This is a genomic window from Rhodospirillaceae bacterium, from assembly GCA_040219235.1.
In the GTDB taxonomy this organism is placed as follows: domain Bacteria; phylum Pseudomonadota; class Alphaproteobacteria; order Rhodospirillales; family Rhodospirillaceae; genus WLXB01.
The window spans coordinates 1-55,328 of record JAVJSV010000016.1; the positions used below are offsets into that span (position 1 = coordinate 1).

59 protein-coding genes (1 of these 59 running past the window's edge) are annotated in these 55,328 nt (G+C 53.3%); 21 read left to right on the plus strand and 38 right to left on the minus strand.

Features of this window, described 5'->3' with window-relative positions:
• Position 1: 1 nt before the first annotated feature.
• Both RIC29_14520 and RIC29_14525 read right to left on the minus strand, forming a co-directional pair.
• The gene (locus RIC29_14520) at positions 2-361 is read right to left on the minus strand and encodes a hypothetical protein (protein ID MEQ8736137.1); all 360 of its coding nucleotides are present in this window, start codon (positions 359-361) and stop codon (positions 2-4) included.
• A gap of 395 nt (positions 362-756) precedes the next feature.
• Positions 757-1,842, minus strand: coding sequence for a response regulator (locus tag RIC29_14525; GenBank protein ID MEQ8736138.1), 1,086 nt, complete (start codon positions 1,840-1,842; stop codon positions 757-759).
• A gap of 245 nt (positions 1,843-2,087) precedes the next feature.
• On the opposite strand from RIC29_14525, the gene RIC29_14530 reads away from it, so the two are divergent.
• Both RIC29_14530 and RIC29_14535 read left to right on the plus strand, forming a co-directional pair.
• Positions 2,088-2,333: a DUF2312 domain-containing protein gene (locus RIC29_14530; GenBank protein MEQ8736139.1), complete on the plus strand. Its 246-nt coding sequence runs from the start codon at positions 2,088-2,090 to the stop codon at positions 2,331-2,333.
• Positions 2,334-2,418: 85 nt separating this feature from the next.
• A complete protein-coding gene (locus tag RIC29_14535; GenBank protein ID MEQ8736140.1) occupies positions 2,419-3,249 on the plus strand; it encodes an ion transporter in 831 nt (276 codons plus the stop codon).
• A 1-nt stretch (position 3,250) separates the two neighbouring features.
• Here RIC29_14535 and RIC29_14540 read toward each other — a convergent pair whose 3' ends face one another.
• Positions 3,251-5,056, minus strand: coding sequence for an AMP-dependent synthetase/ligase (locus RIC29_14540; protein ID MEQ8736141.1), 1,806 nt, complete (start codon positions 5,054-5,056; stop codon positions 3,251-3,253).
• A 168-nt stretch (positions 5,057-5,224) separates the two neighbouring features.
• Here RIC29_14540 and RIC29_14545 point away from each other — a divergent pair, with 168 nt between their 5' ends.
• The 3 genes from RIC29_14545 (at position 5,225) to RIC29_14555 (ending at position 9,389) form a co-directional block, all read left to right on the plus strand.
• Positions 5,225-7,027, plus strand: a complete 1,803-nt coding sequence (locus tag RIC29_14545; protein ID MEQ8736142.1) for a M3 family oligoendopeptidase — start codon at positions 5,225-5,227, stop codon at positions 7,025-7,027.
• Positions 7,028-7,033: 6 nt separating this feature from the next.
• Positions 7,034-8,422, plus strand: coding sequence for an AarF/UbiB family protein (locus RIC29_14550; GenBank protein ID MEQ8736143.1), 1,389 nt, complete (start codon positions 7,034-7,036; stop codon positions 8,420-8,422).
• 61 nt (positions 8,423-8,483) lie between these two features.
• Positions 8,484-9,389: a DUF1838 family protein gene (locus tag RIC29_14555; GenBank protein ID MEQ8736144.1), complete on the plus strand. Its 906-nt coding sequence runs from the start codon at positions 8,484-8,486 to the stop codon at positions 9,387-9,389.
• Positions 9,390-9,423: 34 nt separating this feature from the next.
• Here the strand turns inward: RIC29_14555 and RIC29_14560 are convergent, their stop codons facing one another.
• The 4 genes from RIC29_14560 to RIC29_14575 form a co-directional block, all read right to left on the minus strand.
• Complete coding sequence (locus tag RIC29_14560) at positions 9,424-9,627, minus strand: hypothetical protein (protein ID MEQ8736145.1); 204 nt, start codon at positions 9,625-9,627, stop codon at positions 9,424-9,426.
• Between the two features lie 153 nt (positions 9,628-9,780).
• The gene (locus RIC29_14565; protein ID MEQ8736146.1) at positions 9,781-10,356 is read right to left on the minus strand and encodes a hypothetical protein; all 576 of its coding nucleotides are present in this window, start codon (positions 10,354-10,356) and stop codon (positions 9,781-9,783) included.
• Between the two features lie 23 nt (positions 10,357-10,379).
• Positions 10,380-10,913 carry a hypothetical protein gene (locus RIC29_14570; protein ID MEQ8736147.1) on the minus strand — a complete coding sequence of 178 codons (534 nt, stop codon included), beginning with the start codon at positions 10,911-10,913 and terminating at the stop codon, positions 10,380-10,382.
• A 152-nt stretch (positions 10,914-11,065) separates the two neighbouring features.
• Positions 11,066-11,944 carry a DUF3108 domain-containing protein gene (locus RIC29_14575; protein MEQ8736148.1) on the minus strand — a complete coding sequence of 293 codons (879 nt, stop codon included), beginning with the start codon at positions 11,942-11,944 and terminating at the stop codon, positions 11,066-11,068.
• Positions 11,945-12,170: 226 nt separating this feature from the next.
• Here RIC29_14575 and RIC29_14580 point away from each other — a divergent pair, with 226 nt between their 5' ends.
• Genes RIC29_14580 through RIC29_14595 form a run of 4 tightly spaced genes read left to right on the plus strand, consistent with a single transcriptional unit; the run spans position 12,171 to position 16,250 of the window.
• On the plus strand, positions 12,171-13,331 hold the full coding sequence (locus RIC29_14580) for a Re/Si-specific NAD(P)(+) transhydrogenase subunit alpha (GenBank protein ID MEQ8736149.1): 1,161 nt from the start codon (positions 12,171-12,173) through the stop codon (positions 13,329-13,331).
• Positions 13,331-13,744, plus strand: a complete 414-nt coding sequence (locus RIC29_14585; protein ID MEQ8736150.1) for an NAD(P) transhydrogenase subunit alpha — start codon at positions 13,331-13,333, stop codon at positions 13,742-13,744. Before RIC29_14580 ends, RIC29_14585 begins: the two co-directional genes overlap by 1 nt.
• A gap of 9 nt (positions 13,745-13,753) precedes the next feature.
• Positions 13,754-15,145 (plus strand): NAD(P)(+) transhydrogenase (Re/Si-specific) subunit beta, encoded by a 1,392-nt coding sequence (locus RIC29_14590; GenBank protein MEQ8736151.1) that lies wholly within the window; start codon positions 13,754-13,756, stop codon positions 15,143-15,145.
• A gap of 40 nt (positions 15,146-15,185) precedes the next feature.
• The gene (locus tag RIC29_14595; GenBank protein ID MEQ8736152.1) at positions 15,186-16,250 is read left to right on the plus strand and encodes an SDR family oxidoreductase; all 1,065 of its coding nucleotides are present in this window, start codon (positions 15,186-15,188) and stop codon (positions 16,248-16,250) included.
• Between the two features lie 14 nt (positions 16,251-16,264).
• Here RIC29_14595 and RIC29_14600 read toward each other — a convergent pair whose 3' ends face one another.
• The 4 genes from RIC29_14600 to RIC29_14615 form a co-directional block, all read right to left on the minus strand.
• Entirely contained in the window at positions 16,265-17,020 is a 756-nt protein-coding gene (locus tag RIC29_14600; protein MEQ8736153.1) for an NADPH-dependent F420 reductase, read from the minus strand.
• 19 nt (positions 17,021-17,039) lie between these two features.
• Positions 17,040-18,125, minus strand: coding sequence for a class I SAM-dependent methyltransferase (locus RIC29_14605; protein ID MEQ8736154.1), 1,086 nt, complete (start codon positions 18,123-18,125; stop codon positions 17,040-17,042).
• 101 nt (positions 18,126-18,226) lie between these two features.
• Positions 18,227-18,577: a hypothetical protein gene (locus RIC29_14610; protein ID MEQ8736155.1), complete on the minus strand. Its 351-nt coding sequence runs from the start codon at positions 18,575-18,577 to the stop codon at positions 18,227-18,229.
• Between the two features lie 38 nt (positions 18,578-18,615).
• Positions 18,616-19,710, minus strand: coding sequence for a class I SAM-dependent methyltransferase (locus RIC29_14615; GenBank protein ID MEQ8736156.1), 1,095 nt, complete (start codon positions 19,708-19,710; stop codon positions 18,616-18,618).
• 209 nt (positions 19,711-19,919) lie between these two features.
• Here RIC29_14615 and RIC29_14620 point away from each other — a divergent pair, with 209 nt between their 5' ends.
• Complete coding sequence (locus RIC29_14620) at positions 19,920-21,188, plus strand: dipeptidase (GenBank protein MEQ8736157.1); 1,269 nt, start codon at positions 19,920-19,922, stop codon at positions 21,186-21,188.
• Between the two features lie 16 nt (positions 21,189-21,204).
• Here the strand turns inward: RIC29_14620 and RIC29_14625 are convergent, their stop codons facing one another.
• The 6 genes from RIC29_14625 to rpsU all read right to left on the minus strand — a co-directional run bounded on the left by RIC29_14625 (position 21,205) and on the right by rpsU (position 26,305).
• Positions 21,205-21,723 carry a hypothetical protein gene (locus RIC29_14625; protein ID MEQ8736158.1) on the minus strand — a complete coding sequence of 173 codons (519 nt, stop codon included), beginning with the start codon at positions 21,721-21,723 and terminating at the stop codon, positions 21,205-21,207.
• Entirely contained in the window at positions 21,720-23,699 is a 1,980-nt protein-coding gene (locus RIC29_14630; protein ID MEQ8736159.1) for a DUF3604 domain-containing protein, read from the minus strand. Before RIC29_14630 ends, RIC29_14625 begins: the two co-directional genes overlap by 4 nt.
• 56 nt (positions 23,700-23,755) lie before the next feature.
• Positions 23,756-24,445 (minus strand): NADPH-dependent F420 reductase, encoded by a 690-nt coding sequence (locus RIC29_14635; protein ID MEQ8736160.1) that lies wholly within the window; start codon positions 24,443-24,445, stop codon positions 23,756-23,758.
• Between the two features lie 42 nt (positions 24,446-24,487).
• Positions 24,488-25,303: an NADPH-dependent F420 reductase gene (locus RIC29_14640; GenBank protein ID MEQ8736161.1), complete on the minus strand. Its 816-nt coding sequence runs from the start codon at positions 25,301-25,303 to the stop codon at positions 24,488-24,490.
• Positions 25,304-25,407: 104 nt separating this feature from the next.
• Positions 25,408-25,896 carry a GNAT family N-acetyltransferase gene (locus RIC29_14645; protein ID MEQ8736162.1) on the minus strand — a complete coding sequence of 163 codons (489 nt, stop codon included), beginning with the start codon at positions 25,894-25,896 and terminating at the stop codon, positions 25,408-25,410.
• A 202-nt stretch (positions 25,897-26,098) separates the two neighbouring features.
• Entirely contained in the window at positions 26,099-26,305 is a 207-nt protein-coding gene (gene rpsU, locus RIC29_14650; protein ID MEQ8736163.1) for a 30S ribosomal protein S21, read from the minus strand.
• A gap of 212 nt (positions 26,306-26,517) precedes the next feature.
• Between rpsU and def the strand changes: the two genes are divergently transcribed.
• Positions 26,518-27,126 (plus strand): peptide deformylase, encoded by a 609-nt coding sequence (gene def / locus RIC29_14655; protein ID MEQ8736164.1) that lies wholly within the window; start codon positions 26,518-26,520, stop codon positions 27,124-27,126.
• Entirely contained in the window at positions 27,126-27,794 is a 669-nt protein-coding gene (locus RIC29_14660) for a COQ9 family protein (protein MEQ8736165.1), read from the plus strand. Before def ends, RIC29_14660 begins: the two co-directional genes overlap by 1 nt.
• 22 nt (positions 27,795-27,816) lie before the next feature.
• Here the strand turns inward: RIC29_14660 and RIC29_14665 are convergent, their stop codons facing one another.
• Entirely contained in the window at positions 27,817-28,608 is a 792-nt protein-coding gene (locus RIC29_14665; GenBank protein ID MEQ8736166.1) for a hypothetical protein, read from the minus strand.
• 130 nt (positions 28,609-28,738) lie between these two features.
• Between RIC29_14665 and RIC29_14670 the strand changes: the two genes are divergently transcribed.
• Complete coding sequence (locus RIC29_14670) at positions 28,739-29,371, plus strand: cysteine hydrolase (protein MEQ8736167.1); 633 nt, start codon at positions 28,739-28,741, stop codon at positions 29,369-29,371.
• Positions 29,372-29,385: 14 nt separating this feature from the next.
• Here the strand turns inward: RIC29_14670 and RIC29_14675 are convergent, their stop codons facing one another.
• From RIC29_14675 to RIC29_14690, 4 genes are all read right to left on the minus strand, one after another.
• Positions 29,386-30,174 carry a hypothetical protein gene (locus tag RIC29_14675; GenBank protein ID MEQ8736168.1) on the minus strand — a complete coding sequence of 263 codons (789 nt, stop codon included), beginning with the start codon at positions 30,172-30,174 and terminating at the stop codon, positions 29,386-29,388.
• 118 nt (positions 30,175-30,292) lie between these two features.
• Complete coding sequence (locus RIC29_14680) at positions 30,293-31,492, minus strand: CoA transferase (GenBank protein MEQ8736169.1); 1,200 nt, start codon at positions 31,490-31,492, stop codon at positions 30,293-30,295.
• A gap of 105 nt (positions 31,493-31,597) precedes the next feature.
• The gene (locus tag RIC29_14685; GenBank protein MEQ8736170.1) at positions 31,598-33,181 is read right to left on the minus strand and encodes a condensation domain-containing protein; all 1,584 of its coding nucleotides are present in this window, start codon (positions 33,179-33,181) and stop codon (positions 31,598-31,600) included.
• The gene (locus RIC29_14690) at positions 33,181-34,791 is read right to left on the minus strand and encodes an AMP-binding protein (protein MEQ8736171.1); all 1,611 of its coding nucleotides are present in this window, start codon (positions 34,789-34,791) and stop codon (positions 33,181-33,183) included. The genes RIC29_14685 and RIC29_14690 overlap by 1 nt, the downstream gene beginning before the upstream one ends.
• Before the next feature lie 225 nt (positions 34,792-35,016).
• On the opposite strand from RIC29_14690, the gene RIC29_14695 reads away from it, so the two are divergent.
• Complete coding sequence (locus RIC29_14695) at positions 35,017-35,490, plus strand: hypothetical protein (protein ID MEQ8736172.1); 474 nt, start codon at positions 35,017-35,019, stop codon at positions 35,488-35,490.
• Between the two features lie 423 nt (positions 35,491-35,913).
• A complete protein-coding gene (locus RIC29_14700) occupies positions 35,914-36,441 on the plus strand; it encodes an ester cyclase (protein MEQ8736173.1) in 528 nt (175 codons plus the stop codon).
• A gap of 60 nt (positions 36,442-36,501) precedes the next feature.
• On the opposite strand, the gene RIC29_14705 is transcribed toward RIC29_14700, so the two are convergent.
• Together RIC29_14705 and purE are read right to left on the minus strand one after the other, a co-directional pair.
• The gene (locus RIC29_14705; protein MEQ8736174.1) at positions 36,502-37,611 is read right to left on the minus strand and encodes a 5-(carboxyamino)imidazole ribonucleotide synthase; all 1,110 of its coding nucleotides are present in this window, start codon (positions 37,609-37,611) and stop codon (positions 36,502-36,504) included.
• An 18-nt stretch (positions 37,612-37,629) separates the two neighbouring features.
• Complete coding sequence (purE, locus tag RIC29_14710) at positions 37,630-38,121, minus strand: 5-(carboxyamino)imidazole ribonucleotide mutase (protein MEQ8736175.1); 492 nt, start codon at positions 38,119-38,121, stop codon at positions 37,630-37,632.
• A gap of 124 nt (positions 38,122-38,245) precedes the next feature.
• Here purE and RIC29_14715 point away from each other — a divergent pair, with 124 nt between their 5' ends.
• The gene (locus tag RIC29_14715; protein ID MEQ8736176.1) at positions 38,246-39,004 is read left to right on the plus strand and encodes a hypothetical protein; all 759 of its coding nucleotides are present in this window, start codon (positions 38,246-38,248) and stop codon (positions 39,002-39,004) included.
• Positions 39,005-39,048: 44 nt separating this feature from the next.
• On the opposite strand, the gene RIC29_14720 is transcribed toward RIC29_14715, so the two are convergent.
• The gene (locus RIC29_14720; protein ID MEQ8736177.1) at positions 39,049-39,261 is read right to left on the minus strand and encodes a YdcH family protein; all 213 of its coding nucleotides are present in this window, start codon (positions 39,259-39,261) and stop codon (positions 39,049-39,051) included.
• A gap of 365 nt (positions 39,262-39,626) precedes the next feature.
• On the opposite strand from RIC29_14720, the gene RIC29_14725 reads away from it, so the two are divergent.
• On the plus strand, positions 39,627-39,791 hold the full coding sequence (locus tag RIC29_14725) for a YdcH family protein (GenBank protein ID MEQ8736178.1): 165 nt from the start codon (positions 39,627-39,629) through the stop codon (positions 39,789-39,791).
• A gap of 217 nt (positions 39,792-40,008) precedes the next feature.
• Here RIC29_14725 and RIC29_14730 read toward each other — a convergent pair whose 3' ends face one another.
• The gene (locus tag RIC29_14730) at positions 40,009-40,665 is read right to left on the minus strand and encodes a DUF1013 domain-containing protein (protein MEQ8736179.1); all 657 of its coding nucleotides are present in this window, start codon (positions 40,663-40,665) and stop codon (positions 40,009-40,011) included.
• 119 nt (positions 40,666-40,784) lie between these two features.
• Positions 40,785-41,783, minus strand: coding sequence for an NAD(P)H-quinone oxidoreductase (locus RIC29_14735; protein ID MEQ8736180.1), 999 nt, complete (start codon positions 41,781-41,783; stop codon positions 40,785-40,787).
• A 103-nt stretch (positions 41,784-41,886) separates the two neighbouring features.
• Here RIC29_14735 and RIC29_14740 point away from each other — a divergent pair, with 103 nt between their 5' ends.
• On the plus strand, positions 41,887-42,066 hold the full coding sequence (locus tag RIC29_14740) for a DUF1192 domain-containing protein (GenBank protein MEQ8736181.1): 180 nt from the start codon (positions 41,887-41,889) through the stop codon (positions 42,064-42,066).
• 26 nt (positions 42,067-42,092) lie between these two features.
• On the opposite strand, the gene RIC29_14745 is transcribed toward RIC29_14740, so the two are convergent.
• The 6 genes from RIC29_14745 to RIC29_14770 form a co-directional block, all read right to left on the minus strand.
• Positions 42,093-44,033: an adenylate/guanylate cyclase domain-containing protein gene (locus RIC29_14745; protein ID MEQ8736182.1), complete on the minus strand. Its 1,941-nt coding sequence runs from the start codon at positions 44,031-44,033 to the stop codon at positions 42,093-42,095.
• 183 nt (positions 44,034-44,216) lie between these two features.
• Positions 44,217-46,085, minus strand: coding sequence for a hypothetical protein (locus RIC29_14750; protein ID MEQ8736183.1), 1,869 nt, complete (start codon positions 46,083-46,085; stop codon positions 44,217-44,219).
• Between the two features lie 123 nt (positions 46,086-46,208).
• Entirely contained in the window at positions 46,209-46,433 is a 225-nt protein-coding gene (gene rpmE, locus RIC29_14755; protein ID MEQ8736184.1) for a 50S ribosomal protein L31, read from the minus strand.
• Between the two features lie 99 nt (positions 46,434-46,532).
• On the minus strand, positions 46,533-47,756 hold the full coding sequence (locus RIC29_14760; GenBank protein ID MEQ8736185.1) for a peptidoglycan -binding protein: 1,224 nt from the start codon (positions 47,754-47,756) through the stop codon (positions 46,533-46,535).
• A gap of 19 nt (positions 47,757-47,775) precedes the next feature.
• Positions 47,776-48,984 (minus strand): flagellar motor protein MotA, encoded by a 1,209-nt coding sequence (locus tag RIC29_14765; GenBank protein MEQ8736186.1) that lies wholly within the window; start codon positions 48,982-48,984, stop codon positions 47,776-47,778.
• A gap of 39 nt (positions 48,985-49,023) precedes the next feature.
• Entirely contained in the window at positions 49,024-49,425 is a 402-nt protein-coding gene (locus tag RIC29_14770) for an OmpA family protein (protein ID MEQ8736187.1), read from the minus strand.
• Positions 49,426-49,429: 4 nt separating this feature from the next.
• Here RIC29_14770 and RIC29_14775 point away from each other — a divergent pair, with 4 nt between their 5' ends.
• Positions 49,430-49,834: a hypothetical protein gene (locus RIC29_14775; GenBank protein MEQ8736188.1), complete on the plus strand. Its 405-nt coding sequence runs from the start codon at positions 49,430-49,432 to the stop codon at positions 49,832-49,834.
• A gap of 218 nt (positions 49,835-50,052) precedes the next feature.
• Here RIC29_14775 and RIC29_14780 read toward each other — a convergent pair whose 3' ends face one another.
• Both RIC29_14780 and efp read right to left on the minus strand, forming a co-directional pair.
• Positions 50,053-50,868, minus strand: a complete 816-nt coding sequence (locus RIC29_14780; protein MEQ8736189.1) for an inositol monophosphatase family protein — start codon at positions 50,866-50,868, stop codon at positions 50,053-50,055.
• 11 nt (positions 50,869-50,879) lie between these two features.
• Positions 50,880-51,446: an elongation factor P gene (gene efp / locus RIC29_14785; GenBank protein MEQ8736190.1), complete on the minus strand. Its 567-nt coding sequence runs from the start codon at positions 51,444-51,446 to the stop codon at positions 50,880-50,882.
• Positions 51,447-51,576: 130 nt separating this feature from the next.
• Here efp and epmA point away from each other — a divergent pair, with 130 nt between their 5' ends.
• Complete coding sequence (gene epmA, locus RIC29_14790) at positions 51,577-52,626, plus strand: EF-P lysine aminoacylase EpmA (GenBank protein ID MEQ8736191.1); 1,050 nt, start codon at positions 51,577-51,579, stop codon at positions 52,624-52,626.
• Between the two features lie 71 nt (positions 52,627-52,697).
• Here epmA and RIC29_14795 read toward each other — a convergent pair whose 3' ends face one another.
• From RIC29_14795 to RIC29_14805, 3 genes are all read right to left on the minus strand, one after another.
• Positions 52,698-53,252, minus strand: coding sequence for a hypothetical protein (locus RIC29_14795; GenBank protein MEQ8736192.1), 555 nt, complete (start codon positions 53,250-53,252; stop codon positions 52,698-52,700).
• 89 nt (positions 53,253-53,341) lie between these two features.
• Complete coding sequence (gene thiE / locus RIC29_14800; GenBank protein MEQ8736193.1) at positions 53,342-53,965, minus strand: thiamine phosphate synthase; 624 nt, start codon at positions 53,963-53,965, stop codon at positions 53,342-53,344.
• Between the two features lie 8 nt (positions 53,966-53,973).
• Positions 53,974-54,903 carry a class I fructose-bisphosphate aldolase gene (locus RIC29_14805; protein ID MEQ8736194.1) on the minus strand — a complete coding sequence of 310 codons (930 nt, stop codon included), beginning with the start codon at positions 54,901-54,903 and terminating at the stop codon, positions 53,974-53,976.
• A gap of 218 nt (positions 54,904-55,121) precedes the next feature.
• Between RIC29_14805 and RIC29_14810 the strand changes: the two genes are divergently transcribed.
• Positions 55,122-55,328, plus strand: partial view of a hypothetical protein gene (locus tag RIC29_14810; GenBank protein MEQ8736195.1) — the 5' portion only. The gene runs 123 nt beyond the window's last position; the window shows 207 of its 330 coding nt (coding positions 1-207); the start codon lies at positions 55,122-55,124; its stop codon lies off the right edge, out of view.

Sequence of the window (55,328 nt, forward strand, 5' to 3'; positions counted from 1 at the left end):
CTTACCGGTTTTCGCGGGTGAAGGCGGCCGACACCGGCAGATCCCCTTCACGCAGCAGCGGTGAGTAGGTCAGATCGATAAAGCGATCACGGTCCTTCTGCCATTCCGCTTCTTGCTCGGCGGTGGGCATAAAGGTTTCGATCATTTCAGCGGTCACGCCTTTCTCGGCGAGCAGGGCTTCCACAACCTTCATCCGGCGGCGGTTGGACCATACTTCAGCGCCCAGGGCGATCAGGCTGGTCATCATGTTGTCGAGAACCGGATTGCCGAGGAACACAGCGCGTTCCACATCCGATGGAATGAAGTCCGACGCATAGGTCGGGCGGTCTGTCTTGAGCTTACTCGTGGTCGTGTTGGCCATTAAATTGCCTCCTTGTTAAATCTCTTCTGACCCGGAACCCGTCTGGGTGAGGGGCGAAAAAACAATACATTGAGCCTGTCTTACTAAACTCGTTCATTCGCAAAACTCACTCACCTAAGGGTGATATATGGTCTGTGATTCTTGCGAAATCAAATATCATGCGTTTTCTCTCACAAGTGCGATGCAGACCTTTTACGGTAGGTCTGGAGCAGCGGAAAGCACCTTTCAGAAGGCTAACAGGTATATTTCGCAAGCCTGACTCGAGCTTGACACCCAAAACGCCAAGCAGGTTCACGGACGCCCGCAGTTTTGCTGTGTTTTTGAGAAATCATTAATAAACAAGGCCAAGCCCATAAAGACCCTTATGAGGATAAGGGGGTCTCCTAAATGACCACTTAGCGGCTATGTTTTGTGATGGCCTGGTTCAATGAGGTCAGCAATTGCCGGCCGATAGCGCCGCCATCACCCTCAATTTTCTCACGAATCACAGCCCGCAAGGTGTCGATATGGGCGCGGCAGATTTCCAGGTTCGCATCGTCTTCGCGACAGGGGTACTGCGTCGTTTCGTACAGGCTTTTTCCGAACAGGGTTATGAGTGGATAACCGAACGTTCCACCTTGGCCTCTCAGTTCGTGGGCTATTCTATTTACCTCTGCGAGATGGCTTTGACGATTCGCCACCTCTGTCTTGGCTTTAGAGACATTTTCAGAAAGCTCGTCCAAATAAGATTTGGCCCAATCCAGAAAGCCTTCTGCCTCGCGCTCCAAGGTCTCCTCCGCTTCTGCCAGAACGTCCGTTGGCATCTCAAAGGGAACACGGGCGTTCTCCAGGCCCATTTTCTGCTTCAGAATATTGGGCAACTTGAAGAAGTAGGTATCTGTCGCATCCTTTTTGCGTTTCACCTCTTTGGCAGAATAGACAATGGTTGCGTGGTTTTCGTTGGGACGCCGCCGGTCTTTGGGTCCGTTTTCAGGGATTTTTATTTTCACCCGTCTGCGATCCGGGCCAAAGTAGTTCCGGGTTGCGACAAATTGGCGTGGCCGGTCAATGACAGCCTGAATGCGGCTAAAGACAGATCCGATAGAAAACGGTTTTGCCACGAATTCCGATGATCCTCCATCGCGGGCCGCGTGTACATTCTGCTGGTCTGCTGCGCCGGAGATCATAATGAAGGGCATAAAACGGTTTGGGCTGTCTTTGTTTGTCCTGATCCACTGCAACAACTGAAGCCCACTGAGTTGTGGCATAATAAGGTCTGAAACGATCAGGTCGAAAGGCCCGCCGCTCTGTTGCGTTGAGCCCTTTTCTGGACTGCTTGCGGCTTTGATTTGCTCAATAGCCTCGAGGCCGCTGGAACATCCGCGTATGCCGCGAAAGCCCATCATGCTTAGACACTGGGAAATAAGGTTTCGAATAAAAACATTATCATCAACAAGGAGGATTTTGATCTGGTCTTGTCCAAGGCGTGGCGCGTCAACCATCCCGTGCGTCACTCATCTTATTGGCTCTTTCCCCCGCCAATGCGTTTTAGGCACTAGCATAAGCTTCTACATTAGAAACTCTTGAAACGTACATACAGCCTTTTGCCCAAAAACGCTTGAGACTTAAAGCAGAAAAATTGCCGCTGTCCCTATCTTTATTTCTATATTTCGACCGTGCCAACCTGCTATAGCCTCGCGCTAGAGGGGTCAGAGAATCCCATCAAAGCATACAGGAGCGCGCAATAATGTCTGATACCGGTGGTTTGGCTGCTGACCGTTTGAAATCCTTTATTGAAAGGATCGAACGGCTCGAGGAGGAAAAGAAAAATCTGACCGCTGATACGCGCGAAGTTTATGCAGAGGCCAAGTCATCTGGGTTTGACACCAAAACGATGCGCAAGGTCATCGCCCTTAGAAAACTCGATGCTTCGGATCGCCAAGAGCAGGAAGCATTACTTGAGACTTACCTCAGAGCGCTCGGCGAGGCTTAAGTAAAAAAATGCGGCTTAGCCCTTGGGCTATGTCATTCCCATCATTATTTGCTTGCAAAGATCACTTTGCAGCTAGGAGCAAGCAATGACGTTGCGTCAGCGTGTCGGCCACTGGGTTGAGGACACGCCGTTTCAGCGGTTCGTCACAGTGCTCATCGTGCTTAACGGCATTACGCTCGGTCTTGAAACGTCTGATACGATCATGGCTTTTGCTGGCGATGCGTTGTTGACGTTTGACGCCGCAGTGCTGGCCGTGTTCGTTTTCGAAATTTCGGCGAAGCTGGCCTATCGTGGTGCTGGTTTCTTTCGCAGCGGCTGGAATGTTTTTGACTTCTGTATTGTTGGCATCGCGTTGATGCCAGCAAGTGGACCTCTTGCCGTGCTGCGGGCGCTCCGTATTTTACGTGTTCTGCGATTAGTATCTGTTGTCCCAGCGCTGCGTCGTGTTGTTGGGGCGCTCCTCCATGCTGTGCCCGGTTTGCTGTCGGTGATGGCGATTATTCTGCTGTTGTTTTATGTCGGCTCTGTCCTTGCAACAAAGCTGTTTGGAGACGCTTTTGAGCTCTGGTTCGGCAGCATCGGGGCTTCCATGTACACCTTATTCCAGATCATGACCCTTGAAAGTTGGTCCATGGGCATCGTGCGTCCCGTGATGGAAGTCTATCCCTACGCGTGGCTGTTTTTCGTGCCGTTTATCATTATCACAAGCTTTGCTGTCTTGAACTTATTCATCGGGATTATCGTCGATGCAATGAACACCATCCATGATGACGAAGTGAGAGAAGAAGCTGAGTTGAGCGGCGTGCCAACCAACCCGCACAACGCTGAGCTTGTTGAGATTTTACAAGAAGTAAAGGCGCTCAGGGCTGAAGTGAAAACACTCAGCTCTGGTGCGCCGTCGACCTCAAAACCTTAGCTTAATATAACGCTTCCAGGTCTTCGCGGAATTCACGCAGAATAGCGTGCCGCCGGACTTTAAGGGTTGGTGTCATTTGGCCATTCTCAACTGTAAACGGGTGTGGTGCGATGATGAATTTTCTGACCTTTTCAATCACCGGCATATCGCTGTTAGAGCGCGTCACCGCTTCACCAACAGCCGTTTTAAAATCTGCATCGCCACACAGGGTTTCTAAATCTTCAGGCTTATCGTTGGCGTTGCTCCACTTCTTGCACCAGTCGGGATCGGGCACGATGACGGCTGTCAGGTAAGGCCGCTTATCACCGAACACCATAACCTGCTCAATCTCTTCTTCCAGCGCGAGAATACCCTCAACGCGCTGAGGTGAGATGTTGTCGCCGCCTGAGTTGACGATAATATCTTTCTTACGATCCGTAATGACAAGGTAGCCGTCTTCATCAAAATGCCCGATGTCACCAGTATGCAACCAACCATCTTCGCTGAGTGCCGCGATCGTGGCGTCCGGATCATTCCAATAGCCAAGCATGACCAATTCGCCTTTGATGAGGACTTCGCCGTCGTCTGCAATCTTCATCTCAACACCGCGCAGGGGCGGTCCTACGGCATGCAGTTTAATTTTGTTTGGTGGGTTTGCGGTTGCGACAGGTGAAGATTCCGTTTGCCCAAACCCTTGCAGGATACGGATGCCCAGGGCTGTAAAGAATAAGCCAACTTCATAGTTCAAGGGGGCACCACCAGAGACCAAAGCCTTGAGGCGTCCGCCAAACCGCTGGCGTACTTTTTGACGCACCAATCGCTCGCACACCCGATCGAGTAGTTTATCCCACAGTGTCAGACTTTCAGGATTTTCATACCGTTTGCTGCCCAGTTCAACGGTCTTGGCAAACAGTTTTTTGCGGAATTCACTTTGTGATTTTAGACCCTGATTGATGCGGTTGCGCATGGTCTCATACAACCGGGGGACAGCCGTCATGATGGTCGGGCGAACCTCAGCCATATCGTTGATGAGGGCGTCTACGCGGTCGGCATAATAAATCTGTGCGCCCAAACAGATGGGAAAGTAAATCCCACCCACATGCTCGTAGGCGTGGGAGAGGGGGAGGAACGATAGAAAAACTTCTTGCCCTAATCCGAGGTCTTCCAGAATCAGGGTTGCGCCGTCGCAGTTACAAAGAATCCCGCCGTGGGTCAGCATCACGCCTTTGGGAAGGCCGCCAGTGCCAGAGGTGTAAATAATGCTGCACATGTCGTCGCGTTTAGCCTTAGCCACATGCGCGGGAACGCCTTTACCTCGTCCTGCGTCCAGAATGTCGGCCCAGGCTTTGGTTTCAATCTCTGAATGAATCACAGACTCCGCATCGTCGATAACGATAACGCGCAGTTTGTGATCCGCTTCTGCCGCTGCAGCAATGAGAGGTGCGGCCAGTGTTGGCGTCGATACAATCGCCACCCGCGCCCCTGAATCATTAATAATGTGGAGGTGATTGACCGATGTGTTGGTGGTGTAAGTGGGGACCGAAATAGCGCCTATGGATTTAATGGCAACATCGGCGATCAGCCATTCCGGCCGGTTTTCCCCAACGATAATAACGCGCTCACCAAGCTTGACACCCATACTCTCTATAAGGCCATTGGCCAGGGCGATAACGTCATCTGCGGTTTCGCGCCAGGTCATCGGCGTGTAAACGCCATCGCGTTTTCCCCAAACAAAGGGGTCGCCGCCAAACCGTTTGGCTTGGTCAAAAAACAGTTCAGGAAGATTGCGCACCTCGCGCGCATCGATCGCCCGTTCGACCACAGTCATCCCCTTAATAAATCCCGGTCACCCCCAGTGACGGGTGAAGTTTACGACGGTCCTGCTCCATATGCCAACCAGCAGTGCAAATAATTGCGACTGTTGGAGAATCGCTCACTTGCGCCTATATGTCTCAACATATCAACGGCACAACAGATTGCCGCTTAAGGAGCACTCATGAACGACAGCACACTTGCCCCAAGGCCAAAAAAGGACTTCGGGGAACTCCCCACATGGAACCTCACAGATCTGTATTCAAGTCCGGACGGCGCAGACCTTAAGGCCGCCTTTAAGGAGGCCGAGCGCCAGATTGACGATTTTGTGGCGGCCTACACGGATAAAGTGTCCGGGTTGGACAGTGCGGCCTTTGGCGCGGCCATCGCAGCTTATGAAGCGATCAGCGAACTGCTGGGCCGTATCGGCTCTTTCGCGCAACTCTATCACAGTCAAAATGTCGAAGACTCCGAGCGCGGTCGCTTCTACCAGAATACCGTTGATCGTATGACCACCCTGTCCAGTAAGACACTCTTTTTCACCCTGGCCATCAACCGCCTTGAAGAAGACGTTCTTGACGCCAAGCTCACTGACCCCTCCGCGGCAAAGTATAAGCCATGGTTGCGTGACCTGCGTGTTTATAAAGATCATGAGTTGAGTGACGACTTAGAGCGCCTGTTACATGAAAAGTATGTCAGTGGTCGGGGGGCCTGGACGCGATTATTCGATCAAACCGAGGCGGCGATCCGCTGCGACGTCAATGGCGAAACCGTCACGCTGACAGAGGCATTAAATACTCTATCTGATTCGAAACCCGAGCGCCGGCGTGCTGCGGCAAAAGGGGTCGGGAAAGCCTTGGGTGAGAAAGCGTCGCAGTTTGCCTACATCACGAATGTGCTGGCGAAGGACAAATCCATTGAAGACGGCTGGCGTAAGTATGCCAAGCCGGTCTCTTCCCGTAACTTGGCAAACCTCGTTGAAGACGAAGTGGTCGAGGCATTGGTCTCGGCCTCTAAGGACTCTTATCAAACCACATCTCATCGCTACTACAGCATGAAAGCCAAATGGTTCGGCAAGGATAAGCTGGACTATTGGGATCGCAATGCACCGCTGCCCAGCGCCGAAAGCCGGATCATCAAATGGGATGAGGCCAAAACCACTGTGCTAGAGGCTTACAGTCGGTTTTCTCCGCGCCTGGCGGAACCCGCCGCGCCGTTTTTTGAGAACGGCTGGATTGATGCCCCCGCATCCCCTGGCAAAGCGTCAGGAGCGTTTGCGCATCCCACGGTCCCGTCCGTGCATCCTTATCTCCTTGTGAATTATCTTGGCAGTTCGCGGGATGTGATGACCCTGGCGCATGAGCTGGGTCACGGGGTTCACCAAGTGCTGGCCGGCGCGCAGGGCACGTTGTTGTGCGATACCCCACTCACGCTGGCTGAGACGGCGTCGGTGTTCGGCGAGATGCTGACCTTCCGCTCGCTGTTGGACAAAGAAGATCGGCCCGAGCAACGCCGCGCATTGCTGGCTGGCAAAGTGGAAGACATGCTGAACACCGTTGTGCGGCAAATTGCGTTCCACCAGTTTGAAACCCAAATTCACGATGAACGCCGCGACGGTGAAATTTCACTTGATCGGATGTGTGAGATTTGGCTGAAGGTGCAGTCAGACAGCTTGGGACCGGCGTTCATTTTTGACGAAGAGTACAAATACTATTGGACCTACATCAGTCACTTTATCCATGTGCCATTTTACGTCTACGCCTATGCCTTTGGCGATTGCCTGGTCAATTCGCTGTACAAAGTTTACACTGAAAAATCAGTGCCTGATTTCGAAGATAAATACATCGAGATGCTCAAGGCTGGCGGCACCAAGCGTCACAAAGAACTCTTAGCGCCCTTTGGCTTGGATGCCAGCGACCCTGTGTTTTGGGCGCGCGGCATGGAAACACTCACCGGACTCATTGACGAACTTGAAGAGGTCGCCTGACGCCACATGGCAAAAGAGAAAACGACCAAAAGCCACAAGAGTTCAAGCGAAGACAACAGTCTCACTGGGCGCGTCAAGCGTTACGCAAAAGTCAGTGGCGCGGTTGGTGGGTTTGCAGCACGTCTGGCCGGACAGCGCTATCTGGGACTAAAATCGGATCCCGGAAAAGGGGCAGGAGATTTGCGCGCGGCCTTGGGCGGACTCAAAGGTCCGTTGATGAAGGTCGCACAAATTTTATCGACCATTCCAGATGCTCTGCCCAAGGAATATGCACGAGAACTGGCGCAGTTGCAGGCCAATGCGCCACACATGGGCTGGCCTTTTGTGAAGCGCCGCATGACAGCGGAACTGGGTGCGGACTGGCATGGCCAATTCAAGAGTTTTAGCAAAGAGGCCATCGCGGCGGCCTCATTGGGCCAGGTCCATCAGGCAGAGTCCCTTGAGGGAGATAAGCTGGCCTGCAAACTTCAGTACCCGGATATGTCGTCGGTTGTAGAGGCGGACCTCAAACAATTGAGTCTGATCTTTAAACTGTACCGCCAGTATGACCCCGCCATTGATCCGTCTGAGATTCATGCCGAGTTATCCGCGCGTCTGCGCGAAGAACTCGATTACGAAAATGAAGCCCGCAATTTAGAACTCTATCAAATCATGTTGAAGGGGGTGGACGGCGTACGCGTGCCCGATGTCTATAACGACCTCTCGACTGGCCGGTTGCTGACCATGAGCTGGGAGCAGGGCACAAGCATCGCCGATCTCGAAGATCTGAGTCTGGAAGACCGTAATCAGATTGCCATGAATATGTTCCGGGCCTGGTATGTGCCGCTTTATAATTATGGGGTCATTCACGGCGACCCGCATCTTGGCAACTACTCTATCCGCGACGACCTTACCGTCAACCTGATGGACTTCGGGTGCATCCGCGTCTTTCGTCCTGAATTTATCAGTGGCGTAATCGACTTGTACCGCGCGGTGGAATCTGGCGATCGCGATCTTGCTGTCCATGCCTACGAGACGTGGGGGTTCGTCGGATTGGATGATGAAGTGATCGACGCTCTCAGCCGGTGGGCCTCGTTTATCTATGCGCCGCTGCTAGAAGACCGACCGCGCCTGATCGAAGAGACCAACGCCACCGACTTTGGCCGGGAAGTCGCCATGGAAGTCCATGCGGAATTGAAGCGGCTGGGGGGCGTTAAACCCCCGAGAGAGTTTGTGCTGATGGATCGCGCCGCTATTGGCCTTGGATCGGTCTTTTTGCGCTTAGGCGCAGAGGTCAACTGGCATCGGTTGTTTCATGACACAATCGCTGAGTTCGACGCCAAAGTTCTGGCGAAGCGCCAGAAAAAGGTCCTCAAACAAACCGGCCTTGTTCACTGGCTGGAACCCGGCGCTTAATTCCCCTTGCGGCCCTGTCCCAGTCAGCTAGGCTCCAGGCTCATTAATTGGGGAATGCGCTATGACCAAGATACCAACCTTCAGCCGTCGCGATACCTTCTTGTTTGCCGCCAGCGCTGCCGCTGCGGCCACACCGGCCATGCCCAGCCTGGCCTCCTCCGTACCGGCTGAGTTGAATTGGGAAGACCCCGCCGAGCGGGTGCGCATTCAATCCGCCATGAAGGGGTCGTCGGGCGAGGAAACAATCTATTCCTTCTTCCGTTTGCACCTGTATGGCTACACCCATTCGGGCAATCTCATTCCCTTTGCCACGATGAGCAATCTGAATGTGGGTAAATGGCGGCCGCTGCCCAACGGCAACCAGGCGGCCACGGTGTTTGAAGCTGGCGTGTATACCAAGTTTGACTCAGACGAGGTTTTGGAAGTTTGGGAAAACCCAATTACGGGTGAAAAAAGAGAACCCTGGCGTTTCATTGGTGGGCCCTTGTCAGTTGAGATCGGCCCTGATGGGGTTGTCACAGGGGAGATGGCAACGTTGAAGCCCGTGCCCCTTCAGGTTCAGGTGTTCGGTGACACGGTGATGGTGCCGTCGGCCTCCGCATTTTCATTCCCCAATCCAATGAGTCCGGAGAAGTTTCCAAAAGAATCAGCTGGGGACACCTTCTGGTGGGATTCCCATTACGTCTTTTTTGGAAGTCTTAAAGACGTCACCAATCGCAACCTGACCAGTATTCCGTCTCATATTCAGTTTCAGAACTTGGTCAGTTGGCATCCGTGGTGGGGCCTTGGGGGGCATCCGGGCCGCACATGGGGCCGGGCCTATGGCGCAAAAATTAACAGCCTGGATGAAATTCCAACGGCCTACCGGAAGTCGCTGGAAGATCAGACCCCGGAAATCTTTGATACAGATAACTGGACGGAACCGCGTGAAGATTTCAGAGAGTATATGATGGAGCGTCACTCTTAACAGCGCTTGAGCGGACGTCTGTCTGGTGGAGGTGTCAGCGCCCCAGGGCTGGAAAGTCGTCTGGGGTCTGAGTTTTAATTTCTGCCATCACGTCGCGCCACATCAGGCGGTCAGTCTTGGATGGGATGATACCTAAACCTGCAATGCGCAGTGTTGCCTGTTTGACAGCCTCTTTGCCATATCGAGACACATAAAACTTAGCAAATATCTTGGCGCGATCGCGGGCAATGGTACTCATGTGATACCCCCTCAACGTATCAGACCGCTCTGGTCATATCCCTTTGAAAGTGAGCGTGTGCGAAGATCAAACGCCGTTCAAGTGACAGTTTTTCGACTCCAGATATTGGCTCATATACTCTGCCGTATCACCATATCTGCCGCAAACTGGAAGCTAACGCCTGGGCCGGTCACAAAATTCTTCATAAGCGGCTTCATGCCCGGCCATGCCTTGATCAATCATGGCCCGCACCAGATTGTCTCCGAGTTCGGCCATGCTGACCAACACATTGGGTTTGGCGCCAAGAAACTTAGCCAAGGCTGAGGCCCGAACTTCAGGGGAATGGGATTCAAAAACGGCACGGCATTTGATGATAGACAGGCTATCTGCCTGATCACTCTGGCCAGCGTCCTTCAAGCACCAGACCCCAATGGTATAGGCCGCAAAATCTAGCAGACCGGCGCGTATTTTGTCGGCACGCTGCAGAACTTTTTCAGCGTCTCGCGGGTTAAGTTTCGGCTCCGGTGCAGCATATTCTTTGGCTCGCTTAATGCGGCCATATATCACATCGTCCTGTCCGCCCGATCGCGCGCCCCATTCTTGTTCATTCAAAAGCGCTGTTTCTGGAAAGTCGGTTTCGGTGCCATTCGGCAAACTACAGTAGACTGTCCCATCCGCGACTTCATCCACGGTATAGGCGCGGCCATCTTTGGTGTAGGCCGTAGAGCCTTCTGGAAATCGTTCTGCCATGACGCGCCTTTCGGTGGGGGCGCTTAAGAGGTCGCCCGTGGTTCATTCCAACGCATTGAGGCTGGAATGCCGGTGTAGTGGACGCCGACATTGATGATCCACAAAATGAGTAGAGCCCACAGGGTGTATTCAACAAAGACCAAATCGGCGCGTGGTTCGATAGTTTCAAGACCACGCACACATTGCCACACGCGCCAGGGTAAATATAGGCAGGGAACAATCACCCAAATCGGACTTTGATGCTTTTTCCAGATATATTGCTCAGAGCCAATTTGCAGAAAAAACAGCACGAAGTAGGGGCCAAGCGCAAGAAGGGTAATTGTTTCTCCCGCGATCAAGCCCCAGCCGACCAGGGCGATGATCGGGAGCAGGAAGCCGACGAGCCAGATCACTTTGAACCAGACCTTGAACCACGCTGGCCAAGGTGTAACGGGGCCTGGAAAGGGGCGTGCGTTAGGATAGCGCTTGATGCCCACCATCAGAATGACCGATGCGATAACGAAGAACATGAGGTTCTCCATCAGCAATGCAGACGCGGTTGGGTCAGGGATCAGCATCAGAGGAACTCCTGGGCGTATGCTCTCGTGAAGATTGAGACGGAAGGACTGACAACCGGGTTATTAAAAAGCAGAAGCAGCATGACGAATAGTAGGTTATTGGTTATCTCGCATACCGGTTTGTTATGAGGCTCTGCTCAGAATGTTCCGTTTTACTCTTCCGGCGTTGCGGCGTCCGCAATCTGGGCGCAGGTTTCCGTATCGACACGGCAATCCGCCGTTAAGTTCATCACACTGCTTAAGGTGCGGCCTTCAAGAATGACCTGCACCGGAATGAAGCGGTCATCCGTACTAAACAGAAGTCTGCCGCCGCTCTCCTGCATGGTTTCCGTGCGCTCACGGTCAAAACCGAAAACCGGCTCAATGCCGGCTGTTACAGGGATCAGTTCCACATCCTGGCCACCGATCCAAAACATGCGGGGCGCTTCGACACTTCCGACTAAATCATATCGGCGCCGACCATCATAAATAGGCACCCGGAAAGAACGCTCGCGCTTGTGAAAAATCTGACTGCGGGCCGCGATAAAGGCCGCCATTGGGTCGAACACGCCAGTGCGCAGATCATTTGGAACCGGAGGCGGCAACTCGCGGTTGCGATTCCACTCCATGTCTTCAAGAGATATGTCTTCACCCGTCAACGGGTTAAAGGTGCGCTCATTGCTTTGCGCTAATCTCGTCAAAGGGTCATACGCAATGGTGAGAGTGGAGGAAATTTCTTCGGCCGCCCAGGCGCGGTCAAACTGCCCGGGAACAGGAGTTGGTCCTTGCCCCGTTTCGAGGATAAAGGTGCCGTTACCGCTTACTTCAGCACGGAAATCCTGAAACCAGCGGGCCATGCCGCGAGTCTCCATGGTTAAAGATGTGCGGTATCCGTTTGAATTTTCATCAAATTCAGCCAAAAAATCGGCCACATGAAGCCCGCCAATCTTAAGATTATAGGCCAGGCGTTCAGATTGTGGCGGAATATCGGCGGATACTGCAGCACTGCTGAAAGCAAAAAGAACGGAAAAGACTGAGAGAAATCGCTTCATATCACCCTTAAAAATTTTTGGTCTTTTGCTCTATACGGGACATGCTCTGTATTGGATTTTCCTAATGAGTTAATGCCCGTCCAGCCAAGAAACATTCGGCAATGGCCATTTCTCAGGGGTTGATCCGATTGCGCCAGCCTATTATGGACCTCGCAACATCCCTTCACAATGGGGGGGAGATAGGGCATATCAAGCGTTAGACTTACTCTTGAGTTTATGAGGCATCATGAAAATCGCAGTACTTAAAGAACAACGACCTGGTGAGATGCGTGTATCCGCAACCCCGGAGACCGTAAAAAAATTCATCGGTCTGGGCTGCGACATAACAATCGAGACTGGCGCAGGTATAGCGTCACATATCTCCGACGATGCCTTCAAAGACGCCGGCGCGACCATTGCCAACTCTGTCGCCGACGCCACCAAGGGTGCGGATGTGATCTTTAAAGTTGCGCGTCCGATGACCGCCGCCGAAGGAACCGATGAAGTCTCTGGGTTGCCAGAAAATACGATCCTCGTTTCCGCATTGCAGGCGTTAACCGCAAAAGACTCAGTTGATGCGTTGGCCAAACAGAAGGTTACGTCGTTCGCCATGGAACTGATGCCGCGCATCACCCGGGCGCAATCCATGGATATTCTGTCTTCTCAGTCAAACTTGTCTGGCTATAAGGCCGTGATTGATGCCGCCGCCACATTTGGCCGCGCGCTACCCATGATGATGACCGCTGCGGGCACCATCGCTCCGGCACGCGTGCTGATTTTTGGCGCTGGCGTCGCGGGCCTGCAGGCCATTGCCACGGCAAAGCGCATGGGGGCCGTGGTGTTGGCCACAGACGTACGTTATGCCGCGAAAGAACAAGTCGAAAGCCTGGGCGGAAAGTTTATCGTTGTCGATGAAGAGGCCATGAAGGCGGCAGAGACCGAAGGCGGTTATGCCAAGGAAATGAGCGACGACTTTAAAAAGAAGCAGGCTGAAGCTGTGCGCGCAGAAGTCGTTAAAGCCGATATCATCGTCACAACAGCATTAATCCCAGGACGTCCGGCACCCACGTTGGTGACAGCCGATATGGTCGCCGCCATGAAATCAGGTTCGGTCATTGTTGATTTAGCTGTTGAGTCGGGTGGCAACGTTGAAGGATCAAGGCTCGATGAAGTTGTGACCACCGATAACGGCGTCACAATCATTGGCCACGCAAACATGCCCGCGCGGCTGGCGCGCGACGCCAGCGCGTTATATTCGCGCAACTTATTTAATTTCCTTTCCCCTATGATCAACAAAGACACTGGTGCTTTGACCATTGATTGGGAAGATGAAGTCGTAACAGGTACGCTGGTGACCAAGGATGGCGCGGTTGTTCATCCCCGTTTGACCGGTGAAGGAGCAAAATAATGCAGACCCAAGCAGTCCCCGATACCGCAAGAGGACTCGCCGAACAGGCTGAGACCCTCGCTCAAAATGCCGAAGTGCTGGCTGCCAAAGCCGGTGAGCTAGCCATGCAGGCTCAAGCAACGGCTGGCGGTAACGAGTTTTGGTATCTCGTCACGATCTTTGTTCTGGCCGTGTTCGTCGGCTTCTATGTTGTCTGGAGCGTGACACCCGCGCTTCACTCACCGCTGATGGGGGTCACCAACGCCGTATCGTCTGTGATTATTGTTGGCGCTTTGATTGCTGCCGGCCCTGATACCTTTACAACCTCTAAGGTGCTTGGCTTTTTCGCCGTCATTCTGGCCTCAGTGAACATCTTTGGCGGATTTATCGTGACGCAGCGCATGCTCTCGATGTTCAAGAAAAAAGAAAGATAGGGGGCGGTTATGGCACAGGGCGCTACACTGCTCGCTTATTTGGTTGCGGGCGTATTCTTCATTCTCACGCTCCGAGGATTATCATCGCCTGAAACGGCGCGGCGCGGCAACACCTTCGGCATCATCGGCATGGTCATTGCGATCCTGACAACGCTGATCTCTCCTGAGGTCACCGCGTACGTCTGGATCGTTGTTGGCTTGGTGATCGGTGGTTCGATCGGCACCATTATCGCGAAACGCATTGAGATGACCTCATTGCCGCAGTTGGTCGCCGCGTTCCACAGTCTCGTAGGTCTGGCCGCGGTTTTGGTGTCTTTTGCCGCATTATTGTCACCAGAATCCTATGGCATCGGCTCGGTTGGCACCATTAAAGCGGGCAGTCTGGTCGAGATGTCGCTCGGCTTGTCCATCGGCGCCATCACGTTTACCGGCTCACTGATCGCTTTTGCCAAGTTGCAGGGGCTGATGTCTGGTAATCCGCTCGTATTCGCGGGCCAGCACAAGCTGAACGCGATGCTGGGCCTTGTGCTTGTTGGACTCGTGATCTGGTTCTGCTCGACCGAAAGCGTATCGTTGTTCCTGATGATCGCGCTAGTAAGTTTTGCCCTAGGCTTCTTGCTTATTCTGCCCATCGGTGGCGCAGATATGCCTGTCGTCGTCTCCATGCTGAACTCCTACTCCGGGTGGGCGGCCGCCGGGATCGGCTTCACGCTTGGCAACTCGCTGTTGATTATTGTCGGCGCGTTGGTCGGTTCCTCAGGGGCAATTCTGTCGTACATCATGTGTAAGGGAATGAATCGCTCCATTGTCAACGTGGTGCTTGGTGGCTTCGGCGGTGACAGTAATGCTGCTGGGCCAGCTGGCGGGGCATCCGACCGTCCGGTGAAGTCCGGGGCCGGTGAAGATGCGGCCTTTATTATGGGCAATGCGTCTAAAGTTATCATCGTACCAGGCTATGGTATGGCCGTGGCTCAGGCCCAACATGCTTTGCGGGAAATGGCTGATAAGCTGAAAGCCGAAGGCGTCGAAGTAAAATACGCAATCCACCCAGTGGCCGGACGCATGCCAGGTCATATGAACGTACTCTTGGCTGAAGCTAATGTACCTTACGATGAGGTCTTCGAACTTGAAGAAATCAACAATGAGTTTTCGACGGCGGATGTTGTTTACGTGATTGGCGCGAACGACGTGACAAATCCCGCAGCGAAGACAGATCCGCAAAGTGCCATTTATGGCATGCCGATTTTGGATGTTGAGAAGGCTAAGACTGTTCTGTTTGTGAAGCGCGGTATGTCTGCGGGGTATGCAGGTGTCGCCAATGAACTTTTCTTCCGCGACAACACCATGATGCTGTTTGGTGATGCCAAGGAAGTGACAGAAAAAATAGTGCAGTCGCTCTAGAGAACGTTCTCTGATTTTGTGACTGAAAAGGACACCTGATATGACGCAAGAAACGCCCACTGGTCTTTCCCGACGTCATGTTCTTACAGGCACAACAGCATTGGCCGCGGCAGGTGCTTTGTCTGCCTGTGGCGGCAGTGAAGAAGAAGCTCCGATCATTCGTCCCGAGGGCGTTCCGCTTAGTAGCTTCGGGGAAGAGTCCACGGCCGAAGAGGTTACTGCAGGCTTAGATCTGACCGGTAAGACGGCGGTGATCACCGGCTGCAACTCTGGCCTTGGCTACGAAACCATGCGGGTGCTCACCGAGCGCGGGGCGCATGTGTTTGGCATTGCGCGGAGCATGGAGAAGGCGACCGAAGCCTGTAACTCCATCAATGGCAAAGCCACACCTTTCGCTGGAGACCTTGAACAATTTGAGACCATGGCCAGCTGTGCGGATGTGATTGGCGCGACCGGAACCCCCATCGATATGCTCATCCTCAACGCCGGCGTGATGGCCCTTCCTGAGTTACAGCAGGTCAACGGCTTGGAACGCCATTTTGTGATCAATCACTTGGGCCACTTTATCCTGGCCAACCGGTTGATGGAGCAGGTCAAGGCGGCGCCGCAAGGCCGCTTTGTCACCGTCAGTTCCATGGGATACCGCTGGGCGCCGGAAGGCGGCATACAGTTTGATAACCTTGATGGAACCTGGGGGGAATACGGGCCCAACGAAGCCTACGGGCATTCCAAATTGGCCAATGGTTTGTTTTCGCTGGAACTGGCCCGCCGTCTTGAAGGCACGACCACAACTTCGAATTCCATCCATCCTGGCGTCATCAATACCAACCTGGGGCGTCATTACCCCTGGTACGTCAGGTTTGCGGCCGCTGTGATGGGCTGGACCTTTATGAAACCGGTCGAAGCGGGCGCCGCCACACAAACCTATGTGGCGACGGCACCGGCCCTGTCAGACGTCAGCGGCTATTATTTTGAGGACTGCAACCCTGTCGTCGCTGGATTCCATATGGAAAACGCCGAGATGGCCCAGCGGCTTTGGCAGGTGTCAGAAGAGCTGACCCAGCCCTATGTTGAGCCGTCAACGGATACCACTGAGCAAAGTTGATTGGTTCGAGCGGTTTAGTCAGCGCCACGGACCTGGCTTGAACCAATGCCAGCGGGTGCTGTGCCTTTGCGGAAATAATATTCAAACGCTTCGTCAAACCGGCCCGTGCCATAGGGTACGAAGTACAGGTTGGCCATGCCTTCCAGCACATGCGCTTGCTCAATGCCGCCGAGGATCATGGTTTCAAAGCCCATGGCCTGCACAATTCTGGCGACGCTTTCCTTCGCGTCCTCATCATTGCCGACCAACGGAACCGTCACAGGCCCCTTGGCATGGGCCGGATCAGCAACAATGTGGTAGCCGACCGTATTGAAGGCTTTAACCACTTTGGCTGTTGGAGCCCATTCTTGAATCAGGGCACCGGCGGAACTGTCGATAGCGCCTTCCTGATTTGGTTGCAGGGCCTTCAACGTGGCATTGGTAATGTCCATGATGATCTTGCCATCAAGACTATCCTTGTTGGCTTTGATCAAACGCTCTGTTGCACTCCAGGGCAGGGCCAGAACGACGATATCGGACGCGGCGATGGCTTCATTCTGGGTTTTGGCGCTGGCATTCTCACCAGTGGTGTCGAGCAGAGCGGCGATCTTTTCAGATGCGGGATCGCGTGTGCCATAAATCACGGTATGCCCCGTCTCGGCAAAGCGGGGCCCGATGGCACCACCCATGCGCCCTGTGCCAATCACAGCCACAACCTCTGCAAAGGCGGGGACGGTTGTGAAGATCAGTGCAACAGCAAAGGCGGCGCTCACAGTACGGTGAAGGGACATAAATTTGACTCCTTGGGAACTAAGCGGGTTTGTCGCACACCCGGTCGTGAAGGGTTTTGGTGCCGCCAATGGAGCGGATCACAAAACCGGCGTCTTCAATGGTTTTCTCGACGCCCATGGTCACGAAACCTGGGGCATACGGCTCGCCGTTGTCGGCCGAGTCCATCAGCCCAAGAATACCGCCGTAACCGGACTTTTCTGCTGTGGCACTGGCAAAGTCCCACAACACAAAGGTGCCGCCCGGACGCAAAACGCGGAAGGCTTCGGCAAGCGTTTTTTCAATCACCGGCCGCGGAATTTCATGGAACAGAATATGCGCCGCCACCAGGTCAAAATGATTGTCAGGAAACTCCAGCGCTTCAGACGCCATTTGGGCAAAATGGACATCGACGTTTTGTTGAACGGCGCGCCAGTGGCCATAGCGCACCATCGGCGCTGAGATGTCTGTCGCCCAGACCTCTGCATCCGGGAGCCGTTTTTTCAGTTCACAGGCCATTTGCCCGACCGAGCAGCCGATTTCAAGAATACGGTCGACTTTGCCGTCTTCGGGTAAGGTTGTGCGTTCCGCCAGTTCGCGGTGCCAGGCATCGCCCGCGTTACCGCCACCGAAGAAAATTTGCGTGCCACAGTCATAAAACAAGCCAGCAAGATCATCACCCACATAGCCCTTGGGCTGAATATGAATTTGCACCTTGGCATAGTCCGGCATATCGAAATCTGCGTCATAGACCAAAGAGCCTGGGCCAGCTTTCTCGGCGTCCTCAAGTTTGCGCAACCAGTCGTCGCGCTGGGTGTTCATGGAATCGATAATGCGATCCTTGTACATTTCCTGGTAACTGCGCTTCAGGCGCATGAAACTGGCCAGTTCCACCTCTCCAGCGATCACAGCGCGCGCTTGTTCTACGCCATCCCGCGTGTGCTCGATTTCAACACCATGCTCTTTCAGCTTCTGATTGCCGATATCCCCCATCTGTTTCCAGCGGGCATGCAGTAAGACGTTGCGGGCTTCGCAGACATAATCGACAAAGCTCTCATCAGCCCGTGAGGGCAGGGCGGGCGTATTGCCATTCATGCCACGGTCGACGAAGTAGTTTGAGCGAGTCATTTTGGGCCTCTCTTATGATTTCGCGTTCCCCATAAATTTAGCCCCCTCCGAGCCAGACAGCAAGGAGAGGGCTGAAGAGAAGTCCAAACTCAGGTTGGAGCTTAGCCGTCTTTTCCAATCACGTTGAAAAAGTCCTCGGCGTTTGTGGTCGTGTCGTTATCGTAAAGGCACCCAAAAACCCGTTTTGTGAAGACGTTTCGTGAGGCTTTCAGTTTTGCCGCCATGTCGTCGTCAGGCACAAACTGCTCAATCATCTCAGCGGTCACGTGACCTTCGGTTTCCATGAGATGTTCGGTAATCATGCGCCGGTCACGCTCCACCCAGAGTTCACCACCAATGAGCATGACGATTTCCAGCAGATGATCAATCATCGGATCCTTAAAGTAGTGGGGATGGCCGCGTTCAAAACCTGGCAGGTCTTTCACATAGTCAAGCTGTGTTTGATCTAGCATATCTCTATCTCCTCCTCTCTTTTCTCCTGCGCGTGGTCCTATTGGGGTTTGTCACAGACCCGGCCATGGCGGGCGATGTCTTCTAGGGCGTCGTAGCGCAATGTGAATCCTGCGTCTGAGATAAGGCGTTCCACGTCGCAAGAGACGAACTCGCAGGAATAGGGTTCACCGTTATCAGCAGCATCCATGTAACGCATGAAGCCCGAAAATCTGCCGTCGTCTGCGGCTTCGCTTGGGAAGTCCCACAGTACAAAGGTGCCGCCGGGACGTAAGACACGGAACGCCTCAGACAGCGTGCGTTTGATAATCGGCAGCGGCAGCTCATGGAACAGCAGATGCGCTGTGATCAGATCAAAGCTATTGTCTTTAAACTCGATGTTCTCACAGGCCATCTGGGCAAAGTGCACATCCAGGTTCTGCTGTGCAGCCCGGTAATGTGCGTAACGCACCATCGGCGCACCAATATCCGTGCCCCAGACTTCAGCGTCAGGGAATCTGTTCTTGAGGGCGCAGGTGAACTGGCCGATGGCGCATCCAATATCCATGATGCGTTCAACTTTTTCATCTTTGGGAATGGACGTCTTGCCCGCCATTTTCGCATGGAGGGCATCACCATCGTTGACGCCCCCAAAGAACACCTTGGTCCCGTAGTCATAGTGCAAACCACACAGGGGGTCTTCGACGTAGCCGCCGGGCTGAATATGGATGTCGACCGTGGCGTATTCTGGATACTGAAAGTCTGGATCCCATTTGACTGATCCGGGGCCTTCGCTGTCCGACACCTCAAGCATATGGAGAAAGTCGTCTTGCCGTTGACCGTAGGAGTCCGTGATGGTTTGCCAATAGGCTTCTTGCAGACTGCGTTTGACCCGGAGCCAGGTGGCAACTTCGGGCACGCCGGTCATCAGGGTGCGCATATCATCGACTTTATTTGGCCAAAGGTTTTCAGTTAGGCCAGCCTCCTTAAGGGCTTTGGCGCTCATGTCTTCCACACGTTTGTGTTGTCCATGCATGAGCCCGTTCCGCATGTCTGAAATGTAGTCGAGCAAAGCTTCATCAGAGCGGGACGACAAAGCAGGGGTGCGGCCGCGCGTGCCGCGATTTGTAAGGTTATGACCAAGCATGGACTGCATACAACCTCCTGAAAGGGTCTGACCTAAAAGGGCGCCACCATAGCCGCCCCAAAGTTGCGATGCAGTCTGAGGGGGTTTGTGTGGTCTGTCCGTGATATATGTCAAATACGATCTCCGCTATGCGGACAGCATTATACCTGTTTATGATTTGGGGACTGCAATTCGACCTGATGTCATTCAACCCAATGTCCCTCAACCCAAGGTGCACAATGTTCAAGATATCTCTTACACGCTCTCTTCAGCGGCGGTCCGTCATCGTTATGACAGCGCTTCTGGTAGCGGGGTGTTCAGGCGCGTCCGTCAACCAAAGCCTGGAACAACGTGCAGCACGACTCCATGACGAGATTATTGTCATAGACAGTGAAATCGATGTGCGTTTTGATCTATATGCCGATCCGTCCAAGGATCCGGCCCTAGATCAAGACTGGCAATTCACACTCCCAAAGATGGAACGCGGTGGCATGGATGCCGCTGTTTTTGTCGTCTATGTCCCTCAGGAATTGCGCACGCCCGAGGGTTACGCCAAAAGCTTTGAAGGCGGTCGTAAAAAGCTCGCGGCGATTCAACGTATGGCCGCAGAAAACCCCGACCGCGTGGAAATTGCCAAAACGGCAGAGGATGTTGAGCGGATTGTCGCCGCGGGCAAGCGCGCCGCGATGATCGGGATTGTTAACGCCAGCGTGCTCGGGCCAAACCTGGAAGAACTTGATCTCTATGATGACGCTGGCGTGGTTTACATCGGCTTCACCCATGTGGGACATAATCAAATTTCAGACTCAGCGCGTCTCTCTGCGCCCAATGGCGATGGCCCGATAGAACATGGCGGATTGTCCGCCCTTGGAGTCGACCTCATCGCTGAAATGAATCGCCGTGGGATTTTGGTGGATGTTAGCCAAATCAGTGCGGACGCGCTGTTGCAAGCGGCAGCGGTCTCTCAAGCCCCCATCATCGCCAGTCATTCGTCTGTTTATGGTTTGGTGCCGACAGCCCGCAACATCACCGATGCGGGGCTACAGGCCATCACGGATACGGGTGGGGTGATTCAGATTGTCGCCTTCCGGAGTTTCATCCTCGATACCTATGATGATCTTCAAGCCGGGATTGCGGTTGTGCGGGAACGGTATGGTCTGACACCAGAGATGACCGCGGCAGATCTGCCATCAGATCAAATTGGCACGTTTCTCAAGGACTATGGCAGTGTCGTTTTGTCACTTCCGATGCCCACGGTCAGCCAGTACGTCGATCATATTGATTATGCGGTCAAATTCATGGGCATCGACCATGTTGGCATTTCGTCTGACTTTGAACATGGTGGCGGTATAGACGGTTGGAATGACGTCAGTGAAGTGGGTAACGTCACGTTGGAGTTGGTGCGACGGGGATATAGCGACGAAGATATTAAAAAGATTATGGGCAGTAACTTTTTACGTGTGATGCGCGAAGCAGAAGAAATCGCCGCTCGTCTTTCACCTCAGTAAGCGAACGGAGTCTTCGCTATTCCGCGAGATTTAGCCGCTGCACGACACCACCGGCCATGAAATCGCGCCTGAAATACTGATCCCAAATGTTCGCATGCATCATGTTGACCTGCTTGTCGTGGGTGTCGATCAGTATGGCATTGCGAATGACCAGGCTTTCAAAGTTTTGGGGGAGGGTGACGTGTTGGCGGACAAATAGAGTGCCTGCGTTTAACTCCATTCCTTGCCAGTGTGTGTTGAGGGTCTCGCCCGCTGGAGTGCTTAAACTAAACCGCGCGTCGATATAGCTTTGAATCAACACTTCATTTGAGGGCGCGCCCTCGATCACCACAGCGTGCCCTTCAAGTTCGCTGAGGGCGATCTCGACATCCGCTTGATACAGCCGGTGTACAATTTCAAGAACACCGTTCGCGCGGTTATGCTCAAGCGTAAAAAAGGCAACCTCAAACCCGTCTGCAAGAACCGAAGGGATTTGACAGAAAAGAGCAATCGCAAAAACGCCTAGAAAACGCTTCCACGAACTCACATCTCTCATTTTGCGGGGAGGTACCAAATGGGTGATGTCCAGGCTAATTCCTGAGTTGTCTTTGGCGCATCATTTTGACACTCCTGCGGGCGTTCGCTTTCTGGCAACGCAACGCATTGTGCCCAACTCCAGCGGAGCGTCGGCACTTCAACGGCTCTGAGATAGTAGTAAGATGGCTCACTGGGGTTGAACGTTTCATCTTCAAAAACAGTGCAGAGAGAGGGCGAACCGGTACCGCTCCATTCGCCTGTTTGTAAATCAATGTCACCGGTCTCGTTCTCTGCACCTGCCACATCAAAAACTTTATAATGTGACTGTCCCTGACCATCGACCCAGCCTTTGATCACCTGCAGTTTCTGAAGGTGTGCCGACTCTGGGTCGCCCTCGGCACTGACCATAAAGGTGGGTTTGGCGTTGCCTGGGCGTTGCTCAAGGTCGCCGCCCATTGGCGTCCCGTTCGCATAGCCGTGTGCGGCTGGGTTGTCTTGGCTGCATGAGTCTGCAGAGAACGTCCAACCGCCAAATAATCTCGGTTTAATGCGGGTGCCGGTGGTCCCGAACACTTCGCGCCGTTGCAAGGATTCGAAAATAGCATCGCGACCGTTTTCAACAGCCCAAACCCCTGCTAACCCACCAGGATTCGCAGTCAGGCTGCGTGGCGAAGTATGAAAATTCATCAAGCGCTTTTGTAACTCTGTCTCCTCAACCAGGTGTCCAATCCAGGTCTGTTCGTCGGTATAGCCTGCTAATCCGATATGGGTGTCCGTCGAGGCGATCACACCAAATTTATAGGAATTCAAACCAATCACGGCTTCGTCTTGAAGGCCGGTGAGCAGAACACTGCGATAAAACTCATTTTTTGAAACACACCCCAGGCTGATAAAGCCTCTTTGTCCCACTTCTCCCTCTTCGCAAAACTCAACAACTTTAACATCACCTCGAGGGTCAAGGCGTTCCCCGACCGATCGCGCTTGTTCGATGTTACAGAGCTCATCGGGTTCTCCTAAAATATCGGGTAACCCGTTAAAGCACTCAGAACTGCCTTTGTGCTGGAACACTTCCATAACCGGTTCCATGATATTGCGAAGTTGTGCCCTGGCGCGTGCGTCTGCTTGTGACTCAAAAGCCCCAGCATAAGACGGAAACATCTCGCCAGAGCTTATGTTGGAGTTATGAGGAATGGCCAGAACCTCACAGCCTGCAATGCCGTCTACGCATTGTGCGTTCAACTCAGCCCAAAGTTCATGATCTTTCGGTGTTTCAATGTAAGAAATCGCCCGCTCCGGCACCTGCTCATTGCGAAAGATAACATTGCGGTGGTAGTTGTTTGAATTCGGGGTGCCCGTGTGTTCATAGGCCACAAAGCTTGTAAATTCACAGGCTGATGACCGGTCATAGGCGGCTTCTGCCATGTCTTGCGTAGCTTGCCAGAGCGAGATTGAAGCCTCGTCACAAGCGGTGCCGCCGGGACCGCAAATTTCCTCTAACCGTTCTGGTTTTTGCGATATGACCATAGGAAAGAACGGAACCAATCCTCGCCCTTCTCCTTGCCGGAGCAACCAGCACGTTCTGGTGTCGTATACGTCACTGGTCGGGTCAGAGCATAGGGCGAGTTCCCCAAAGAATTCTGAATGATCTGTAACGGCGGCAAAATCCAAGGGCCGTTTTAGTGTAAGCACACCTGTCGGCTTACCATCCTCGTTGTAAGGTGGCGTAGCTATGGGCCCCCCTTTTGCAAAGCGATACGCATCAGCGGGCGTTATCTCAGTGCCAAAGGGACGGGCATCGTAGGAGAAGCCTGTGTGGATATGGAGGTCGCCAAAGTAAGCATTTCGATTGGCGTTACGGTCTTCGCATACCTGTCTCTGCTCGGTGTACCTTACTAAAGGTTCACTACCGGACTTAACCTCAGACACATCGTTGTGCGTCGCGCACCCAGAAACCATGAAAAGTAGAGCCAACGAGATTGCGCGTTTGAGAGGCATAAGCTTTCTCCCCGATATAACGTAAAATTAGACGGACCGCTTGGCAGAGGACTGGATCAGCGTGGCATTAAATAAAACTCGAAACGCGTACGACCTTGATACCCTTGCGCGACATAAAGGTGCCCCATGGCTTCGATCGATCTGGCATGGCTTAAGGGGCCAAGATCCAGTGGTTCCAAGCCCATCGCTTCCACCAACGCGGCCACTTTTGCTTTCGCGGTTTCATTGTCACCGGCCAGAGGAATTGTGATTGGGCCGTCAGCGGCAGAGGGGTCCACCATGAACGCCCGTGTAAGGGTGTTAAACGCCTTCACCACATGCGCGTTTGGAGCCCAGGACTGAATCAATTCTGCCGCCGAGGGGTCTGCTGCGACCGACACGGATTTCTCAGCGCCAAAAGCCAGCGCATTGATTGGGTCAATAATAATTTTGCCGTCCAAGGAACCAAGATCGGCCACCACGTCTTTGGCTGGGGCCCAGGGAATAGCCAACACCACGATATCCGCACCTTTAACGGCCTCAGCTTGTGTGGTGGCTGTGGCCCCGTTCCCTGTTGCACCAACAACCAACAGCACATCGGCGTCATTGGGGGTGCGAGAGCCGTACACAACCGTATGACCGGCGTCGGCAAATTGTGGTCCCAGGGCACTCCCGACGCCGCCGGTGCCAATAATAGCAATGGTATCCGCCACCGCGGGTGTGGCCATAAGTGTTGCGGCAATAAGGCCGAGGGTCAGTTTTTTCATCATCTGTCCTAATCTCATATCTGTCCGAGTTGCATAGAGGAACTAATTGGCTGTGCGCACGCCGTCGCTGCGTTTGGGCGCTGTTCCTTTACGGAAGTAAAATTCAAAGGCTTCGTCCATGCGTCCCTGCACATAAGGCACAATGTAAATCATCGACATCATTTCGAGCGCGCGTGCATGCCGCAGCGGTCCGACGTCGATGGTTTCAAAACCCATCGCCTGCACGATTTCGGTCACCCGCTGTTTGGCATCGGCGTGATCACTGACCAACGGCACGGTCACCGGGCCACCGGCAGCACTCGGGTCGGCGATGATATGAAATCCCACGGTGTTAAAGGCTTTCACCACTTTGGCTCCCGGCAACCACTCTTGAATTTTTTCACTGGCTGAACTGTCAGTGGCGGGTTCAAGCAAACCGCCTTCACCGGGCAATAAGGCGTTAGTGACGTCGATCACGATCTTGCCGTCGAGCGTGCCGAGGTTGGTAATGACAGCTTCAGCGGGGGTCCAGGGAATGGCAATCAGCACAATGTCTGCTGCGGCTGCGGCATCAGCTTGGGTCATGGCTATGGCACCGTTGCCGGTTCTTTCAATCAGGGCCAGATTATCTTCTGCGGCGGGTGAGCGAGAGCCATAGATCACGGTATGGCCGATGCTTGCCAGCCGTGGGCCGATGGCCCCGCCCATGCGGCCCGTTCCAATAATCGCGATTGTCTCTTTATCTATGGTTTTTTCTGGGGACATGCTTTGTGCCTCCGCCTGCTGTGGAAGAAGACCACCAAAGGTCGTCAAGGTAGCTACCGCACTAAGACCGATAAGGCGGATGAACCAGCGCCGTAGAGTGTTTTTGTGACCCATGATGTGCTCCCGAGGTGTATCGAACCTGCATCATATCGGTTGCTGCTGGTTCGTCTATCTCTTCCGGGCAGGCCCTGAAGCTCCGCCCTTAAACCGGGCAGGTATTAAAGCGGGCAGATCAGCCGAATAGCCGTCGCCGTATGGCCGGGCAGGGGTTCCGGGCGGCGGCTTTCCTCAATCCACCCTTGCGCCACATAAAACGCCTGTGCCCCGTCATTGCCGTCTATGAGGTCGAGATAAAGGTGCGGAAGCTCTTTTTCTTTAAAGTAGAGCTTTACGCGATCCAGCAGCGCTGCGCCGATTCCCTGGCGTTGGTGCTGTGGATGGACGTAGCACGCCCAGATATAGCCGGTGGCATCAATCCCGAGAACGGCGGCAACCATAGCATTACATTCCGCCAACCAGAGTTCCTGGCTACGGCTGGCCACTAAGCCAGCGATGGAATGATCGGCTGAGAGGGCGGCCATGGTTTCAGTCGGCAGATATTCTGCGTTGGTTGAGGTCCATGCCTCAGCCACCAAGGCTGCCGCCGCAGTTAAGTCTTCAGGCCCGGCGCGGCGAATGGTCAGTTGTGAAGGGGGGGCTGCGGACACGTTGTGCGTCTCAATGATGAACACTGTGGAAAACAGAGTTTATCTGCTGTTGTCATAAAAAGACAAACGGGCAATGTGATTGCCCCAACACAAACAGGCAATGTGATTGCCCCAACACAAACGGCGCAGCTTATATAAGCCGCGCCGGGTCATTTCATGTATCGAAAGCAATGCGTCGCGAACGCACTGGAACTTGAAAGAGCTAGAAGCCTTCGCGTTCGATGCGCTTACGCTCAAGCTTGCGGGCCCGGCGAACAGCTTCGGATTTCTCGCGAGCACGCTTTTCGGAAGGCTTTTCATAAGACTTACGAAGCTTCATTTCGCGAAATACACCTTCACGTTGCATCTTCTTTTTCAGGGCTTTTAGCGCCTGATCGACATTATTATCGCGTACGACGACCTGAACCAGGGTCCGTCTCCTTCATAAAAAAATGTTTGCTAGGGCTGGTCTAAATCGTGACCTCACCCAAGAAGGCGCGGTGTATATCATAGGGTTTGGGGCTTGTGAAGGGCTGTTTAGCAGGTAAATTGCCATTTGCCCCCGCCGTATGGGTCCCTATATTACGCTTAACCTACGCCAAGATATTCTTTCTATCATAATAACTGAAGATAATTGCAGATATGGCCATTTTAGATGTAGCGCTCATGGGGCACCCCATCCTCAAAGGACGGTCGCAGGAAGTCGATAAATTTGATGATCCTGAACTCCTTCATTTTATTGAGGATATGAAGGAAACCATGGTCCATGAGGGCGGGGTTGGGCTGGCGGCCCCCCAAGTATACGTGCCCTTGCGGATTGTCGTATTTTTTGTGCCTGAAGAGCGCAACAACGGCACGGCGGTGCCGCTGACCGTGATGATCAATCCGGTGATAAAGCCGATGTCCGAAAACATGGAAGAGGGCTGGGAAGGCTGTTTGTCTGTGCCGACGCTCACGGGTGTGGTGCCGCGCTGGACCAGCATCAAATATTCCTATCAGGACCTTGATGGCTCGCTCCGGGAAAGAACCGCCGAGGGGTTTCATGCCCGTGTGGTTCAGCATGAATGTGATCATCTCGATGGTGTGCTGTATCCCATGCGGATGATTGATATGGCGACGTTGTCCTTTGTCCATGCTGAGAATGATGACGTTGAAGGGGAAGACGACGACGATGCAGATGAAGACGCTCTCAATGAAACGGGTGTAGCGGCAGAGGGCCATGATCAACCTGTCTCCGAGCCGGCGCTCTGATGGCGCAGCAACAGAAGAATAAGAGCGTACTGGATAAGCAAGCCAAACAGGATGCGCTGATCCTGGCCGCCCTGACCCACGTTCCGTTTGATGGTTGGAGCCAAAACGCCTTGCTCCGGGGGGCCGAAGACGCTGGCTTATCGGCTGCGGATGTCGATGTGCTTTTTCCCGATGGTCTCAGGCAGGCGCTGCGGCATTGGTTGGCGCTGGCGGATCGCATGATGCTGGAAGATATTGCAGACGCGGATCTTCAAAATATGCGCATCCGTGACCGCATTGCATTTATCGTCAGAACCCGGTTGGAACGCTGGACACCGCATCGCGAGGCGGTGCGCCGGGCCATGGGATTGTCTGTGAAGCCGGGCTATGCCGAAGACAGTCTGCGCAGCGGCTATGCCACCGTTGATGCCATGTGGCGCGCGGCGGGCGACACCGCAACAGACTATAACTTCTATACCAAGCGCGGCTTGTTGGCCGCCGTCTATTCGTCGACGCTGTTGGTCTGGTTGGACGATAGATCAGAAGACAACGCCGAGACCTGGGCCTTTCTCGACCGGCGCATTGAAAACGTTATGCAGGTGCCAAAAATTCAGGGCCGGGTCAAAGAGGTTGTCTCTAAATTACCCAATCCGTTGTCGCTGTTAAAACGCGCGAGACGGACCGCCTGAGTCCCTCAAACTTCTGTTAGGCTTAATCACTTAGCGGCTTCTGAAACTTCAGCACGAACCTGTGCGTATCGCCGCGCAGGTCTGGTTGAAACACAATCACGTCCAGCGGGTCGTCCAGGTTTTCCAGCAGGTCCGTTTCCCCGATCAGTTCAAACCCGGCGGCTGTGATTTCATCCACCACCACATGACGCTCAATGCGGTGATTGCCGCGCACATCGGTAATGCCCATACCCATGGCGGCGTGGTGATCAATAATGCCGTAAATGCCACCCGGCTTAAGCGCATCGTAGATGGCTTTATTCATCGCCGGACGGTCTGTGCCGAGCCAAAAGGTGTCGTGATAAAACAGGATCATATAGGCTTGGTCGAGCGTGCCGGGCGGGATCTGCGGGTCTTCCAGTTCTGACATTAACTCAACAACGTTGGTCAGACCCGAAGCTGCTATGCGCGGGCCCAGCGGTGTGCCCTCCGTAATCCGGCCCGTCACAAAACTGTTGTTGTGGCCGTACACTGTGCCGGTTGGCCCCACCATCTCAGACAGCACTCCCACATAGTAGCCTCGTGAGGCCATCAGTTCGGCAACCGTGTCGCCTTGCTTTAGTCCGAAAAACGCCATCACCTTGTCCGGATGACGCTTTGCATCGCGGTCTTTGTCTTCGGAGGGCCGGCTGTTGGCCTTCAGCGCGTCTGTCATAAAGGTCGGAACGTCAATGTCCGCACCTGGCGTGATCGGGGGTACAATGTCTTCAGCTTGAGCAACACTAAGAGACAGCGAGGCAGAGAAGAGCGCAGATGCGAGAAAATGAAGGTGCATGACTACCCCCCAATATTCAGTTTAAGCGTGCCGCTATCATGCCAACACAAGGCGCTCTTGTCCCGTCAAATCCGTCCCCTAGAATACGGCGTGAGAGTCAGCCTAATGCCGTCATCCGTGGGGGAATGAAATGAAATTTGAAGCTCAAAAAGCGGCGCTTTTGCTCATTGATCTGCAAGTCGGGTTCTGTTCCCCGGACGGCCACACGGGCCAACGGATCGACGTGTCCGGGTTTAACCCTGTTCTAAAATCGGCGAAGTGTCTTGCTGACGCGGCCCGCCAGGCGGGGATGCCGGTGATTTTCACCACCATGGCCTTTGCCCCAGATTATGCGAATGGCGGGCTGACCACGTCAGAGTTGCGTCCGAATTTAGCTGAAGAAAATGCGTTACGCGCGGATAAGCCTGACCGTGACATTATGCCCGAACTGAATATGCAGCCCGGCGATATCGTGATCGAGAAGCAGCGTTATTCGGCCATGATCAAATCACCGTTGCCTGCGCTGCTGGAAGAGAAGGGCATTACAGGTCTCGTCGTCGGCGGCGTCACCACATCCATGTGTGTGGAAAGCACGGTGCGCGATTTGGCCATGATGGATTATCGCACCTTCATCGTGCCGGAAGCCTGCGGTGATCTCCGGCCTGAGTTTCATGACCGCGCAATGCAGTTGTTCGCCTTAGCGTTCGGGCGTGTGGTGCCCGAGAAAGCCATGCTGGCCGCCATAAAAGACGGCGCAGCAGACTTTCCTCATCAGGCCCGATAAGGCACCGATTCGTTTTAAGCTGGCTTGCGGAACTTCAACACAAAGCGGTGCGTGTTGCCGCGCAGGTTGGGGGCAAACACGCTGGTGTTTAAAGGATCATCCAGGTTTTCCAGAACGTCGGTCTCTGCGGCAAACTCGAACCCGGCTTTCATGATCTCTTCAATCACCAGGTGCCGTTCGACACGGTGGTTTTTGGTCAGGTCAAGGGCGCCCATGCCCGGTGCCGCATGGTGATCAATAATACCGTAGACACCACCCGGCTTAAGGGCGTCATACACCGCCTTATTCATGGCGGCGGTGTCCGTTCCAAATCCACCCATGGCATCGTGATAAATCAAAACGATAAACACGGAATCCATTTCGCCTTTTGGCAGGCCCGGATTTTCCAGCTCGCTGACCAAGTCTACAATGTTGGCGCCGCCATGCTCGGCAATCCGTTTTTCAATCGGGGACTTGCCATCTTCCTGGCGTTTCATAACCCAATCGTTGTTATGGCCATAGACGACGCCGGTTTCGCCCACGGCCTCGGACAACACCCCAGCGTAGTAACCGCCGAAGGTTAATAGCTCGGCGGTCTTATCGCCGGGTTTGACGCCGAAGAAGGTCATGATTTTGCCGGGCTTGCGATTGGCGTCACGGGCTTTTTCTTCAGCAGGCCGGCGGTCCGACATCAGCGCATTGGAGAGTGTGGCAGGCACCACAATGTCTTTGCCGTGGACAACGGTCTCGGCCAATTGTGCGCTGGCGGCGTAGGTCGAAAGTGCAAGCGCTAACGCGGGCAAGCTGCAAAGTAATTTTTTCATGGTCCGTCCCCAAAATGAGTCTTCGGTGAATGTAAGTAAGCTCTGGACTGATAGTAGAGCAGTTGAGGGGCAGAGAGAAGGGGCCGATGTTTATCGCGTTGTTTATCGCGTTCGTCCCTTAATCTGCGATCTTGGTCGCCCCGCTGGCAATCATGGCATCTATGGCGGCCTGATCAAGCCCGGCTTCCGTCAGAATTTCCTGGGTGTGTTCTCCCAGTCTTGGCTGATGCCGGCGAATATCTGCGGGGGAATCCGAGAAGGTGATGGGGAAAGCCGGCGTGCGCAGCGTGCCTTCGGTTGGGTGCTCAATGGTTTTCCAGAAGCCCGTCGCTTTTAAATGCTCGTCTTCAATCAAATCTTCCAGGCTGTTCACCACAATGGTCGGCACGCTGGTTTCGCCGAAAATATCCATCCACTCTTTTGTGGTTTTGCTCAGCATGGTTTTGCCAGTTTCCTGGTAGGTCTGATCAATATTGCCGACCCGGTCCGCCAGCGTTTTAAAGCGTGGATCGTCCAGTAACTCTTCGCGCCCCGCCAGTTTGCAGAAGGTGTCCCAATGCGCATCCAGATAGGGTAAAATCGCGATGTAGCCGTCTTTGGTGGGATAGGGTTTACGTTCTTCACTCATCAGGCGCACGTAACCGGGCGGTCCCATGGGGGGCTCAAAGCATGTGCCCCACAAATGTTCGGCCATGACGTAAGACACCATGGTTTCAAACATCGGCACTTCAATGGCTTGCCCCCGGCCTGTGCGCTCGCGATGAAACAAGGCCGCCAGCACCGCTTGCACCACCGCCATGGCCGTTGTTTTGTCACACACAATCGTTGGCAGATAACGCGGCTCGCCCAAAACCATTTTGTTCAGCATGGCGATGCCTGATGCTGCCTGAATGGAATCATCCAACGCGCCTTTCGATCCATAAGGACCGTCTTTGGCGTAGCCATAGGAGCCGCAATAAATCAGCTTCGGATTGATGTCTTTCAGGGTGTCGTAGTCCAGCTTCAGTTTGTCCATCACCTGCGGGCGATTGTTGTGCACCAGCACGTCGGCTGTTTTCACCAACGCGAGCAGCGCCTCGCGGGCTTCAGGTTTTTTCAGATCCAGCACCAGGCTGCGCTTGTTGCGGTTGACGGTCAGGTACAGCGCGGCCATGCCCTTGGTTGTGCGCACCGCGCCCAAGCTTCTGTTGCTGTCGCCATAGGGGGCTTCAATTTTGATCACGTCGGCGCCCATGTCGCCCAGCATCTGGCACGCCCAAGGGCCTAAGACCACGGCCGTGAGTTCAAGAACCTTAATGCCGTCTAGGGGACCGGGCATGACACAACTCCTCAGCAGTGGACCTCAAAACCAAGCTCTCGGTGGTACCAGGAGACAGCAGGCGGGGCAAGCATCCGGCGCAGGCTTGCGGGCCGCTCAGGCCGCTTAGAGGCGCTGCAGACTTTCTTTTAGTGCTGCGCTCAGGCGCGCCGCCGCCGCATCCGAGAACATGTCTGCGTTGGTGCCGACAATGCAACTCAATGACGGTCCGCGCTCAAACAGAAACACCGCAATGTCGGCCACGGCAAACAGCGGCGGATGCTCAAAGGGAAAATCCTCGACGGTCAGATCCGTCATCTCGGGCAGAGCCGGGCGCGGCACCGAGTCCACAAAAATACGCGGTAGGGTATCGACAATACCGTCGTCCATCAGCGCCCCGATCGGCACGCCCACATGGGGGTCAACCGTGCGGGTTGCCGCTTGAACCTGTTTGATCAGTTCAGCGAGGGAGGGACTTTCACCAGCCAGTGCAAACCGCAACAGCACGAGTGTGGAAAAAAACCCAATCAGGTTTTGCGTCCCCGCAGCCGCGCGATTGGCATGCATAATGCCGACCGGAAGATCATCCACGTCGCTGAGTTTTTTCAGGGCCGAGAGGACAACCGCCAGAAACACCGAGTGCACGGATGTCTGATGAGTCTTTGCCACGGATTTGAGCGCCTGTTGTATGTCAGCCGGAATCTCAACCACCGTCCGCCGGACCGGGAAATTAAAAACGCTTTGTCGCGGCTGATCCGCGGGCAGCGGAATGTCGAGCGCGGGCGGTAGCCCCTTGAGATAATCGCGCCAAAACACTTTGGAGGCTAGGCCGGCATCAGACTCCAGCCAGGCCCGGTGCCACGCCGCATAGTCGGCAAACTGGTAGGCCAACTCTGGCAAGGGGGGCGTTTCTCCAGCAACCAAAGCGTTATAGGTGGCGGCCAGTTCGTTGACCAGCAACCCCATCGACCAGCCGTCGCTGATGATATGATGCGTGGACACCGCCAGCACATGCTCGTTGTCATCAATCTTAATCAGCGCACAGCGCATGGGCGGGGGGTGGCTCAAGTCAAAGACTTGGGACGTAATCTCTGACGTCAGTTGGGCGGCCTGCGCGCGACGTTCGTCCAACGTCGCCCCGGCCGCTGCTCTGTGTTCAAGCGTTATGTTTGCTGTCGGATGGATGTCAACAAACACAGAGCCGTTTTCTTCCAGAAAAGACGTACGTAAAACTTCATGGCGCTGGGCCAATGCACTCAGACTGTGTTCAAGGACCTCAATGTCAAGCAGACCACACAACCGCGCCGCGCCTTCGCCGCGCAATTGAAAGCGTTTGGGATCTGGGTTGCGCTCGTAGGGCCACAGCCGTTCTTGCAACAGTGAGGCGCGCAAGCGTGTTGGGCCAGTAGACTTACGGGGCTGCAGCGTGATGGTGCGGGCGTCTCCCGCGGAAGGAGTCGCGCCCCCGCTTTGAATAAACGCAACCAGCGCGGCAATCGAGGGATGATCAAACACGGCTGTTGACGGAATTGTGTGTCCGCGTTCTTCCAGGCTGGTGGCGACAATAGTGGCCATTATGGAATCCCCGCCCAGCTCGAAAAAATTGGCATGGGCGTCGATTCCGTTGAGGTCTAGCACCTGCTCAAAAACCTCGCGCACAGCGTCAGGGGCTGGTTGTGATTTGGCGTTGCGGCGAAAGAATTTAAACATCAGGACGCCGTGTTGCTTTGAGGGAAAAACGTTTTTTGCACCGCGCGTCTGTTGATTTTGAGGTTACGCGTCAGCAGGCCGTTGTCGGTTGTAAAATCTTCCGCAGTGTGTGCGAAGACGAGATGGTTTTTGAACGAAGCCGCGCCGGCTTCAACAATGCCCTTTGCCGTTTGTTCTAAGCGTTGGCGGTCCTGGTCTTGCAGCATCTTGGGCGATTGCAGCACCACACCCAGCGTGCGACCGCCCTCTAATCCGACCAGCACGGCCGTTGTAATCAGACTGTGTTCTTCCAGCGTTTTTTCAAGGGGTTCCGGCTGCACTTTGACGCCGGTATGCCCGACAATGGTTGATTTCTTGCGGCCCACCAACGTGAGTGTGCCATCGCTGGCCAGTTGGCCGAGGTCGCCCGTGTAAACCCCGCCATCCTCGTAGCGCGTGTCTTCCGTCGTCACTTCAAAATGGAAGAAGCGGCTGGTTTGTGGCGCAGGCTTGCGGACAAAAATCTCACCGTCTTCAGCAATAGAAACCGTGTTGCCCGGCAAGGGTTTGCCCACGGTGCCAACGGTGTTGTCGCCGGGCCGGTTGACACAGACCACACCACATTCCGTCAGGCCGTACACTTGCAACACAGGCAAACCAAGCGACTGATAAAAGCGCAAGGTCGAGGTGCCGATTTTTGCCATGCCGGTGACCAGCACGCGCATCTGTCCGCCAAACACATTATGCGCGGCACCGTAGTGGCGTTTCAAAATGGCGTTTGAAAGCGTTCCTCCCGCGATGGGGCGCAACGCCTGTGCCGTGTGGGTCAGCGCCGACAAAACAGCGCGGACAAAACCCGATTGCGCCTTTATCCCCGCGCGGATGCTTTTTTCAACGGCTTCATAAAAAATCGGCGGGGCGACCAAAAACGTCGGCTGGAATTTCTTGAGTCCGTCCATCAATTGTGTCGCGGGCACGACAGCAACTTCGACGTCATAGGCCAACGCCCCGTAATACAGCGACCGGTTCTGGTAAGAGGAAAACGGCATAAACAATAACAGGTGATCCGAGGCGGAGACTGCCATGGCCTCGCAGAAGGTTTTGAGTTGGTCCTGCACGCCCAATTTGGAAATCACCATGCCTTTGAAGGCCCCGCTGGTGCCCGATGAAAACACAAAGGAATGGTCGTCGTCTGTGACGGGGTAAGGATCATTTTCAACAGTGCGCGCTTTATGCTGGCCCGGCGTTAGGTGTCCCAGCACGCTAGCGTCATTCCGCCCTGACACCTGTTGCGTCAAAGCCTCTGGTCCGGCGTCAGACGCCACGTAAAAAACCAGGCCATAGTCTTTGATCAGGTCATCAATTTTGCGATCGTTAAACTCGGGCGGGAACACCACAGAGACGGCGTCCAACTCGGCCAGGGCCAGGTCCGTCACCATCCACAGATACGAGTTATCACCCTGCAGTCCGACCTTGGTGCGCGCGGTTACGCCAATCTCTGCCAGCAGCGTTTTTTGGGTTTCAACATCAGCGGCAAGATCTTGCCCTGTCACCTCAGTCACCGTGGCACCGCTGAGCCATCGGACACTTACATCCGTTCGGTCAGCCAGGTCAGGAGGAATGAGTTGCACGCGGTCAGTCCATCTTCAACCAGAGGTGAATGCAGCTTGCGGCGGCGGCACTCTAAAATACAGCGTCCTGTTCATCGAGATAGAAATAACAATCATAGGTAGAATTAATCAGCAATTCCATTGACGTACTATTTTAAAGAGTGTTTTAACTGCACTTCAAGATCGCGTCAAAACGATATTGAGAACTCTGGGCAATAGACGCCATTGGTTCTGAATGATTAAACAATGGATACCGGGGGTTACGTGCCGCGACGCATCATGACAGAGCATACCTACGATGTTGGGGCGGACACACTTTGGGCGTGCTGCATTTCCTATAAATGCTTGGCCGAAACCATGGCCAGCCTGATGTCTTATGACGGGTTTCCCGAGGGCAACCTCGAAACCGGTCAATCCATCGAGGTCCAGGTCACGCACTTTGGCTTCATGCCGCCCATGCCGTGGTGGATTGAGGTGCTGGAACGGGATGACCAGCGGCACGTGCTGAAAACCTCAGAGCGTGGTGGGGCGATGAAAAGCTACCTCCACACCATGACCATTCAAGAACTCGCACCCGACCGGTCGCTGTTGATCGACGAGGTTGAGTTTGATGCGGGCTGGTTGTCCTGGCCGATGCAGGCTTGGATCCGGCACATCTACAAAACCCGCGATAAACCCCGGCGGCGTTTGCTGGGGCTCACTGAACAGACCGAACCATAACAAAATGAATTTTAATTGTTATTTGCAAGATAAAACTAGGGTCCCAAGCCGAGATTCTGGTGCATGGGCTCGTTCCTCGGGGGCGGTCCGAGGGGAGTCCATGGGCTCGTTCCCGCAATCATACGTCCATGGGCTCGTTTGACCGGAACCAGTCGTGCATGGGCTCGAACCAAGGGGGAGAGCCCCAACAAGAAAATCTCGAACCAAGGGGGAGAGCCCCAACAAGAAAATCTCGAACCAGGGGGGAGAGCCCCAACAAGAAAATCTCGAACCAAGGGGGAGAGCCCACCAACAAAAAATCTCCAACCGGAATCACTCTCGCATTTCCCTCTCATTCAGTGATGATTTTATCGGAGTCGCTCTTGTGTTGAGCCGGACAGCAGTGAAGGATGCTTCATCACCACAGAAAGGGGAGTTCACTCCATGATGCGTTTTTGTTTCACCGTTCTTGCCACCGTCTTTGCGGCGTTTGCCGCAATAGCTCCAGCTCAGGCCCAGGTGCAGATTTACTGCGACGGCCAAACTGAAAATCTCAACACCTATCTCAAGATCCATAAAGTGCTGTTCATGGATCGCGATACCTCGCGTGTCAGCGAGTTCTATGCCGACCAGATTATCTCCCACAACAACGATGCCGGCGGGCCAGGATCTTTAGTGCCATCTTCAAGCATGGCGAAGATGTGGGAAGCCTCAAAGAAGAACAATCCAGAGCGTGTCCTGGAAGATGAATTGATCTTGTGCTCGGGTGACTTCGTCACCGTGCGGACAGTCGTCAAGAGCAGCTTTACGACGCCCATAGAAGGAATCGAGCCAACCGGTAAGCCCTATGAAATCACAGCCATTGATATCTATCGTTTTGAAAACGGTAAGGTCGTTGAGCGCTGGGGCAATGCCGATGTCGCGTTCATTTACAAACAGCTCGGCTTCGAGTTGGTCGCGGGCGATAAGTAAAACCGCGACAACTTTTTAAGCGACAACTGTTTAAACGACGACTGCTTAAACGACGACTGTTTAAACAGCCTTCTTTTTGCTGAGGCGCGTGACATGGCCCATCTTGCGGCCGGGGCGCGCCTCAGTTTTTCCATACACATAAACCTGATACGCCGGGTCAGCGTAATACTTATCCAGGTCCAGAACCTCATCGCCTAGCAGGTTCGTCATCACCGCGTTTGAGTGGCGTTCGGTGTCGCCCAAAGGCAGGCCGCAAATCGCGCGAATGAGCTGGCTAAATTGATCTGTGGGGCAGGCATCCAAGGTCCAGTGGCCCGAGTTGTGTGGTCGCGGGGCCATCTCATTGATCAGCACGCCGCCGTAAGATGTGACGAACATCTCAACTGCCACAATGCCGACGAGATCCAGCGCTTCCGCTGCCCGCCCGGCGATGCTCAGGGCGGTCTTGACTGTCGCTGAGGACAACTGTGCGGGTGCCGTTGTGCTGTGCAGCACGTGGTTTTTATGCACGTTCTCAACCGGCTCAAAGCACTCAATGGTGCCATCTAATCCACGCGCTGCGATGACCGAGATTTCTTTGGTGAACTTCACAAAGCCTTCCAGGATGGCAAACGGCTCGGGACCGCGCACACCGGTTTGATTTGCGGTTAAGGTCGCCCAAGCGGCTTCCGCTTCGCTTTTGCCGTTGATCCGCACCTGGCCTTTGCCGTCATAGCCCAGGCGGGTGGTTTTCAAAATCGCCGGTGTATCGATGATCTTGAGTGCGGCTTGCAGGTCCGTCAGGCTGTGGATCGGCTTCCAGGGGGCCGTAGCGGCGCCGATATCGGTGAAGAAGGTTTTTTCCCTGGCCCGGTCTTGCGCGATCTCCAGGGCCTTCCATGAGGGCCGCACGACACCTTTATCGGCCAGGCGCAAAGCGGTTTCTGCCGGGACATTCTCAAACTCAAACGTTGCCACGTCTACCTGGTCCGCGAAGGCATCCAGAGCGGCAGTGTCGTCATAAGCCGCGCAGGTGTGATGGCGGGCCACAAATGAGGCCGGGCACTGCGGCTCAGGACAATAAATGTGAGCGTGATAGCCCATGCGCCCAGCAGCCAGGGCCAGCAGTCGCCCGAGCTGACCGCCGCCAAGAATCCCTATCGTGCCGCCGGGGTATACGCGATTAGCCATGGTGAACGTAACCGGGGGTTAGGCTTTAGAAGAGGGGGCGTCAGCCACCGCATCTGTTTGGGCCGTCCGCCAGGCATCCAAGCGTTCCGCAATACTGTCATCAGCGAGCGCCAGAATAGCGGCTGAAAGCAGCGCCGCGTTCTTTGCCCCGGGCACGCCAATCGCCAGAGTGCCAACGGGAACGCCACCTGGCATTTGGGCAATCGACAGAAGGCTGTCCATGCCGCTGAGGGCCTTGCTTTCAACGGGCACACCCAGCACGGGCAGGGGGGTCATGGCCGCGGTCATGCCGGGCAGATGAGCCGCGCCACCAGCGCCGGCAATGATAACCTTCAAACCACGATCCCGGGCCGTTTTTGCATATTCGGTCAGGCGATCCGGCGTGCGGTGCGCCGAAACGATGCGTTTCTCATAGGGAATGTCGAGTTTATCCAGGATATCTGCGGCATGGCTCATGGTCGACCAGTCAGACTGGCTTCCCATTATAATCCCGACAACAGCAGTACTCATCTCGCACAGGCTCCTGGCCCGAAAAAGGGGCGCACTGTACCCATGGGGCCTGCGGTTCGCAAGCTGAAGTGCTATAGTGTCGAAACCGCGTCGGTTTCAGCTTGAGGTTGGTCTAGGTTCAGATATGTCAGAAATTACAAAACCCGCAAATGTGACGCAGGTTCAATGGCAGGAAGAAAAGCCCCGTGATGAGCAGCATCGTGGCGAACACGCACCGAATAAGGTGGCGGAGACCTACGAAGAATCCGCCTATGCGTTTAATGATAAAATTACCATTCTCGGCATCCCCATCGATTTGATGACCACCCAAGTCCAGGCCACGATTGGTGGCCTTGTCGCGGAGGTCGATCACCTCAAAACCAAGGTCAAACGCTATGAGGGCGGGCAAGGGGGCAAGGCTGCCGCGCCGACCTCTGCGCTCTTAACCGGAGAGCAATATATCGCCGCCCTGGACCAGGCTTTGAGCGAACCGCCACCGCACGGCATGCACCGTCAACTGGCGCTGATCGTCGTCAATACGTATGAGGATATCCGCAAGAGTTCAGGCGTTCTGGCTGCCAATTCGGCTTTGGCAGATGTGGTTATGGAAATCACTAATGCCGGATTGTCAGTGACGCCTGTTGGAATTGTTGGCGGCCCAACGATAGGCGCGTTGCTGACCGAGCCAGATGTGATGGAGCCTAAAAATCCGAAGCCGTCTAAGCCGGAAGATCCGCCGCCACTCACAACGGCAGATAAAGTACGGGCGGCTGTAGATCAGAAAACCTACACGGTCTCTGGCATCGACATGCATCTCAGTTTTACCGTTGCAGCGGTGAGGGTTGTGACCGGGCAAAGTGCTTTGCAGGCCATTGGTCAGGTGGATCACGTACTGCGCAGTTAGCTCAGTCGGGCTAGGCCGGGAGCTTTTTGCGATAGCGTCTTCGCCTAGGCGATAATATCCGGAAACAGATTATCTCGCAGCGACGCAATCTGATCTTTCAACATCAGTTTCCGCTTTTTCAGGCGTGACAACTTGAGTTGGTCAAACTCGCCCTGGCTCTCCAGGTTGCTGATAACGTCATCCAAATCCCGGTGCTCGAGCTCTAAGGCTGCAACCTTGTCTTGGATCTTCTTTTGAGAGTCATCGGTGTCGGACATGAGGCATGCTTACTGAGTTACGGGACGCCTGTATAGGTGGCAAATGTCACGCCCTGAACGCGCGTTTCTGAGGAATATTTTCGCCATTTCGTACGAACCGAGTCGCGGGCGCTGGTATTCCCAGTTCTATATGATGGGACTGTTACGGTCACTGCGTCAAAGTCGCGGAAATCGGGCGATTATTTCGCAATTTCTGACCAAGCGACCGATTCCAACCTTAACTGCTACGAATATGAGGTAATTGGATAATAAAATTACTCTCAAAAAACCAAATAAAGTCAGCCAGTTAGACAAGCCTCTAGCGTTGACCGGCGCAGCGGCGTTAGCATGAGGTGTTGTGGATAAGTATAAATAGGAGTTTGTCTATGGGTACGGATGCTCGTCTGGAAACATTGAAAATGAAGCATGAAAAACTCGATCATGAGATCGAAGCAGAAGAAAACAGGCCATCTCCCGATCAAGCAACGGTCCATGCCATGAAGAAGCAAAAGCTTCGACTTAAAGATGAACTCCATCGAATATCTGGATAACCTGAAGCAATTAGACACGTCAGCAGGTAAAAATACCGACCTTATAAAAGGTCGTGCGCCCGTCAAGAGCAATACGTCAAGACCTAAAAGAAGTGGGTTTGGATCCCCCACAGAACCCCGACGGCCTGTCCTTCTTTGGACGGGCCGTCTTTTTTTAATCCCACGTTTTACCCCATGCGGCCTGTCTTTCTTTGGACGGGCCGTTTTTCTGAAGGATTTAATTTTCCTGGGTGCTTGGCCGGAACAAGTTTTCGGCTGTGACTTCTGGTGCGGCGGGAGCTTTTTTAGCTACCGGTGTTAGCTCTTCTTCTGGCAAAGGCTCCGGCTTGGGTGGCTCTATGCCTGCTTTTTTCGCGCGCTTTGCAGCGAGCAGCAGGGCTTTCTGAAGGTCCGGCTCGGAGCACAACCCGAGTGTAATGGGGTTCTGAGGTTTAATATTTTGAATGTTCCAGTGGGTACGATCTCGAATAGAATTGATTGTCGGTTTTGTTGTGCCCAGTAAACGTGAGACTTGTGAGTCCTTCAATTCAGGGTGATGACGCAATAACCACGCAATGGCATCTGGTCGCTCTTGGCGTTTTGAAACAGGTGTGTAGCGTGCGCCTTTGCCGCGGGCTGTAGGCTTCGGAATATCAGATTTGCTCAGCTTGAGTCTGTAAGACTCATTTTCTTCGCCACGTTTGATTTCATCTGCAGACAGTTGACCAGTGGTCGTTGGATCTACACCAACAATACCAACAGCAACTTCGCCGTCGGCGATGGCCTGAATTTCAAGCTCGTGCATGCCGGTAAACTCGGCAATCTGATCAAAGTTAAGCGTCGTATTATCGACCAGCCAGACGGCTGTCGCTTTTGGCATCAACGGCAAAGCCATGGAAGCGTCCTTTCGGGTGGGTGACCAGCATCCGCCAATCCTGGCGGTGGCGCGGTAAACTGCAAATTATGGCGATGGTATATCGGAAGAGGGGATATAGGGTCAAACCCGCAGAACGCCTAATTATCTTTCGTTCGCAGTAAAATTTTACCGATATGGCCACTGTTTTCCATCAGCGCATGGGCCTCAGATGCCTTAGAAAGTGGCAGAATACAGTCGATTCTGGGTCTGTAGTGACCGCCTTCGACCCACGGCCAGACGGTTTTTCTGATGGAATCAGCAATTCCAGTTTTAAAATTCGCTGATCTGGCCCGTAAAGTCGATCCCGTGATGGTGAGCCGTTTGAGCATGACCTGCATAAAATCAACTTCAGATTTTGAACCGCCAAGAAAGGCGATAAACACGAGGCGTCCGTCTGGTCTGAGGCATTTCAGATTGCGCGGAACATAATCCCCACCGACCATATCCAAGATGACGTTGACACCTTTTTGCGGGCGGTTTCTGATAACCTCTACAAAGTCCTGGTTTTTGTAATTTATGGCTATGTCTGCGCCTAAATCGAGGCAGGCTTGGCATTTTTCATCTGACCCGGCTGTGACAATGACCTCACTGCCGTGGGCTTTCGCCATTTGGATCGCGGTCGTTCCTATGCCGCTAGAGCCGCCGTGGATAAGAACTGAATCGGTGGCTAAGAGTTGCCCAAGCTCAAATACGTTATGCCACACTGTAAAAGTTGTCTCGGGAAGGGCTGCTGCTTCTATGAGACTGATGTTGCTCGGTATCTTCAGGCAAGACCCTGTGTCCGCGATCGCAAATTCGGCATAGCCGCCGCCCGTCAATAAGGCGCAGACAGAGTCGCCGACTTTAAGTCCCACCACATCTGAACCGATCGAATGAACGATGCCAGAGACTTCTAGCCCTGGAATGTCCGACGCGCCGTCCGGCGCTGGGTATTGCCCGAGGCGCTGAAAGACGTCTGGACGGTTCACGCCAGCGGCAGCGACTTCGATTAAGATCTGGTTGCGATCAGGTGTTGGAATAGAGCGTTGCCCCATGACTAACACGTCCGGGCCTCCAGACTCAGAGATTTCGACGCAGTTCATGACCTGATTATTCATGTTCTTTTGCATCCTCTTTCTTGTGGCGTAAAGTTAGGCGGACTTTAATGACCACAACCTGCACCGTCCAGGCCAGTGCAAGCGTTAGTAAGGGGAGGCAATTATGGATGGCGAAGAACTAGAACCGTTGCGCAAAAAGTCGAAACCTCGTGATCTGACGGTGATGTCGATTGAGGACTTGGAAGACTACATACAGACACTGTCGCAAGAGATTGAGCGCACCAAGAAAGCAATTAAGGCGAAACAGAGTGCGCGGATGGGTGCTGAATCAGTGTTTAAGTAACTAAGGGCTTGTGCGTAACCTGTGTCTTAAAGGTCAGCCAGTTCATCGCGATGGGCATCGGTCCAGGCAATCTCGAAAAGCGCCTTCGGTTTTTCGATACCCTTCATTTCGAACTCGCCGCGCGGCAGGAAGCCGAAACGCTGTCCTTGGCAAGACTGCACCACAACCTCTGAAACCCAGGCATGGCCATCGGCGGCTTTATCACAGATGCGTGCGGTCATTTGCACTGCCTGGCCAAAAAAGTCGTTCTCTTCTTCAACCGCTTCACCGGTGTTCACGCCTATTCTAATTTCAACTGGAATATCCGGGGTGGCTTTGTTGTGGGAGGCTATGGCTTGCAGCATCTGTATCGAAGCTGCGACCGCAGATGGACCATCGGGGAAGGTGGCCATAATGCCGTCACCCGTGTGTTTCACCTCTCGGCCATTGAATTTTTGGATTGCGCCGCGCACAGCATCATTGTGTGCCCGCACCGCCTTTTGGGCGCCAGCATTGCCTAATTGCTGAGTCATGGCCGTAGAGCCGACAATGTCGGTGAATAGAAATGTGAACATGTTGGGCACGGATGGTCTTTTTTCGGGTAAATTCCATTCTGTCAGTAACGCACTTAAGCCTGCGTTCGCTGCGGCTACGCCAGCCATAAAGTTACTCATGGCTTTACTGCCGGCCTGAATCATCCCTGCGTAGCGCGGATTTTGACTGTGTGCTGGAATATCGTCACAGAAAGACTGCGCGCGCGCGGCATTGGTGCCGATTAGGTTAAGGCCATCCTTGAGGAGGCCCAACATTACGTCGTTGGTGAGCCCTTTGGCCTGGCATATGGTTGTGCAAGCGCCACACATATAGAGGTTCATACCGAACTTGCTGAAGGTATTCAGTTGAGCATGTTCGCTTTGAATAGAGGTTACGGCATTTGTTAAAAACTTGAGAAATTCTGGTTTTGCTGCATCGGCAGGGCTTTTCGGTTTTTTCTTCTTTGCGTCAGCTTTCTTTTTCTCTTCGTCTTGTTTTGCTTTCTTTTGAGTGTCTTTTTTCTTTTTGTCGTCTTCCTTTTTTTTGTCCGATTTTTTGTCCCCGGTGGCCTTATCTTCAGGCTCCTGTTTTGCAGTGTCATCAGGTTTGTCGGTCTCGAAGCCCTCATCATCACCAAGGGACGGGGCGAGGCCATCTTCCTGTTCTTCTTGAGCCCTTACGCGCTTGGTTAACTCCTCAAGGTCAGCGTTGGCCAAATCTGAAACATCTGCTGGGACTCTTTTGCTTTTACTCGCCTGATTGATCGGAACCGTTTTGGGGGCGGGGCCACGATTTTTCTTCGGTTGCTTCTTAAATATCTGAACTAAATTGAACTTTTTGTTCAGATACATAAATGCTGTACCGAAGAACAATAAGATAAATGTACCGAAGACAAGAGCATTCCGGTTTCCGGATGGTACGAGACCAGCCTCAACCAACTGAAACAGAATCAGTGTAATGGCGAGAGAACCAATAACGGCAGTTACTAAGCTCAGAATGAATCCGGTCAGCACGACCAATATTGCGTTCTTAGCTTTTTTTCTCGTTTTTTGTTTTTTTGTTCGGTCATCTTTCTTGATCACCTGTTGGCGCTGAGCGCCACGCCCTAATTGACCTGCCGAAGAGCGTTCTTTGCTTTCAGATCGGCTTGCACCCCTGGCAGGTCCGGTCGCACTTTTGCCTTTTCTAGGCGGACCGCCAGGGTCACTAGCACCAAACATTGAGTCTGAATCTGTGATCTTTTTTGCGCGGTTGCCTTGGTAGGAGACGACTTCTTCTGTGGTGTTTGATTCTGGATAGAAGGTTTCGCGAATGACCCGCGCTGGGTAGCCAAGATTTGCCTCTACAGACTTCGCTTCCTCAATCGCAATTTCACGTTCTTGGGTTTCAAACCTTGCATGAACATGCCATCGGCCATTCTGAAAATAATAGACTTCGAAATGCTCAATCGCCATGTGCCGCGTACACTGCTTAACCAGCAGCCCTTTATCAACGGTCGAAAATTGAGTCTTGTGACCCCACCATTAAGGAGGATTTGTAGTCGTTAATGCCCCCCAACTCAACAATATGAGGATTAAACCCTAAGTTCGAATTAACGCGCAATGCGCGCAAATATGACAATGTTGCGATTAACGCGACTATGCCGGTACGGATGCCAATTTCCTGGCGGGAGGCTGTTTCCAGATAATGTCGTGCCCGTTGGACACATCAGAGAGGCTGGTGCTGGTATTCCAGCTATTTTGTAGGCGGGCGTCCCCAGCAATCTGACCGCTCTCTATTTGACTGCAAAGTTCGTTTAAGTATTCAAAAACATGTCCTGTTATGTCGGCACCATCGTGTGAGTTTTGACCTGCGGCCAGTGCCAGGCGCAATGTCGGCTCCGTTGCACTGTCATTTTCGTTGGTGCGCTGAATAAGCAGCGTTGCCCTTAGAGCGTCTTCTGGACCGGTAAAGCGGGCAAAGACACCCTTTCCAGTGTGACGTATTTCTTCACCGTTGAATCGGGTTAGGGCTGCCCGCACAACTCTATTATGGCGTTCAATATCGTCTGCTCCGTCAAAAGTATTCTTGATGGACAGTGACGACAGAAGAAATACATCAGCGACGGGGGGCGTTTGGCGCTCGGTTGGCTGTTCCCATTTCGCAATCGCAGCCCTTAAACTCTCGTTTGGTTTATTCGATAATTGCAGGTGTTGATACATCGCCTCTTCGCCAGCGTGAACGACTTCCTTGTTCTTTGGCATTTCCAGGTCTTGTTCAACACTCTTCAAAAAAGTCTCTCGTTCCTCGTTTGACTGTCCAAGCAAGGTTAAGGCTTCTGAGAGAACATCTTTCTCCTGCTGCGGTGTGAGGCCGCGGCGATCGGCAAGTGCCGCGGCACCGCCGGCTAAATACAGCGCTACACCATGCCGCGTTTTTGCATCTAATTTCGCCTGCTTGGTGCGTAGGTTCATAACCGTATCGCCCAAGAATCTAACCATCATTAGACGGTCTAAATCCATATCTGTCAGCGCGGTTGGTCGGTTTGCTTCGGACACAGCCGCTTTTATTCTGTCCGTAGCTCTGGAGTCATTTTCTAAATGAGGTTCTTCTAGGTAAGGTTCATTTTTAGGCTTTGGTTGCTCTGGTTTCTTTTCTCCAGCTTTTTTCTGGGTGCTGGCTTTTATCGCTTCGTCTTTAACTTGAGGCGTGGGCTTTTTTGGGGGAGCCGGAATAACTACTTCGCTAGTGAACTCTTCGGAGTCTTGGCTGTCGTCGGCATCATTTAACGTGTCAATGGAGTCTAAGTCCCCGCGTTGGACTTTCATATCATGTATTTCTTGAGCGCGTTCGCGCTCGCGTTCGCTGGAGTCATATTTCGGCTTGAACGACATTCCTTGCGCCGGCTTGGACATGGCGGTTTTGATTTGGCTTACAGCTCTTGAAGCTTTTTCATGCTTTGCAAACAGGCGTCGCCAGGGCACGTAGGCTTTATTGAGAGCGATACAGCTCACCCCGAACATCGCAATATACCAATACACCGATATTTTGGTGCCAATGTCGTTTGAGAGCGAAATGCCAAGCTTCGGCAGATTATTGAGCACTGTTCCGAGCAGGACAGTTAAGGCTGAAGCAATCAACAGGCTTGCCAATAGAGCCAACACCAGACGGGTTAAGAACTGACCGTGGCTGACAGGAGTGGTGTCTACGATACCGTTTTTGGGCTGATGAGCATTCTGATCAGAGCCGGTTTGGCGGGTTGTGTAAGTCCCCGGTCGTTTTCCACGAGGTTTGCGTTTCTGGGCTTTACTCTTGGCATTAGGGCTTATGTAGATAACCGATTCTTCAGAGTAGTTCAGATCACGATGATAGGTGTCTTTGATGACTTTGGCCGGGTAGCCGGTCTGATACTCGGTCTGTCTGGCATCAGATAATGCTTGGTCACGTTCAGCACCAGGATACCTCGCATGAAAGTACCAGCGACCTTCATCAAAGATATGGACTTCGTATTGAACAACTCTCAGCATATCGATTCAGTGATTATTGACGTTAAACACTAAACGTATTGATACCGGAAAAGGTTCGCGCCCAACACAAAAAAGCCGCCTTCCGAAGAAGGCGGCTACAATATCTTGTGCTTTTTTAGGGTTTTAGTTTTTCAAACCAAAATTTGAGAAACGCTTATTAAACTTTGCCAATTGACCGCCGGAATCGAGCAGGCGGTGAACCCCTGTCCAAGCCGGGTGGGTCTTGGGGTCAACGTCAAGACGAATCACATCGCCTTTTTTGCCCATCGTGCTGCGGGTGACGTATTCCGTGCCGTCGGTCATGATCACGGTGATTTCGTGATAATCAGGATGAATATTTTTTTTCATGGTTTTCCTCACCAAAAAGTCGCTGGGGTATACCGAACCAAGACTGGAGACGCAAGGCCCAAGGCGACCCAAAGCGGCACTAAGCTGCTGAATTTTGAATTATCTTTGGTCGACTTTGAGCTCAATACGCCGGTTTCGACTGCGCGCATCGGGCGTCTGGCCAGGGTCGATCGGCTGATACTCGCCAAATCCCGCCGCAGCGAGCCGTTCCGGAGTGATCCCCTGGGTCACTAAGTATCTGACAACAGAGAGCGCTCTTGCGCTGGATAACTCCCAGTTTGAGCGGAATTCAGCTGTGCTGATCGGCACATCATCCGTATGGCCATCAACACGCATGATCCAGTCAACTTCTTCCGGAATATCCCGTGAGATGTCTATCAGGGTCTTGGCCAATTGATCCAACTGGCGTTGACCTTCGATGCCCAAGTCAGCAGAGCCGCTGGAAAAAAGCACTTCGGATTGGAATACAAATCGGTCGCCAACAACTCTGATGCCGGGGCGGGTGCCCAATATGTCTCGCAAACGACCGAAAAACTCTGAACGATACTGCTGTAACTCTTGGACTTTTCCTGCCAAAGCCCGGTTCATTCGACGTCCGAGATCAGAGATCTGTGCTTTTTGTTCGGCTGATAACGCATCGGAGGCATCAAGGATTGCAGCAAGTCGACCGAGTTCTTCTCGCAAAGCTTCCAACTGCTGGGTCATAAGCGCGGCTTGAGCGCGTGCTTCTATGGTCAGCTTGCGCTCATCAGCAACTTGCCGCTCCCGCTCAACGACGCTGTCGCCAAGCCGTTCGATTTCGCTTTCTAACTCCGCCCGCAGGGCTTCAAGCGCCCGAATGCTCTGTTGCAACAGGGCCGCTTCTTGGCGTTGCTTCGAGAGAAGCGCCTGATCTGCTGCTGCGGCTTCAGCTGCGGCGTCTAACGCGACTTGCATGCGTTCCCGCTGTGCAGCGGCTGTCTCTGCTTCTGATGTTAAGACAGCGATTTGGCCGGAAAGCTCCAGATTTTCCATACGCAGGGCTGCCATGCCGTCCAGTTCAGCATTTGCAGTTTGTAATTGATCTGAAAGTTGGGAAACATTCAGGCGTAACTCCTGATTCTCTTGACGCTCAAGCGCGAGCATTTCGCCAATCTCATTCATCTGGAGGGTCAGTCTGTCCAGAGCTTCGTCTCGTCCAGAGAGGGCCTGACCGAGAAAGAACTGTCCAAGGACAAATACCATCAGAATAAAAATGATGATGATCAAAAGGGTCGCTAAGGCGTCGACGAAGCCAGGCCATATGTCTGTGGTTCTGCGGGTGCGGCGGGCGGGAGAGGCCATGACTGCTGCTTAAACCGGCTTAGTCGTTGTTCTCTGAGCGGCCACTTGAAGCTGCCACAGTCTTGGAAAGGAGTTTGATTTCAGATCGGATGTCTTTCACCATCTGATCTCTGCCGGACATCAACTCAGTCACCAAGCGCCCAAGCGCGTGATCGATATTGCGGATGTGGGTCTTGGTATCTTGGTCAAACCCGGCATTTTGAGGTTGGTTAAAGATGTCACCGAGTGATCCGATTTTTTCCAAAAGTGGTGCCAGATCTTTTTGATTTCCGGCAACCTTTAGAAGGACTTGCTGCTCTGCCTTCATCTGTTCTGTCAGCAAGGAAAGCTTCTCATTCATGGTTGCAAAGTGTTCGTTCGCCGCAATTCGGCTTTCTTCACTGCGCCCTAATATGCGCTGAAGTTCATCCAGGCTCTCGGCCGTTTGTTCGAGGAGGGCCTCCGTGTAAGCCGAGACACCTTGCTCACCGTCGCCAACACTGGTGCCAGAAGAGAGCCGTGTCATGCCAGACAGCCATTCTTCTAAGTCATTGTAGAAGGCGTTTTGTGCTTGTCCCGCTTGGAGGTCTAAGAACCCCAGAACAAGGGAACCCGCCAAGCCAAAGAGAGAAGATGAAAATGCCGTTCCCATCCCTCCCAAAGGTGCTTCAAGGCCTGCCTTAAGATCATTGAAAACGAGAGAGATGTCGTCGCCCGTGATCGACAGATTGCGGATAACGTCGCCCACGGAGGCGACCGTGCCAAGAAGACCCCAGAACGTACCCAGAAGGCCCAAGAAGATAGACAGTCCAACAAAGTAGCGGGCGAGGTCCCTTGATTCTTCAAGGCGGGAAGCGATCCCGTCCAAGAGAGTCCGCATAGCTTGAGCGCTGAGCGAGAATTTACCGCCGCGGCTGTTACTCTCTGACAACATGCGTGCCATAGGGGACAGGAGCCTAGGTCCAGTGCCGGAGAGGGATTGAGGCTCATCATCATTTGAAGTTGGCGCGCTTAGCCTCTTTTCCGCGCGGCCTTGAAACGATTCAAGCCACTCAATTTCGGGCTTCAGCATCACGACTTGCCGGACATTTAGCATGATGCCGATGAGCAGGACCCCGAGAATGAGACCGTTCAATAGTGGATTTGCGAGGAACGCATCGATAAGCGTTCCATATAGGAACGCACCTGCGACGCCGCCTGCGACTAAAAAAAGGATCATGCGTGTAAGAAAACGTGTCGTGTCTGTCATGCTGGATCCGCTGAAATACTTTCTAAATTTTCTCTAAAGCTACTCTAAGACCACATCGACACGGTTTGGCTCACCGCTCTCAATTTGGTCGCCAAGTGCTCTCACTTCAATCCGGGTGCTTTGAATGCCAGCGTCCATGAGAAACTCACGGACGGATAGTGCCCGGCTCAATGACATTCTGCGGACACTACTGGGCGAGCCATCGGCACTGCTCGCATATCCTAGCAATTGCACACGCAGATTACCGTCAGAATTCATTCGCTCGGTGACGGATGCCAAGCTAGCGGCGGCAGAGAGCGGTAAGTCTTTTTCTTCCGGGCTAAAAGCTATCGTGATTGGCGCGTTGGTCATCTCGGGCGGAAGCGATCCCACCTGGTCTGCTTGCGGCTGAATAATAGGTTCTGGTGCCGGGTCTGGCATGGACTCAACGGCAGGCCCCATTGTTATGGGTACACCTGATGCTGATACTTTTGGTGCAGGATCGGACATCTCAGCGGCGAGTGGAGCCGGAGGAGTTGGAGCCGTCGTTGCTACGGGGGGTGGCTCAGGCTCAGTGACCGATGGTGATGGGGCAACTGAAGTTACCGAGGTTGGCGGAGATGCTGCCGGAGGGGCCGGTTTAGGCACGGTTATGCTGGGTGTTCCTGCTGCACGATTTGGTATACCCGGGGGGGGGCGCAAAACTACGCGAGACTGTCCTGGTGTGACGGCGCTAACCCCAGGCGGTGGCCTTAGCACTATGCGGCCCGATGTCAGTGGCGCAGTTGGCATTAATAGGCGAGGAGCCAGTGCTCGTGAGTCTAGGTCATCAAGTACGTCAAGATTAACGGCAACACCTTCAGAATTTTGAGCGTGCACGTTTTGGTCCAAGCCTAATACAGCGCCGAAAATTGCGCAGGTCAGTGCTGTGTGTAACACCTGAGCGCGGATGTTTTGTCCGCAACGCCCCTTAGCCATATCTCAATCCTAACTTAGATCCCGTGTTTACTGCACAGGTTACCCCGTGAGGTCAGAACCCTACCCCAAGGGTGGCCTAACCGACAACGCCTGACATGAAACTCTCGCAAACTAACGGGCGCGCAGCCGTTCCGTCTTTTTGCCCGTCAAAAGATGGCTGAGCGGGCGATGCAGACGCGGATTTGTCGCTAATACGGACTCTCCGCTTAAACCGTCGCCTTTGCCGTCGATTTCGGTAATAAATCCGCCGGCTTCACGCACCAGAAGAATACCGGCAGCCACATCCCAAGGCTGAAGGCCTGTTTCCCAAAAGCCGTCGACTCGTCCGGCTGCGACATATGCCAGATCAAGAGAAGCGGACCCAAAACGCCTGATTCCAGCTGTTGCAGCCATCGCGGCCGTCAACTGGGGCATGTATTTGGCATGATCGCCACGCCCCAAATGCGGAATACCTGTCGCAAGGACGCAGTCCGACAAGTTTTCCCGCGACGCAACACGAAGTCTGCGGTTATTGCAAGTCGCTCCTTGACCTTTCTCGGCGACGAATAGTTCTTCGAAAATGGGATTGTAAACCAAGCCAGCGACCAATTCGCCGTGTTCCATCAAAGCAATCGAAATTGCGAAGTGTGGAATGCCATGGATGAAGTTGGTGGTTCCATCAATAGGATCAATGATCCATGTGCGGTTGGGGTCTTCACCCTTAACCTCACCAGATTCTTCCATAATGAAGCCAAATCCAGGCCGCGCTTTAGAAAGCTCATATTGAAGCGTTTTTTCGGTTCTCGTGTCAGCCGCTGATACAAAATCACTGGTGCCCTTGCGCGACACCTGCAGGTTCTCGACCTCACCGAAGTCTCGTTTGATCATGCGCGATGCTTTTTCAGCAGCGCCAACCATAACATTCAAAATTGGGGTCCGGACCGCCACTATTTATGGCCTCAGTCTTTGGCGCGTTCGACGTAAGTGCCGTCAATGGTATTTACGACGATGCGCGTTCCGGCTTCCACGAAAGGCGGAATCATCACTTTGACGCCGTTTTCAAGAATACCGGGCTTATATGAGGATGTCGCTGTTTGCCCTTTTACAACGGCGTCAGCTTCTACAACTTCAAGGGTCACGTTTTGTGGGACTTTAATACTGACTGGCTTACCTTCAATGGTATCTGCCATAACAGCCATGCCGTCCTGCAAATAGGGTGCCGCATCACCGATATCATCAGCAGTTAACACAAACTGTTCAAAGGTCTCAGTATCCATGAAGGTGTATTGATCGCCATCTTTGAAAAGATACTGACTATCAATTTCGCGGACCTCTAGTTTTTCAACAGAATCCTGGGTTCGCCATCGGTCATTAGATTTGTTACCCGATGCGATATCACGCATTTCGACTTGTATAAATGCACCGCCCTTGCCCGGTTGCAGCAGTTCAATCTTGAGGATTGTCCATTGTTTGTCTTGGTGTTCAATGACCATCCCCGGGCGCATTGTATTGGCTTGAATTTTCATGCTGTCATCGCCGCTGGAAGTGTGAAGAATGTCGGTCGAAAGTCCGACCGTGAGGCGGGCTTTTATCAGTTTGCCTTTAGCCGTGCAACGGGCTCGGCCTTCAAAGCCATGAGACATGTGAGTCATTACTATGCCGAGACCCAGCTGGGATAAGACACGTTACGCCGCGCGCAAGAGCAATTTGTACGCCCGTGCACGAATTCTAAAGGCTATCCGGACTTACTTTGATGACGAGGGATTTCTTGAGGTTGAGACGCCAATCCTGCAAGTTTCCCCTGGTATAGACCGCCATATTAGGCCGATAAAAGCATCTGTCGCCGGGGCGTTTACTGCGCCACATATGAACCGTTTTCTTCATACATCACCTGAGTTTGCCATGAAAAAACTTTTGGCTGCGGGCGAACGGCGTATTTTTCAAATTTGCCATGTATTTCGTGATCATGAGGATGGGCCTCTCCACCATCCAGAGTTCACGATGTTGGAATGGTACAGGGCAGGAGCGAGCTATGAGAGTCTCATAGAAGACGTGCAGGCTTTGGTGTTATTGGCGGCCGATGCCTCAAGCGCAAAGCAGTTTAAGTACCAAGATGTAGCGGTTTCCATCGAAAAAACATGGAAAAAGTTGTCTATTGCAGAGGCTTTTTCCGTTTACGCTGGCATCGATTTACTGGCTCAGGTGGAAGGTGATGCTGCTGAAAAAACGCGATCCTTTTTATCTGCAGCCCGTCAATCGGGTGTGAGATGCGAGGACACTGACTCTTGGGATGATATCTTTCATCGGGTGATGTTGGAAAAAGTCGAGCCAGCCTTAAAAAAGGGGCCGCCGATCTTTTTGTATGACTACCCAGCGCCGGTGGGGGCATTAGCGCGTCATAAACCGCTAGATCCAAGGGTCTGTGAGCGTGTTGAAGCTTATGCTTGCGGTGTGGAATTGGCGAATGGGTTTTCAGAATTGACAGATGCTGAAGAACAACGCCAGCGCTTCGAGCGGGACCGGAGCGTTTTTGAGACTCAATACGGGACGCAATTGCCAATTGATGAGGATTTTTTGATGGCCTTGGCGAGCGTTCCGCCTTCAGCAGGTATGGCTCTTGGCATCGATCGGCTGGCTATGCTTCTCACTGGTGCCGGTCAGGTCAAAGACGTGATGTGGTCCGAGGTTGACCTGGTTCGCGATTAAAAGGTCATGCCTGAAAATAAAAACGGCAGGACTGTGCCTGCCGTTTTAGATCATAGCGTTGAATGTATTTTCTATTCTGGTGGTGCACAGGCCGTTTCGATCATGGCAAGAGCTTCCGCCTGAAGGGCGGGATCGGTGATTTCGGCTGCCGCCAATTGCATCTCACCACACCAATACCCATGGTTCGAACTGCACTCAGCAGCGGTTCTGGTGGCAAACTCACCATTGGTTTCAGCCGGAACCCAGGGAGTGTATTCTGTTTCGTTGTCTTCAGCGATATCGGCAAGAAGCTCTTCGTATTCTATGCGGTCTTTACGGCTTTTTCTGGTGGCTTCAATCGCGGCGCTCTTTGAGCACATTGCTGCGCCCATAGCACCAATTTTCCATGCTTCTTCGCCCAAATTGGCAACTTCCTCAAGGCCATCACAGGTTTTAGTAGAAACGGGGCTGCAATGGTCCAGTTTCTTCTTTTTTTGCGCGGCCGGTTGGGCTGGAATTTCTTCTTCTTCTTCTTCTTCAGCAATCTCGGGAGGAGGGGGAGGCGCGACGTTTTTTGCTTCCTGCGCGTAGCTTTGGCTAACACCAAGGAAGAGAAAGGTTATGAGAAGTGCAATCCGGTATTTCATGTTTATCTGCCTGATTTCAGGTTCTAAGTCGAGGTCACATTATGCGGATCAGTCCCTAATGGGAAGGCCCAGAATGCCTCATTTTTTGATTATTGGGCCATTATCTCCGAAAATGAACGCACAGCACTTTCCGGGCCATCTTTATAGGCCCAAACACCAGCTGAGACGGCAAGGAAATCGGCGCCAGCCTCGATTAAAGGTTGGCAGTTCTCAATTGTAATACCGCCAATTGCAACAGATGGAACGTTTGTTGTTTCTGACCAGACCTCAATCAACTGAATTGGCGCTATTTCTATGTCTTGCTTGGTGTTTGAGGGGAAAAAAGCTCCAAAAGCGACGTAATCTGCGCCAGCTTCAGCTGCTGTCATCGCCAAATGGCGCGAAGTCTTACATGAAACGCCGACTGAGGCTTCTGCACCGACCAGTTTTCTGGCATCCCCATAGGACATATCTTCAGGACCAATATGGACTCCATCACATCCAGTAGATGCCGCGAGATCTGGCCGGTCATTTAATATTAACGCTACATCAGCCCGTGCACAGACAGGAAGAATCGCCTCCACTGTGCGCCGGATGATGTCATCATCAACGCCTTTTAAGCGCAGTTGGAGGCAAGCGACATCACCCGATTCAAAAACAGCGGGCAGCTGGGCTAGGAAACCGGCTGTATCCGCTATTTGTGGTGGTGTGATCAGATAAAGACGGCAAGCCATTCCAGAGCCTAGTCTTTACCTTTGTAGATGTTGATCAAGGTATCCAGCATAGCCATGGCGTCGTCTCTGGGGCGCTGGAATGTATTTCTTCCAATAATAGAGCCATTGCCGCCACCATCTCGAATGGCACGGGCTTCGTCGTAAAGGCCATCCAGACCTTTTTTACCGCCCCCAGAAAACACCACAATGCGTCGGCCTTCGAAGCAGCTTTGAACCACATGCGCAACGCGCTTTGACAGTGTGGAGCCGTCGATTTTTTCTTCTTTATAAACTTTTTCCGCTGCTGGCAGATCTAAGTGATCTGTGGGCAATTTAACTTTAATAATATGCGCACCAGCCAGAGCAGCCATGTGTGCTGCATAAGCAACAATATCTAAGGCAGTTTCGCCTTCTTTTGAGACATAGGCACCGCGGGGGTAAGACCACACTACAACCGCAAGACCAACGGATTTGGCCTCTTCAGTGAGTTCCCTGAGATCTTCAATCATTCCATACGCTTGCTGGGAGCCAGGGTAGATTGTGTATCCAATCGCAGAGCAGCCAAGCCGCAACGCGTCTCCAACGCTGGCCGTAATTGCCTGCGTTGGGGCGTCATTCTCTCCATTTAAAGAGTTAGCGCTGTTCATTTTGAGGATGGTTGGCACTGATCCGGCAAAGGTTGAAGCACCTGCTTCGATCATGCCGAGGGGGGCGGCAAAAGCAGATAATCCAGCATCAATGGCCAATTGCCAGTGGTAGTGGGGGTTGTATCCTTGCGGATTGGGAGCGAAGCTGCGTGCTGGCCCGTGCTCAAATCCTTGATCGACGGGCAAAATGACGAGCTTGCCCGTGCCGCTTAAGCGGCCCTGCATTAAAATGCGTGCCAGATTGGCCTTCGTGCCAGGATTATCGCTCTCATATGCGGCCAGTATTTTCTTGACGCGTTGAGTCAACTTCATCGCTTTTCTTTCCCCTGTCATTTGGAAGGCAAACCAACATTAGGTTTGAACTGTCTCAATGTTAGGCGGAAGATATATCGACCTGCTGCGTGCCTGAACAGACCCAATTCTTCGTGAAGTTAAACAGGGCCAGTTTTTTGTTCTAAATGTGGACGATTGACGCTTGCAATAGCTCTGCCTATGTTCCAGTAGTGGTTCAAGAAAAGGTGCCTAGTCCATTGAAAGATATTGCGATCTATAGACTCCAGCGTGTTGAGAAAGCGCTGAAACGACTAGGGGCTGCTGTTGATCGTCTCGAAGGCGCTGCAACAGCTATTGAGTTACCTGCAGAGGTGGATTCGAGTGTTCAGTCCGGTAATGGGCAGCTTAATTTCCTTCAGACTGAATTAGAGTCTGTAAAAGCGGACTATAATCGCCTGCGTATT

Bases quoted from the DNA above. Each gene is read 5' to 3' on its own strand.
- RIC29_14520 (MEQ8736137.1), bottom strand. From the start codon at position 361: ATGGCCAACACGACCACGAGTAAGCTCAAGACAGACCGCCCGACCTAT.
- RIC29_14525 (MEQ8736138.1), bottom strand. From the start codon at position 1,842: ATGGTTGACGCGCCACGCCTTGGACAAGACCAGATCAAAATCCTCCTT.
- RIC29_14530 (MEQ8736139.1), top strand. From the start codon at position 2,088: ATGTCTGATACCGGTGGTTTGGCTGCTGACCGTTTGAAATCCTTTATT.
- RIC29_14535 (MEQ8736140.1), top strand. From the start codon at position 2,419: ATGACGTTGCGTCAGCGTGTCGGCCACTGGGTTGAGGACACGCCGTTT.
- RIC29_14540 (MEQ8736141.1), bottom strand. From the start codon at position 5,056: ATGACTGTGGTCGAACGGGCGATCGATGCGCGCGAGGTGCGCAATCTT.
- RIC29_14545 (MEQ8736142.1), top strand. From the start codon at position 5,225: ATGAACGACAGCACACTTGCCCCAAGGCCAAAAAAGGACTTCGGGGAA.
- RIC29_14550 (MEQ8736143.1), top strand. From the start codon at position 7,034: ATGGCAAAAGAGAAAACGACCAAAAGCCACAAGAGTTCAAGCGAAGAC.
- RIC29_14555 (MEQ8736144.1), top strand. From the start codon at position 8,484: ATGACCAAGATACCAACCTTCAGCCGTCGCGATACCTTCTTGTTTGCC.
- RIC29_14560 (MEQ8736145.1), bottom strand. From the start codon at position 9,627: ATGAGTACCATTGCCCGCGATCGCGCCAAGATATTTGCTAAGTTTTAT.
- RIC29_14565 (MEQ8736146.1), bottom strand. From the start codon at position 10,356: ATGGCAGAACGATTTCCAGAAGGCTCTACGGCCTACACCAAAGATGGC.
- RIC29_14570 (MEQ8736147.1), bottom strand. From the start codon at position 10,913: ATGCTGATCCCTGACCCAACCGCGTCTGCATTGCTGATGGAGAACCTC.
- RIC29_14575 (MEQ8736148.1), bottom strand. From the start codon at position 11,944: ATGAAGCGATTTCTCTCAGTCTTTTCCGTTCTTTTTGCTTTCAGCAGT.
- RIC29_14580 (MEQ8736149.1), top strand. From the start codon at position 12,171: ATGAAAATCGCAGTACTTAAAGAACAACGACCTGGTGAGATGCGTGTA.
- RIC29_14585 (MEQ8736150.1), top strand. From the start codon at position 13,331: ATGCAGACCCAAGCAGTCCCCGATACCGCAAGAGGACTCGCCGAACAG.
- RIC29_14590 (MEQ8736151.1), top strand. From the start codon at position 13,754: ATGGCACAGGGCGCTACACTGCTCGCTTATTTGGTTGCGGGCGTATTC.
- RIC29_14595 (MEQ8736152.1), top strand. From the start codon at position 15,186: ATGACGCAAGAAACGCCCACTGGTCTTTCCCGACGTCATGTTCTTACA.
- RIC29_14600 (MEQ8736153.1), bottom strand. From the start codon at position 17,020: ATGTCCCTTCACCGTACTGTGAGCGCCGCCTTTGCTGTTGCACTGATC.
- RIC29_14605 (MEQ8736154.1), bottom strand. From the start codon at position 18,125: ATGACTCGCTCAAACTACTTCGTCGACCGTGGCATGAATGGCAATACG.
- RIC29_14610 (MEQ8736155.1), bottom strand. From the start codon at position 18,577: ATGCTAGATCAAACACAGCTTGACTATGTGAAAGACCTGCCAGGTTTT.
- RIC29_14615 (MEQ8736156.1), bottom strand. From the start codon at position 19,710: ATGCAGTCCATGCTTGGTCATAACCTTACAAATCGCGGCACGCGCGGC.
- RIC29_14620 (MEQ8736157.1), top strand. From the start codon at position 19,920: ATGTTCAAGATATCTCTTACACGCTCTCTTCAGCGGCGGTCCGTCATC.
- RIC29_14625 (MEQ8736158.1), bottom strand. From the start codon at position 21,723: ATGAGAGATGTGAGTTCGTGGAAGCGTTTTCTAGGCGTTTTTGCGATT.
- RIC29_14630 (MEQ8736159.1), bottom strand. From the start codon at position 23,699: ATGCCTCTCAAACGCGCAATCTCGTTGGCTCTACTTTTCATGGTTTCT.
- RIC29_14635 (MEQ8736160.1), bottom strand. From the start codon at position 24,445: ATGAAAAAACTGACCCTCGGCCTTATTGCCGCAACACTTATGGCCACA.
- RIC29_14640 (MEQ8736161.1), bottom strand. From the start codon at position 25,303: ATGGGTCACAAAAACACTCTACGGCGCTGGTTCATCCGCCTTATCGGT.
- def (MEQ8736164.1), top strand. From the start codon at position 26,518: ATGGCCATTTTAGATGTAGCGCTCATGGGGCACCCCATCCTCAAAGGA.
- RIC29_14660 (MEQ8736165.1), top strand. From the start codon at position 27,126: ATGGCGCAGCAACAGAAGAATAAGAGCGTACTGGATAAGCAAGCCAAA.
- RIC29_14665 (MEQ8736166.1), bottom strand. From the start codon at position 28,608: ATGCACCTTCATTTTCTCGCATCTGCGCTCTTCTCTGCCTCGCTGTCT.
- RIC29_14670 (MEQ8736167.1), top strand. From the start codon at position 28,739: ATGAAATTTGAAGCTCAAAAAGCGGCGCTTTTGCTCATTGATCTGCAA.
- RIC29_14675 (MEQ8736168.1), bottom strand. From the start codon at position 30,174: ATGAAAAAATTACTTTGCAGCTTGCCCGCGTTAGCGCTTGCACTTTCG.
- RIC29_14680 (MEQ8736169.1), bottom strand. From the start codon at position 31,492: ATGCCCGGTCCCCTAGACGGCATTAAGGTTCTTGAACTCACGGCCGTG.
- RIC29_14685 (MEQ8736170.1), bottom strand. From the start codon at position 33,181: ATGTTTAAATTCTTTCGCCGCAACGCCAAATCACAACCAGCCCCTGAC.
- RIC29_14695 (MEQ8736172.1), top strand. From the start codon at position 35,017: ATGGATACCGGGGGTTACGTGCCGCGACGCATCATGACAGAGCATACC.
- RIC29_14700 (MEQ8736173.1), top strand. From the start codon at position 35,914: ATGATGCGTTTTTGTTTCACCGTTCTTGCCACCGTCTTTGCGGCGTTT.
- RIC29_14705 (MEQ8736174.1), bottom strand. From the start codon at position 37,611: ATGGCTAATCGCGTATACCCCGGCGGCACGATAGGGATTCTTGGCGGC.
- purE (MEQ8736175.1), bottom strand. From the start codon at position 38,121: ATGAGTACTGCTGTTGTCGGGATTATAATGGGAAGCCAGTCTGACTGG.
- RIC29_14715 (MEQ8736176.1), top strand. From the start codon at position 38,246: ATGTCAGAAATTACAAAACCCGCAAATGTGACGCAGGTTCAATGGCAG.
- RIC29_14720 (MEQ8736177.1), bottom strand. From the start codon at position 39,261: ATGTCCGACACCGATGACTCTCAAAAGAAGATCCAAGACAAGGTTGCA.
- RIC29_14725 (MEQ8736178.1), top strand. From the start codon at position 39,627: ATGGGTACGGATGCTCGTCTGGAAACATTGAAAATGAAGCATGAAAAA.
- RIC29_14730 (MEQ8736179.1), bottom strand. From the start codon at position 40,665: ATGGCTTTGCCGTTGATGCCAAAAGCGACAGCCGTCTGGCTGGTCGAT.
- RIC29_14735 (MEQ8736180.1), bottom strand. From the start codon at position 41,783: ATGAATAATCAGGTCATGAACTGCGTCGAAATCTCTGAGTCTGGAGGC.
- RIC29_14740 (MEQ8736181.1), top strand. From the start codon at position 41,887: ATGGATGGCGAAGAACTAGAACCGTTGCGCAAAAAGTCGAAACCTCGT.
- RIC29_14745 (MEQ8736182.1), bottom strand. From the start codon at position 44,033: ATGGCGATTGAGCATTTCGAAGTCTATTATTTTCAGAATGGCCGATGG.
- RIC29_14750 (MEQ8736183.1), bottom strand. From the start codon at position 46,085: ATGCTGAGAGTTGTTCAATACGAAGTCCATATCTTTGATGAAGGTCGC.
- rpmE (MEQ8736184.1), bottom strand. From the start codon at position 46,433: ATGAAAAAAAATATTCATCCTGATTATCACGAAATCACCGTGATCATG.
- RIC29_14760 (MEQ8736185.1), bottom strand. From the start codon at position 47,756: ATGGCCTCTCCCGCCCGCCGCACCCGCAGAACCACAGACATATGGCCT.
- RIC29_14765 (MEQ8736186.1), bottom strand. From the start codon at position 48,984: ATGACAGACACGACACGTTTTCTTACACGCATGATCCTTTTTTTAGTC.
- RIC29_14770 (MEQ8736187.1), bottom strand. From the start codon at position 49,425: ATGGGGCCTGCCGTTGAGTCCATGCCAGACCCGGCACCAGAACCTATT.
- RIC29_14775 (MEQ8736188.1), top strand. From the start codon at position 49,430: ATGGGTACACCTGATGCTGATACTTTTGGTGCAGGATCGGACATCTCA.
- efp (MEQ8736190.1), bottom strand. From the start codon at position 51,446: ATGAAAATTCAAGCCAATACAATGCGCCCGGGGATGGTCATTGAACAC.
- epmA (MEQ8736191.1), top strand. From the start codon at position 51,577: ATGCCGAGACCCAGCTGGGATAAGACACGTTACGCCGCGCGCAAGAGC.
- RIC29_14795 (MEQ8736192.1), bottom strand. From the start codon at position 53,252: ATGAAATACCGGATTGCACTTCTCATAACCTTTCTCTTCCTTGGTGTT.
- thiE (MEQ8736193.1), bottom strand. From the start codon at position 53,965: ATGGCTTGCCGTCTTTATCTGATCACACCACCACAAATAGCGGATACA.
- RIC29_14805 (MEQ8736194.1), bottom strand. From the start codon at position 54,903: ATGAAGTTGACTCAACGCGTCAAGAAAATACTGGCCGCATATGAGAGC.